Raw genomic sequence first — 57,671 nt, forward strand, 5'->3', positions numbered from 1 at the left:
CAGAGCAACAGAATTATATTATTGCTGTATCGTATTTCTTTTGGATATCAAAAAATGGCTACAGTCTGGATGATAAGTTTATTTCCTGTCTTGTTAATTATTCAATTCATTTTAATACTGTTTGGCCAAAAACCAGATAGTTTTATAAGAGTGTTTATGGAAACAAGTAGTTTTAATTATTCTAAGATTCCTGCCCCAAGTCCTCAAATTGTCTCCGGGGATGGGCATTATTTATGTACAGTTTCTGTGAAAGGCCATAAAAACATCGTTAAGCCATTACGAGCAGGAATTAGGCATGGGGAAAGAATTACAGTTAATCGACAGTTATTAATTGCGAACGCTTTTGAAAATGTAATTGAGGAGCGGGTACCAAAATGTCATAAAGTTATTCGTAATTTTTATGATAAATACGGTTATCCGATTAGTAAACATATTAATACGAAATGGTCGGCTGATTTTGTTTATATTTTAATGAAGCCACTAGAATGGTTCTTCTTATTTGTACTTTACACAGTAGATAAAAACCCTGAGAATAGAATTCATATTCAATATAGTGAACTACGAAAATAAAAGTAAGAGCCCGCATTCAAAAAAATGGGGGCTCTTACTTTTATTTTGCTTGAATAGTAGATTTACTAGAAGCCACACTTTCATTATGCAATCGATCAACTGCAGTTACGACATAGGTATACGTTTCTCCGGAAATAGCGGTTTTATCTACATAAATTTCTCCAAGTTTTGTTTTTCTTACAGTAGTAAGTAAATTTTTGGGATTTTGTATATCCACTTCATTTTTCCCATTCACGCGGTAAATAGCGTAATAAGCAGAATCATTATCTCTATTGTCAATGATACCGATTGCAATACCTTCATCTCTTGGAATGGCGCCTTTTAAAGTCGGTTGTTTTGGTGGATCATGATCAAGCCAAGGCATAGGCGGGATTAATGCAGGATGTTTATATATGTTTTCTGAAAGTCTATCTTTAACTCCGAGTGGATTGTTATTAATATCTTTTAAGCTAAAATGCATACTACCTTTTATATCAGGATATAGCCGGTTTAATGCAATTTGTTTTGGATATTCTTCTGGATCAGACCAAGCAGGGACGGAGTTATTATTAATTTTATAGGCCGCTTGACCGATGTATAGGTGAAGCGGTTTGTTATTTGTTTCTTTAACCCACCAATCTACTAATATGTCATATGCAGCTGGGGTGAAACCTATATTCCAATATATTTGCGGTGTAATGTAGTCAATATATCCTTTTTGTATCCACTCACGTGTGTCAGCATAAAGGTCATCATAGTTTCTTTGGCCTGCGGTTGTGTTAGAGCCAGTGGGATCGTCAGCTATATTTCGCCATACGCCGAACGGACTAATGCCAAACTTTACATATGATTTTTCTTGTTTTATAGCAGTATTTAAATCTTTTACAAGTTCATTTACATTGTTACGTCGCCAATCTTCTATATTTGTAAATCTACCATTATTATATGTTTCGTACGTTTTCTGATCTGGAAATTCTTCACCGGCTACTTTATATGGGTAAAAATAATCATCCATATGCAGCGCATCAATATCGTAATTTTCTACGATTTCTAAAGCGCCTTCTGTTATAAATTTTTTCACTTCCGGAATACCGGGATTGTAATATAACTTTCCGCCATAAGTGACAACCCAATCGGGATGTTGCCTTGCAGGGTGATTATTTGATAATCGATTTATATCGGTGTGATTCATCGTTATTCGGTATGGGTTAATCCAAGCGTGGAATTCTATATTTCTTTTATGAGTTTCTTCAATCATAAATGCGAGCGGGTCATAACCAGGATCTTTTCCTTGTGTTCCTGTAATGTATTCAGACCAAGGACCGTAATTTGAAGGATAGAAAGCATCAGCGGTTGGTTTAATTTGTACAACAACTGCATTCATACCAGTGCTTTTTACATCGTCTAATAATCTTATAAATTCTTGCTTCTGTTTTTCAATAGGTAAGCCAGTTTTTGAGGGCCAATCAATATTCAGAACTGATGCGATCCATACAGCACGTAATTCATGTTTTTTGTACGTAGTATTTACTTCAGCATAAGTAAAGTGAGGGGGAATGAAAGAGAAAGGGATGAACAAGATAACGATACAACATATCATTAATAAACGTTTAACGATCATTTATACGCCTCCCTATCATATGATTATTTAAAATAATATATGAGGCGAGGTTGACTTTGCAATAGAGAAAATTGCATATTGAAACATTAATTTAATAAGAAAAATATTTTTAATGAAATTTACTTTCATTATAACTAAATTCATTTACTACTTCATATGCTTGTTAGTAAAGTGAAACTTCCTTTTATTTGAAGGGTAATAAATTATAAGTATAGGAGGATTAATAAATGAAAGTTTTGTTCGTCTGTTCTGGAGGAATGTCCAGTGCAATTGTTGTAAACGCTTTAAAAAAAGAAGCGGAGAAAAATGGTGTGAACATGGAAGTGCATGCAATTGGAACGAATGAGGTAGAGGAAGAAGTAAAGAATGGCTGGGATGTCGTAATGGTGGCACCTCAAATAAGACACCGATTTGACTCTGTAAAAAAATTTGCAGAGGAGGAATCTATTCCGTGTGGCATCATACCGCCGCAAGCATACACACCGCTTGGCGGCCCGACTTTATTAAAAACTGTAAATGAATTAATCAGTTAGGGGGAAACGTTATGAATAAGTTTGTCACGTTTCTTGATAAAAACTTATCTGGACCGATGGCAAGGCTTTCTGAGCAGAGACATTTACAAGCAATCCGTGATGGAGTTATTTCGGCGTTACCATTTATTATAGTAGGAAGCTTCTTTTTAATAGTAGCATTTCCACCACTGCCGAAAGATAGTTTTATATCAGTTTGGGCATTAAAGAATCAAACAAGTATATTGATACCATATCGTTTAACCATGTTTATTATGTCCTTATATATCGCATTTGGAATAGGATATAATTTAGCGAAAAGTTATAAATTAGATGCTTTATCAGGAGCACAGCTCGCGGTATGTTCACTACTTTTAACATTAACGCCTGAGTTAATTGATAAAAAAGGATTCATGCTTCCGATGACAAATCTCGGAGGTCATGGATTATTTGTGACGATGATTGTTTCTATTTTATCCGTAGAGATTTTAAGGTTTTGTAAGAAGAAAAATGTAATGATTAAAATGCCAGAACAAGTACCGCCATCTGTATCGCGTTCATTTGAAGCACTTATACCTGCAGCATTCGTTATTATTATAATGAGTCTAGTAACTGTCGTTTTTAGCATTGATTTACACCATGTTGTTGATAAATTAGCAGCACCATTAGTAAAAGCTGGGGACAGTTACTTCGGTGTAATGATTCCAGTGTTTTTAATTACGTTTTTTTGGTCATTCGGCATCCATGGTGTGTCGGTTGTTGGAACTGTTGCTAGGCCATTATGGGAAGTATACCTAGGGAAAAATGGTGAAGCAGTTGCTAGTGGAGCAGATCAGTTGCCATTTATTTCACCAGAGCCGTTATATCAATGGTTTATATGGATTGGCGGTTCTGGTGCGACGTTAGGGCTTGTATTAGCTATGATTGTATTTGGTCGATCGAAATATTCGAAAGCATTATCAAGAACTTGTATTGTTCCGGGTATTTTTAATATTAATGAACCAGTCATATTCGGATTACCGATTGTACTAAATCCAATTTTAATTATCCCATTTATCATTACACCACTTGTAACAGCAACTGTTGCATATTCAGCAACTGCGATGGGATTTGTAACACCAACGCATATTATGCCGCCATGGACACTACCTGCTCCAATTGGTGCATATTTAGCAACAGGTGGAGATTGGCGTGCGATTGTATTAGTTTTTATAAATATAGCAATATCGTTCCTTATTTATTTACCATTCTTTAAAATGTACGACAAAAATATGCTTGAAATTGAAAAAAATGGTGATGGGGAATCTGTTAATCCTTAATCTGCACGCTGTTATTTTGAGTGATAGACTTTTTGTCTATCACTTCTTTCACATTAAAACTAGAAAGGGGGAAATAGAATGAATATAAAATTTAGTTATAAAGGCGTATTTTTATTATTATTTGGAGTGATTTGTGCAAATTTACTTTTTGTCCCTTTATTAGGCATGCTAAATCTATCACAAATGCATAGTATCTGGCTTGTTACAAGTATTGCGGCAAGCGTTTTGCTTACGGTAGTTGTTTCTTTCATTGATGGATCGTTTGCATCGAAAGCTCAGTTGTTTTTTAGATTTATATTGTTTTCGATTGGTTGTACGTTCGTTACTTACATGATTGTTTTTTAGTAAATAGGAGGTCATGCACGTTATGTATATTGCAGGGGTAATGTCTGGTACTTCATTAGATGGAATAGATGTAGCGCTCGTTCATATAGAAGGAAGTGGTGTAGATTCTAAAATCGAACTCATTCATTTTACTACTGTTCCATTTTGTAATGATATGAAAAATGAGATCCAACAAGCGTTATCAATTGAAACTTCGAATGTCCAACTTATATGTAGTTTAAATTTTAAACTTGGTTTATGCTTCGCCAATGCTGTAAAGGAAGTTTGTAAAGAAGCCAATTTTCCTTTGAGACAATTAGATTTAATAGGCTCTCACGGACAAACGATTTATCATCAGCCAAAGCAAGAAGGGAATATTATTTCTTCAACATTGCAAATTGGGGAACCAGCAGTAATAGCATATGAAACGAACACGACGGTTATCTCGAATTTCCGAACGATGGACATGGCGGCAGGGGGACAAGGTGCACCACTTGTACCATATTCAGAGATTATTTTATATCGGCATCAAACTAAAAATAGACTACTACAAAATATTGGTGGAATTGGTAATGTTACAGTGGTTCCAAGTAAACGAAGTAAAGAGAGTGTTATTGCTTTCGATACTGGACCAGGCAACATGGTAATCGATGAAGTATGTCAAAGATTATTTCATGTACCATATGATCAAAATGGTTGGATTGCAAAGCAGGGGGTAGTTGTAGATGAAATTTTAACATACTGTATGAACCATCCATTTTTGAACATGAAACCACCAAAATCAACAGGTAGAGAACAGTTTGGAGAAGCGTTTGTGACTGAATTATTGAATCGATTTAAAAAGCATAGTAAAGAAAATATATTGGCAACTGTCACGATGTTTACAGCATGTTCAATTGTTCATCATTATAAGGCGTTTATTTTGCCGTATTATGAAATTGATGAGGTGATTTTAGGTGGTGGTGGAAGTTATAATAATACACTTGTTGAAATGTTACGGAATGGATTAAGAGAAGAGAAATGTAGCATATGTATACAAGAAGATATTGGTCATTCTTCAGCAGCGAAAGAAGCAATTGCATTTGCTATTTTAGCAAACGAAACGTATCATCGTAATCCGAGTAATGTGCTGAGCGCAACAGGTGCTAAGAATTCCGTAATTTTAGGGAATATAACATTCCCTCCATACGCAGATGAAAATGAGGCGAATATATGAAGTATATGATTGGAGTAGATGGCGGGGGAACGAAGACCGAGGCAATTGCATTTGATAAAGACGGAAATGAACTTGTAAGAGCTACCAGTGGTTTTGGAAACATATTAATAGATTTTGAAGAAGCTCTTGTGCATATTATGGAAGCAATTAATCAATGCCAGAAGAGTTTAATAAATGGGCATTGCGTTTGTGTTTGTTTAGGATTAGCTGGTATAAGCGGAGCGAATACAAATGAATTAACATTACGTTTAAAAAAGAAATACGGAACAAAAATTGAAATTTTTAATGATGCAATGATCGCACATGCAGCGGCTTTAAAAGGTAAGGATGGAATATTAACTATAGGTGGTACAGGTGCAATTTGTATAGGAAAGAAAGGAGAAGTATATCAGTATAGCGGTGGATGGGGACATATTTTAGGAGATGAGGGGAGCGGATATTGGATTGCATTACAAGCTTTAAAGAAAATGGCAATTCAGTTCGATCAAGGAATCAGTCTTTGTCCATTGAGTTTGAATATTCAAAGGCAGTTTCAACTTTTGACACCGTCTCATATAAAAAGCTTAGTATATACTTCTTCTAAAGATAAAATTGCAGCAATCGCCCCATTAGTTATTCAGGAAGCGAGAGATGGCAATGATGATGCGCATGAAATTATGATGCAAGCTGGAAAGGAATTAGCAAGGATTACAGTAAATGTTTATAACAAGTTGAACTTTAAGCACTCAACGCCAATTGCAGCAAGTGGCAGTATATTGCGTTTAGTTCCTGAAATATTTGCTGTATTTAAGAAATGCTGTGAAGAAAGTATGAAAGAAATTACATTCGTATCACAAGCAGAAATGGCAGTGAAAGGAACATATTATTTAATGAGGGATATATATTTTTAAAAATAGGTATGAGAATTTTTGTATGATTTGTAAAAATATGATGTTAAAATGTATAAAGGGATGTATGTTAAAAACGTACAATATACGTAGTAATTGAATATTGTATATGTATTCCCATGTAGAAAGTGAATGATTACATGATTAATAGTATGCAGTTTTTATATTTGGTGGCTTCTTATTTAATTGGAAACATATTGACCGCTTATATAGTAACAAAATTGAGACATAACGTTGATATTAGGGATGAAGGAAGCGGAAATCCTGGCGCAAGAAATATGGGGCGCGTATATGGAAAAGGGTATTTCATCGCTACATTTTTAGGTGATGCAATTAAAGGGGCAATCGTTGTTGCTGTAGCAAAATATCTTTTTGAAGATCCTACATTCGTAATGTTAACATTATTGGCCGTTATTATTGGACATATTTATCCAGTTTTATTTAAAGGCAAGGGCGGTAAAGGTATTTCAACATTTATAGGAGGACTAATCGCATTTGATTATTTGATAGCGCTTACCCTCTTAGGCATTTTTATTGTATTTTATTTAATATTTAAAGGGTTTACGAAGCCAGGACTAATTACGATTGCTTGTTTACCAATTTGTATGATTCTTTATTCTTATTCTATTGTTACCACTATATTAAGTGGAATAATTATTGTACTTATTCTATATGTAAATCGAGAATAAAATGAGTGTTTAATAAGTGGGGATAATCTCCACTTATCATTTTTTATTAAATAGATAAAGGAGATAAGGCATGGGGTTAATTTATAAAGTTGCTGATCAAGATTGGGAATTTGAAAGTATACATAAATTGAATTATAAAACTTTTGTAGAAGAGATACCACAACATGAAGAAACGAAAGAACGGTTTCGTATAGATCGGTTTCATAAAGAAAATACATATTTAATTTGTTTAGATGAGGATAGATTAGTAGGTATGGTCGCAGTGCGGGGAAAACGACCATTCTCGTTAGATTATAAAATTTCAAATTTAGATATTTATTTGCAAGAGCATGGAGAAAAAGTGTATGAAATTCGTTTACTTTCAGTAGAACGTGAATATAGAAATGGAAGAGCGTTGTTAGGATTAATTCGTTTTCTACATCGTTATTTGCTTCTAAATGGATATGAATTAGCACTCATTTCTGCAACAACACGTGAACTAGCTTTATATGAGCAAATGGGATTCAAATCTTTCCATACGTTAGTTGGTACAGAAGACGCAGCCTTCCAGCCAATGTATGTTACCCCTGCTATGTTTGAAGAGTCGAGTGTTGGGGGGATTATGACGAAAGAATATACGTTTTTACCTGGTCCAGTAGATATTGAAGAGAACGTTCGAAAGGCATTTTCTACGCGACCTATTTCCCATCGCTCTAAGTCATTTCAAGTGATGATGGACAATGTGAAAAAACGGTTACTTCACATGACAAAAGCAAAACATGTACAGCTTATGTTAGGAACAGGGACGTTAGCAAATGATGCGATTGCTTTACAGTTACGTTCTTTAAAAGGGAAAGGACTAGTATTAACAAATGGGGAATTTGGTAATAGATTAGTTGGACATGCAAAACGAGCACGGTTACATTTTGATACGTATAAAAAGGAAATGGGAGATCCATTTATTTATACCGAATTAGAAGAAATTATGACAACTGGAAATTATGAATGGATTTGGTTTGTTCATCATGAAACATCTACTGGAATGTTAAACGATTTAAACGAGCTAAATACTCTTTGTAACGAGAATCAAATGAAACTGTGTGTAGATTGCATAAGCTCAATTGGAGCAATACCATTAGACTTGAAGGATGTGTATTTTGCAAGTGGTGTTAGCGGTAAAGCGATTAAATCATATACAGGAATTTCTTTCGTTTTTCATAACCACATTGTAAAAATAAACGAGGCTGTGCCGGCCTATATGGACATTGGCATGTATGAAGAAAATGAAAGTATTCCATACTCACAATCATGGAATTTAATTTATGCATTGCAAGAAGCGTTGAAGAGATTTGAAGATGAAAAGGCATTTGTAAAAATTAAAGAGACATATGATTATGTTGAAGAAGTTATTACTGATATGGGTTTAAAGCTTGTTTCACCTAAAGAACATGCCGCGCCAATTATACTTACTATTGTATTGAGCGAAGATTATTCTTCTAAAGTAGTAGGCGATACATTAGCATTACAAGGATACATCGTTCATTATGAGTCATCTTATTTACAAAAGAATAATTGGATCCAAATTGCATGTTTAAATCATTATAAAGAACGCGATATGAAGAGGATGTTAAATTGTTTGCAAATGTGTTTATTTCAGAGTGGGGTACATATATAAAGACTTTTTCTTTTCGTATAAAGGAGCTACGACTTACGAAAACTTAGGAATAGAACATTGGAAGAGGTGTCGGTATGATAACTAGAAAACTACCATTACATATAGACGATATTAAAAAAGCTCACAAAATTCTAGATAGAAATGCTCGTAAAACGCCATTAGTAAAATCTTTTTACTTGACTAGTAAAACGGGTGGAGAAATTCATTTGAAATTAGAAAATATGCAATTAACGGGTTCTTTTAAATTTCGTGGCGCATTTAATAAAATGTCGCGGCTCACGGATCAAGAAAAAGAAAGAGGTGTAATTGCATGTTCAGCAGGTAATCATGCACAAGGAGTTGCATTATCTGCTCATTTACTCGGTATTAAGAGTAAAATTGTTATGCCAATTTCTGCACCTCAGGCAAAAGTTGAAGCAACAAAAGGATATGGATCTGAAGTGATTTTACATGGTGAAACCTTTGATGATGCAAAGGTAAAATGTGAAGAAATTATAAGGGAAACAGGTGAAACATACTTACATCCATATGATGATGTAGAGGTAATGGCTGGTCAAGGTACAATTGGATTAGACATTCTTGATGATATGTGGGATGTAGATACTGTCATTGTACCAATAGGTGGAGGCGGAATTATTTCTGGTATTTCTGTAGCATTGAAATCTTTTAATCCATCCATTAATATAATTGGTGTCCAAGCAGATAATGTTCATGGAATGAAGGCATCTTACGATAAAGGAGCAATCGTAGAACACTATGAGGCGCCTACTATTGCAGATGGTTGCGCAGTTAAAATACCAGGTGAATTAACATTTGAAATTGTAAAAGAATTAGTAGATGATATTGTAACTGTATCAGAAAAAGAGCTGGAAGTAGCGATGAAAGATTTATTACAACGTGGGAAAGCTGTTGTAGAAGGTGCAGGTGCATTAGCAACTGCTGCACTTCTTGCAGGAAAAGTTGATAGTTATATAAAAGGGAAAAAAGTAGTGGCTGTTATATCTGGTGGGAACGTGGACTTACAGCGCATATCAAGTGTATGTGAGCACTTTTTTGTCGCTAATGAAGTGAAATAGTTTTATGAAAGAAGAGCTAAGAGAAATGATCTTAGCTCTTACTTTTTGTCTACCGTTTACTGTAAGTAGAAATAAACTTGCAAAATTTGCTGTTTAAAAATTATTTTATTTAAGCGCCTATTTTTACACATATCTTTAATGTTATAATAATTATTTCAATATTGTCGAAACGTAAGCAGAAATTTAATATAATAGTTTTAATGTGCTAATGAGCGGTGAGGAGGGCAGGGCATGAATAAAGAAGAACAGGTCATGAACGGTTTCAGGGAATTATATAATAAGCTGGTTTGGCTTAATAAAGATAAGATGGAAGAGGGTCTTAAAGGTTTTAAGTCTTCTGAAGTCCACTGCATTGAATATATTGAAAACAATGCAGATTCTAACGTGACACAACTCGCAGAGGCTTTTTATGTGACTCGCGGTGCTATAAGTAGAATGACTAAGAAGCTCATACAAAAAGGCCTTGTTGAAAGCTACCAAAAGTCAGAAAATAAGAAAGAAATTTATTTTAGGCTTACCGAACAAGGGAAAGAAATTTATAAAATCCATGAAAATCTACACAAAGAGTTTCAAGAGCGAGATAAAGCTGTATTTGAACAAGTAACTGAAGAAGAATTCAACAGTATAATTAGCTTTGTGGAAAAGTATAGTAGACATTTGGATGCAGAAATAAAGAAACAAGGTATACATATTAAATCGTAACATATTTTAATAATAAAGTGAAACTTTAATCAGTGGGGGGTCTTCATCTCCACTGATTATCAGCCCTCACCAATCGGGCTTTTACGGGCAGCCTTACTCTAATGAGAATAGGCTGCTTTTTTATTATTTTGTTTTTGTTGACTAATCAACAAAATAGAGTTATTATTTTGTTGACAAAGCAACATTTTTTTTAGGAGAGAAGTTAAATGTCTATATTTAGATTGAAAAATGAAAGGGGAACTGAAAAAAGCATAGATAAACATGCTTTACTATTCGGACTTATTTCTGTATTTCTTTGTGGTATAGGTTTCAGTATCATCATGCCTGTAGTCCCATTCTTAGTACAGCCATATACAAGTAATCCGGAAGAACAAGCATTGGTTGTTACACTACTAACTTCCGTATATGCGGCCTGCGTGTTTTTAACTGCACCAGTACTCGGAGCTTTAAGCGATAAGTATGGCCGTCGTCCATTACTTTTAATATGCTTATTTGGTTCTGCAATTGGGTACTTAGTTTTGGGAATAGGAGGAGCTTTATGGGTACTATTTGCTGGACGCATAATAGAAGGTATAACAGGTGGGAGCATAAGTACTATCTTCGCATATTTTGCAGACATCATTCCAAAAGAACAGAGAACGAAATATTTTGGATGGGTGAGTGCAGTTGTAGGTGCGGGAACTATCATTGGCCCAACCATTGGGGGAATACTTGCCAAGTTTGGTGATACTGTACCTATATATTTTGGTGCAATCATAACGTTAATAAATGTTGTATATGGGATCAAATATATGCCTGAGAGCCTTGAAAAAAATAATAGGTTGAAAGAGATTACTTTTGTAAGGTTAAATCCTTTTGTACAGCTAGCAAACATACTTTCCATGAAAAATTTAAAGTGGTTACTTGTCTCAGCGTTTTTACTTTGGATACCTAACGGATCTTTACAAGCAATTTTCACGCAATTTACAATGGATACTTTCAGTTGGAAACCTGCATTAATCGGACTTATGTTTTCAATTTTGGGCTTTCAAGACATTGTTTCACAAAGTTTTATCATGCCAAAGCTTTTGATCAAGCTTAGTGATAAACAAATAGCAATTCTTGGGATGGTTTCGGAGATTATAGGATACAGTTTTATTGCGGCATCAGCTTTGTTTTCACTCTATCCACTACTTATCGCTGGGATGCTGATGTATGGTTTTGGGGATTCAATTTTCGGACCTTCATTCAACGGGATGCTTTCAAAGTCTGTCAGTTCTAGTGAACAAGGAAGGATTCAAGGTGGAAGCCAATCTATTCAAGCTTTAGCAAGAATGATTGGTCCTATTCTTGGAGGACAAATCTATGTATCACTTGGTCATGCCGCACCTGCTTTTATGGGTATGATTCTTATAGTAGCGGCAATAGCAGTTTTATATAAGGGAACGCATGAAACTGTATAACAGATAGATATAAGAATAAATAAAAGGGAGTCAGAACTTAGGAACAAGTGCTGATTCCCTATTTGTTTACGGTTTGAGAGCTAAGAGAAAAGCTTTTGTTTAGGAATTTATTCTGCTATGCTCTCATGGTGAAGGGTAATATTCAGTGAGGTGGAACTATCATTAATTACAGTTAGCTTTATTTGAAAGTAAAAAGGTAGGTAAAAAATGACTAGATAGTTTCATTATGCTTGTGCTGAAGTAAATAATGACTCCATCTTTATTTTGCTCTTTTCTCGAATTTCAGCATCTGCGTGTCTCATCACGTATTTATGCGCTACAGCGATTGCTAAAACATCATCTAATAAGCCGATCCCAATAATAGCAGCTATATCTGGAATGAAATCGATTGCTAATACGTAATAAGATAAAGCGGCTAATATTATGAATTTCGCTTTAGTAGGTAATTCTTTCTTTTTCATTGTGTAGAATAAAATAATACTTTCATATACGCTGGATTTACCGAGGTTTACAGAGCTTTTTTTGAACTTTTTCCAAAGGGTCTGTTTCTCCATATAAACACTCCTTTTACAAAAACATAGATTTTTTAAAAGGATGGACAAAGAAGAGAGAGATTAATCAATTTTATTGTTTTTCTTAATTATATATTTCCATAAAAATAGGGGAATACCTGTTCAAAATATTATAATGTGGATTATTTTGAACAGTGTTCCGTTACATAGTATGTGTTCGTTCCAAGTAAAGGTACTACGCAGGTAACGTTTGGTGGTAATACGTATTAAAGTTCATTTTCTACATTAATCTCTGCATTCGTACAATATTGAATTACTTCTAAATAATCTAAGGGTGCATTTATTGATGAGAACTTTTGTAATTCTTAAATAGCCTCTTTACTCGCTGGTGATTCATAGGCTTCTAATGTAATTCTGGTATTAATTGCAAGATTAGCCACTTCATCTAGCATTTCAGGTGTTACTTTGGTTCGAACCATTTTTCCTCTCTTTTCTCCCATTTTCTTAAAAGTTGTCGCTTCGGTGATGGCTTTTTTATTTTCTCAAATGAAGCCGATGAGTTTGAGTTTTAGAATTTTATCGTGGTATTATTTATGTAACAAGGGGATGTTGTAAGAAAAAATACAATTTGAGGGGAAAATGAGAATGGGAATTTATAACTATGAAGCGAAAGAGGATTTGCAAGTAGGAGAAGTTTGTTTAGAACGAGATATTTATGAAATTATAAATTTTTATAAGAAAGGGTCAATAGTTTTATGTGATTCAGTATCTCGTTTCAGTGCGAATTCAGACAGAATGTTTAAAGTGATAAATAGGATAGAAACATATATGCATAAAAATGAAGACTATACATATCAGGTTTCGGATAGACCCAATTTGATTTATGTAGTTGAGCAGGTAAGATAAGGAAGTATCCATAACGGGTGCTTTTTTCTTTGTTATATAGAAATTACACATTAAACGTGAATTCTAACAAAATGGATATTTGGATTCAAATTATTTGTGATATGTACAGTAAAATGTATGTGTATGATTTAGTTATTATTATGCATTTTATAAGCGGTATGGGGGAAGAAAAATGAAAATAATAGAACTACCAATTGAATTCGAATTTAACGGGCAAAAACAATGTATTTATCCAAGTTTAATTATATTACATAATGAATTAACGTTAGTTGATACAGGATATCCAAGTTTTTTACCTTTAATTGAAAATGCAATATTAAAACATGGATATGAGATGAAAAACTTAAAGAATATAATTATTACCCATTATGATGACGATCATATAGGGGCTGTATATGATTTTAAAGTGAAATATCCAAATATTAATGTTATTGCTAGTGAAATTGAATCTAACTATATTAATGGTGATATAAAATCAGAGAGGTTAGTTCAAGCTGAAGAAATGTTAGAACGTATGCCCAATGAAGAAAAAGAATTTGGCAAATGGTTTATACAACAGTTAAAAAATATAAAACATATTTCCGTCGATGAAAAAGTACATGATGGTCAAATGATTTTGAATAATGAATGTCAAGTAGTGGCAACGCCAGGACATACTTCGGGGCATATTTCATTATATTTTCCGAATTTAGACTGTGTAATTACGGGAGATGCGGCTGTTCAAGAGAATCGTGAGTTAGTAATAGCTAATCCGAATTTTTGTTTGGATATAGAAAAAGCGAAACAGTCTTTAAATAGGATTAAAAGTTTTAAAGCAGCACAGTATTATTGCTATCATGGAGGAAAGCTTACTGTATAAATTAATGAAAACCGGTCTTTCCTAAATCGAAAAGATCGGTTTTTTAGTTCATATATTTTGCGATTTCAACCAAATCAGTAACATTATATTTCGGTAAAATTGAAATATATATGTAAAGAAGAATATATATAATTTGAGCAAGGGTATAGGGGGGGAGAAAATGGGTTCGTTATTTGATGTAATAGCAGATATCATTTTATTTTATCCTCGAAATGACATGAAATTGAAACACCATATCGCAAAATTAAGTGAATTAGAGTGGTTTCGAAATCTACATGAAGATCCGAAGTATACAAGTTTAATTTGGAGTAATAGAAAATTTAAGAAGTTCATTTTGTCTTCTACTAACATGGAAACATTAATAAAATCTGAGAAAAAGCAAAAAGAATTTGTTCATCTAGTACAGGATGAATATAAAAAAAGAAGATAAGAATTTTTTTATTTTTCATATTTGGCGAAACAAATGGTACAATGAAAGCTAATGTGAAAAATAAGGAAAAGAAGTGGTCTATTTGAAAAACTTTTTAGAATTAGGAATTAGTGAAACTTTTAATCATACATTACGTGAAAATGGAATTACAGAAGCAACACCAATTCAAGAGAAGGCAATTCCAGTTATTCTGTCAGGTAAAGATATTATTGGGCAGGCGAAAACAGGAACGGGTAAAACGTTAGCATTCGTGTTACCGATTTTAGAAAAAATTGATCCAGAGTGTAGTGATGTCCAGGCTTTAATCGTTGCGCCAACAAGGGAATTAGCCCTGCAAATTACAACTGAAATTAAAAAAATGCTTGTTCAAAGAGAAGATATTAATGTACTAGCGATTTATGGTGGGCAAGATGTAGCACAACAATTGAGAAAATTAAAAGGTAATACACATATTGTTGTTGCAACACCAGGACGATTATTAGATCATATACGACGTGAAACAATTGATTTAAGTAATCTTTCAACGATTGTACTAGATGAAGCGGATCAAATGCTTTATTTTGGTTTCTTATATGATATTGAAGACATTTTAGATGAGACACCAGGTAGTAAACAAACGATGTTATTCTCAGCAACGATGCCAAAAGATATTAAAAAATTGGCGAAGCGTTATATGGATGAACCGCAAATGATTCAAGTACAAAGTGAAGAAGTAACGGTTGATACAATTGAGCAGCGTGTCATTGAGACGACAGACCGTGCAAAGCCAGATGCACTTCGTTTTGTTATGGATCGTGATCAGCCATTTTTAGCTGTTATTTTCTGTCGTACAAAGGTTAGAGCAAGTAAGCTTTATGATAATTTAAAAGGACTAGGTTATAATTGTGCTGAACTTCATGGTGATATACCTCAAGCGAAACGTGAAAGAGTTATGAAGAGTTTCCGCGAAGCTAAAATTCAGTACTTAATCGCAACGGATGTAGCAGCTCGTGGACTTGATGTAGATGGTGTAACGCACGTATTTAACTATGATATCCCTGAAGATGTAGAAAGTTACATTCATCGCATTGGCCGAACAGGACGTGCAGGTGGATCAGGTCTTGCAATTACGTTCGTTGCAGCGAAAGATGAAAAACATTTAGAAGAAATTGAAAAAACGCTTGGTGCACCAATACAAAGAGAAATAATCGAACAACCGAAGATAAAACGTGTAGATGAAAATGGAAAACCGGTACCAAAGCCGGCTCCGAAGAAATCAGGTCAAAATCGTCAAAGAGATAGCCGCGAAGGTTCAAGAAGTGATTCAAGACGTGATTCGAGAAATAGCTCAAGAAGTGATTCAAGAAATAGTTCGAGAAATAGTTCTAGAAATGAAAATAACCGATCATTTAATAAGCCAAGTAATAAAAAAGGTAGTACAAAGCAAGGTCAGCAAAGACGTGGTCGTTAAATGGTTATAATTGTAAAAGAGTCGCAAAATATTGTGGCTCTTTTTTTGTTTGAATACAACAAGGATGATGGCAAGAAAAAATTTCATTCACCGTATTTGAAATTTATAAAGGGAATTTTATAGTTCAAAACCAGTAGAGCAAGGGTATTACTGTCATTCAGCAGAACACTTTGGTTAAAAGAAAAGGTATTGAAGCGAGCGAGTATTTTCATTATACATTCCGCAATTATCGAAATAGAACAAGAGAAGTTTATGAAGGATTAAACTCGTATTGGTGTACGATCGTTGGAAACTGGAAAACTAATTTGTTAGTTTTTATCGATGAGGAACTCGAGAAGCACCACTGCCATCCTTATGGGGAAATTGCTTACGACGACGATGAAGGTAATGTAGTGATAATATGCGAAATAAGAAAAAAGGACTAGCAGTCGTACCTGCCGTCCTTTAATAGGAGAAAAAGTAATCTTGTTTAGAACTACGCATAAACAGAAAATCTGCTTGTAATTAGTTTTACCCTAAATATACGTGTCTATACAAAAAAGGGATAAGTAAAAAATACTTATCCCCGGAAGGGAAATCCCAAGTACCAAAATGGCTCGTATTGGTCTGCAGGTTCAAAAGTAGTATATGTAAAACGAAAAATCTCATACAAAAAGCAGACAACGATTTTGGTTGTCTGCCAGTGAGTTCAATGAGTTAGCTAATTGTGATAATTTGCATCCCCATTGCGAGAAGAGTGAAGCTGCTAGTTCAAACAGCTTGTTGGTATTATTTTCGATTTCTTAAAAAATATACATCAAAAGAAAGAGGTATTAGCCATGGACACGGCAGCTTGAAAGTAGTATGTATTTTTATTTGAAAAATATTCAAGGGGTGAAGAAACATGGAATGTTTAATAAAGGTGTTTGTTTTATTAATCAGTTAATTAATAAAACAAAATAGTTATTTGGGAGAAAGGGAAAATGAATATGAGATGAATTGAAGCTGTTGAAAAATTACTTGAAGTGATGAAAGAATGCTTTTGGAACGGAACATCTTTAAAGGGTGAAGCTAATGATTTTAATATTGTATCTTGGCTGATTGAAGAAGCGACGCGTAAAACAAAATAAAAATTTCATTTTGTAGCAAAGGGGAATAGATATGTGTACTTATTGGGGAAAAGTAGATAAAGAGTTCTTTAAGAGGCAAGAACCGGAACAAAATAAAAGAGCAGCTAGCAAAAGCTAACTGCTCAATACAAGGAGATACAGAGAAGACTACTTTAAATGAATGTTGGCATACAGCCTACATACAGTATTGACCGAATATTTATTTTAAATTCAATTTATTTAAAGTAAATATTCCAACAGATAAAATGGTTGCGCCTGCTACAGAACCTAGCCAGTCTCTCCAGCCTAATGTATTTAAAGATGCATCTGTTAAATCCGTAATTAAGAAGATAGCAAACATTAATACACCAAATGCTAAGCATCCCCAAAATGTTTGCAAATATTTAATCATTTTCTTTCGGAACTTGCTCATATAAATCACCCTTATTAATAATTATGATTTTTATAAATAAATTATCGCATGTGCAAAAATTAAAAGTACAAAATATGCAATATTACATATTGGAACTCAACAAAATACTCCATTGATAAGTACATAGATCGAACGAAGGCATCGTTCTTTTCCTAAAATGAAAGGTGACAATAAGAAACATGAGATACGTTTTAAACAAATTGAGCGGACGTTAAAAAATAAAAATTTATAAAGGAAATAGAAAGTATGGTGTTGTATATGTACGATAATAGGAAACTTTTTGCAAACTAAACATATAATTTTAATAGACCGACAGTCGGTCTGGTGGGAAGGAGAACTTGAATGCGAATTGTAAAGGAGTATGAGGAGCGTAGAAAGGAAATTTTAGAAACAGCTGAGCGTTTGTTTCTTACGAAAGGTTATACGAAAACAACCGTGAATGATATTTTAAAAGAAATTGGTATAGCAAAGGGGACGTTTTATCATTATTTTAAGTCGAAGGAGGAAGTAATGGATGAAATCATTATGAGGATTATTAAAGAGGATGTCACTAAGGCGAAAAGGATTGTCTCCAATCCCGATATCCACGTTTTAGATAAGTTATTTAAAATTTTAATGGAACAATCACCAAAATCAGGAGATGTCAAAGAAAAAATGATTGAACAATTCCATCAACCAAATAATGCAGAAATGCATCAGAAAAGTTTAGTGCAATCCATTATACATTTATCTCCTGTATTAACGGAAGTTTTAGAGCAAGGAATAGAAGAAGGCATATTTTATACTCCATACCCACAAGAAACAATTGAATTATTACTCTCTTCAGCACAAGTCATATTTGATGATGGTTTATTTCAGTGGAAACCGGAAGAAATGATGAGAAGAGCTAAGGCTTATATTAAAATGATGGAAGTATCTGTTGGAGCAAAAGAAGGGTCCTTTGATTATATGATCGAGGTTTTAATGAAACAGAAATAGCTTTTTTCTGTTTGGGTGTTATAGACCGGCAGTCGGTCTAGACTAAATGAAGGATGTGATGAGGATGCCAGCAAGTATTCAATCTTCCTTGAAAGATTTTCACTTAATGGTAAGTGGTCAAATTATTACTATTTTAGGTTCAACACTATTACGTTTTGCTCTCTCACTATATGTGCTAGATATAACAGGGCGTGCAGATATATTCGCAGGGTTATATGCGGTAACGAGTATTCCGTTTCTGCTAGCACCTCTTGGCGGAGCAATAGCAGATCGTTTCAACCGCCGTAATGTAATGGTCATTTTTGATTTTATAAACGCTGCTATTGTATTAAGTTTTATAGTTTTGTTATTAACTGAATCGGTATCTATTTTATTGATTGGAACAATTATGTTTTTACTAGCAGTCATTAGTGCAATGTACGCACCAGTTGTAATGGCGAGTATTCCGCAATTAGTTCCAGAGAAAAAGTTAGAACAAGCAAACGGTATCGTAAATGGTGTGCAAGCATTATCTAATATAGTTGCACCTGTACTAGGAGGAATATTATACGGCATAATTGGTTTGAAAATGCTCGTAATAACAAGTTGTCTTGCTTTCTTTTTATCTGCGATTTTAGAAATGTTTATTACAATACCATTTATAAAAAGAATACAGGAAGGCCATATCGTACCGACAATTGTAAAAGATATGAAAGAAGGTTTTCTTTATGTTTTAAAGCAACCTTTTATTTTGAAAGCTATGTTACTTGCAGCTTTACTAAACTTAATTTTGACACCGTTATTTGTTGTTGGAGGACCTATTATGTTACGAGTAACTATGCAGAGTAGCGATACGATGTATGGAATTGGAATGGGATTAATTGATTTTGCAACCATATTATGGGCATTGTCAATCGGTTTCTTTGCTAAAAAGTTACAGATGAGAACATTATATAATTGGATGCTTATCATAGCTTTATTAGTAATGCCAGTGGCACTATCAGTTACACCGTTTATTCTTAATTTAGGACCCTATCCACCATTTATCCTCTTTATACTTTCTTCTCTTCTAATCGCAATGATTATGACAATTGTATCCATCTATGTGATTACTGTAGTCCAAAAGAAAACACCAAATGAAAATCTAGGAAAAGTGATGGCAATTATAACAGCGGTATCTCAATGTATGGCACCAATTGGGCAAGTCGTATATGGTTTTATGTTTGAAGGATTCAGTACGAAAATTTATTTACCTATATTTGCTATTAGTTTCATAATGATATTAATAGCTATAGTGACGAAGAAAATATTAAGAAATGAAGGGAACTAGCTTCATATGATTAGGAGAATGTTAAAAAGAGATTTCTCTAAAAATAAAATGATAATTATCATTTTATTTATGTTTATCAAGTTATCAAGTTTTTAATGGCTAGTGCTTCAAGTAACGTTATAAATCTATGATCGATTGTTTAAAGTATCAAGCGCACCGCACGTCGTACAGATTCATACCGGAGAAATAAATCAAAAGTCAATGGATTCATTTGTAGAAAAAACTCCTTTTGTAAAAAAGTAGCAAACGGCAGAGATGATCCAAGTACAAGTAAACGGGTATAACATTTTTATACAAAATAAAAATAAGGCGAACATAATAGCGTAATAGATATTAGTTCCGTGAAACAAAACGCTAATTTTAATTTTTTATTAGATTTAAATAATAAAGTGATACAGATTAGTAAAGGGGAAATAGGTGTACCGATTTATTTTATGCAAAAATACAATCTGCATATTGGAGATGAAATATGGATTATAAAAAATAATATAGAACAAGAATTTACGATATCAGCATGTGTTCGTGATGTTCAAATGAATCCATCAATCGTTAGTTCAAAGCGATTTGTAATAAGCAATGAAGACTTAGAAAGATTAAAACGAAATTTGGGAGAACGAGAATATCTTATTGAATTTCAGTTAACAGATGTAAATTAGATAAATGAATTTGAAGATTTATACCAGTCATCGAACTTACCTCAAAAAGGATTAGGAATTTGCTAAATAGGAAGGGGAAAATAAAATGAACGCTATGGAAAACGGTGTATATGAAACAACCAGATTAGTTAGTGAATCAATGGAATGACAAGCTGTAATGAATATCAATCAAATTTGTGAATTAGATCAATATCAAGAAGCGACATTATGTACATGGAATACAAATAACGATTTTGGTAGAGTTGTTTTAAATGCAGCATTAGGGCTTACGGGAGAAGTTGGTGAGGTTGCTGATGTTGTAAAAAAGCAATTTTTCATGGTCATGGATTTGATCCAGCTTATTGTCCAGGAGAAGAAGAAGGAAATACACATAAAATCGCTTTAGAGATAGGGGACATCTTGTACTACAGTTCAATCATGTCTCACGAAAGGGAATATACCCTAGGAGATATTGCTCAAATGAATATATCTAAATTAGCAACAAGATATCCAGACGGATTTAGTCGAGAAGCTAGTCAAAATCGTGTAGATGTGAAATGAAAATCGTAATAAAAAAGAGCCATGAGTGGAAAGGCTCATGGCTCCTTATATAAGGGTAATGATTTTATAGGTAAATATTATTATGAAATCCCAAAAAATTAAATATAAGTCAATTAATTGGTATAGAATTTGGATTTTATTTAAAAGAAGGAACGGAGGAATATGTAAAAGACTTTGAAAGGTCCATAAAAAAAGAATTCAGTAAAACTCTGAATTCTTCTACACGTGATTTTATTTGTTAATCCATTTAGAAATAATAGGATAATGAAACTCTTTTTCTTGTAGCGCATATAAAATCCCTTTTATAGACCCGAAAATTAACAAAAGGAACAGTATTAGATATAAAGGAGCTATGCCGAAAATAATCAAAGTATTATTTGAAGTCAAGTCTAAATTAGACAAGGATAGCATTAAGATTCTTATTGCGAAGAGATTCCAAATTACTGTAATTATCCAAATGAATAGTTGATAAAACACAGCTTCAAGGATATTTTTTTTGAATGTTTTGTGATTTGTATACAAAATAAAAAATCAACGGTATATAAAAAATTGTGATGCTAAAGAAAATAAGAATAAAAAAAGATAATAAGGTAAGAAAATGCATAATTAATTTTATGTTCTTTTCTTGAGCTAGAATCATTAAGGTCCTCCTATATGTATGAGATTTGTTGTAGCTATTATATTTTAAGATTTTCATTATGGTAATAATGCGCTACTAAAAAAAATTACTACTGCCTACAGTTAAAGTTCCGCTTTCTGCTGCAGAAAATTGTATATCTATTGTTTGGCTAGCAACGGATACTAAATTTTTTCTTATAGTTATTCTTAGAGTAGAAGTCGTACCTAAAGTTGGATTAAATCCTATATTGGCACTGAATAAATAGATACCATTTATAGGGGCTGTAAATGTATTCGTTACTGAAGAATACCCTCCACCATTATTAAATATTATATTACCATACGATACTTGAATATCTGCAGGAGGAGTAAAAGACTGTGCACCATTTTTTTCTGCACGAAAATTAATGTTAAATGTGGGTCCGGTAGGTCCAGTGTCGCCGGTAGCCCCAGTGTTGCCAGTAGGTCCGGTAATTCCAGTAGGCAGAGTAAATGATGGGATTGGTGGGAAAGTAGGCCCGACTAGGTCGGGAGAAATTGAAATTTCAGATTTTATTTTAGGTGAATTGAATCTGTCTTTTCTAGACATATGTATATCATCCTCTCTAAGAATAGCAGATTATATCCAGTAGATGCATGATATGAATTGGGTGTGATTGTATTTTGAGATAATAAGAAATAAATTTATCTAATCTAACTATAAAAATTAGAACTAAACAAAAGCGTTAATTTATTATAAAAAATGGGTGACTCAGCAATTGTGTCAGCCGAGTCACCCAATACTATTGATTTTAGATAATAATCTTTTTCTATATGTAGTTATAGTGAGTTCTAAGAGGTTAACTCCAAACCGCAGTTAAAGGACAAAGAAATTTATTTTAGAAAGTATTAGATTTAACTATGTTAATGCTACAACAGCAAGAGTCAAGCCCAATGTATTTAATGTATTAGAATATGGTCCTACATTAATAGTAAGAGTACTTGTTATACCTGAAGGTGTAGTGAAAATTGCGGGTGCTGATACAGAAGTGAATCCTGCAGTATATCCCAGAGAAGTACCAGATCCAATGATTGGATTATTATTAAGATACATAGTGATACCTGCCAAATTACCTCCTGGTTGAATGATAACTTGTACTTCATAGATTGCCAAATAGGTTCTTCCACCTTCAAGTAAAACAGTTGTTGGTGGTGTGAACGAGATTGCTGTACCATTAGAATTTGCCACGGTATCTAGTGGAATCGCGGAATTTACAGAAACTATTGATGGGGTAGTTTGAACAACATTTAAGCTATTAGCCGTGGGGGATGGACAAGTGCAAGGTTTGTGAATGTTAGAGTTGTTATCATTTTGGAAATTCACAAATAATCAAGCTCCTTTGCGTAAAAAAATTTTTATCCTATATAAAACGTAGCTTTTTTGTATCTAAGTTATTTTTAATAAATTTTTAAAGATAAATCGAATATTGTTGGTCAGTCGACTCATAAAAGTATTCGATACTCTGGGATTTCAAAGTGCATCTGATAAATATATATGAATGTTTTTTTAAGGACATTACTGTAAGTTAGGAAAACATAAATCTGGAAATAAAACTTGATATTCCGGGTTTAACCGAAGATCAGTAGTTGAGGTTGTAAAGTGTATATAATTTTTTTCTAATTTATCTAGTGTTGCCAGATGATGAGTACCTAAGTCACGCTGGATGCTATGTTTAGAAAGAGTAGGCCCAATTTGTAATTTTCGGTTTTTCATAGCAGTATTCCAGGGACTGTAAAAGAATTTTAAAATGAAAGCAGGATACATGTAAACGATAAATGGATGAGGTGACCAATGTCGCCCTGCCCAATAGTTACCATGCGAATAATGGTGGATTAATCTACCACCATAGTATGGAGCAGGTGGATTAGGAGGGATTATTCTCCCATGATAACGCTGTTTGACAAGGGGGATTCCGTATCTGGGATTGGTATAACCGTGAGCAGGGTCATCCACCATCAGAATAGTTCTAATAGCATACATCTTTTGCCCTAAATTGGCAAGAGATGAGAAAAAGGCTTCCTTATCAACACAGCAAAGAAATTCAGTGGTATTTAGTACCATTTTCCATCCCGTAATTTCTTTTTCTATGTTCATTACTTCTTGATCAACTAAAATGGCATCAAACTCTAGTACCTTTGATTCACGGATTTCCCAATGAGGTGCAAATAATTTGCATAATTCAACCGAACGATCAGTAGACCCACGATTAATAAGAATGCCATGATCAAATAATTTTGTGTGGTGCATTAACCACCACGGAAGCAGATACTCTTCGTTATAAAAATGAGAAATTAAAGTAGTGTTAATAAAAAGTCCTCCTTTCAAAATTTTGTGGAATATATCCTTATCTAGTAAGATATGTTACTTGATCTAAAAAGAATGAAGAAAGATTTTTAACAAAATAGTTAGTTTAATAAAAACCGGAAAATGTGGGGGAGTTAAAGGAGAAGAACCCTTTATATAAAGGGTTCTTCTGGTGATTTAATCTATCAATTACATTCGTGGTAATATTTATCACATGAATCGTTATTATCGTTACAGCATATACAGAATGTTTTTTGAACAAATAAACTAACTACACTAGTAGAACCTTCTTGCTTTGTAAGAGTAAGACTTTGAAAATCTTCAACTTGAAATATTTTTGTTTGAACAGGTTGTAATGTAGTAGTAATTGGTACGTTAGATCTTCTTGTTAGAATAGTTACTTGAACGGGTGCACTCATACCGACAACGAATAACTGAATTAATGTTTTATTATGATTGTTTGTAAAATCCTCAAATACAGTTTGTGGAGCGGTGGTTTCAAGGAAAACAGATACAGGTATATTCCCATTTGCATTTTCTGCAGAACCAGCTATCGTATGAGTTTCAATAAAACAGTTGTTTTTTTGATTGTTGGAATGCGATTGATTTTTATAATATTTTTTACCATCTTTATAAAAGTAATCAGCCATATGAATTTAAAGCTCCCTTCTTTTAGATATCTATATAGTCTATTTAATAAAGTGAAGTAGTGCTTGTAAGACATAATAAAATCCGCTCTCGTAATTATCTGAAAATGTTATTTAGAAATTAAAGAGCGCCATTCAAGGCGCTCTCGGATAAAAAATAATATTGAAAAAGAATACCACATTATATTTTATGCATGTTCTTAATAAATGTGTAGTTTTTAACAAAATCCTTATTTGAAAACAAGAAGCCCTAGATTTAGGGCTTCTTGTTTTGGTATTCTCACATGGTTTTTCAAAAAGAATAGAACATATTGAAGATAACATGTGAATGTTTCATAAATGTATCAAAAAAGTGAACAAAATCGTTATTTTAATTAGTTCAGCCCCTTGAAGGGCGCTCCAAGGGGCGAAGATTCGAGAACTTGTAAACTCTTGTTTAATTACATGAAAACTCCCTAAGGAGAATCTATGATATTTTAACACTCAACTAACTATTTTGACAAATATATATTGATAAAAGAAACCCCGATTGTCCGCGGGGCTTCTAAGGGGAAGTGCCAAGTAATGACGTACTCGACTAATTAACCATATCATGAATTTTTTGGTAAAAATACTAGTAAATCCGTCCAATTGTATGATCGTTAATTTGAACAAAAACTCTATTTTGTAGAGCTTTAATTCCATGGGAAAAGAGCACTTTGTAAAAGTGCTCTTCTGACCAAAATCCATTTTGTAAAAGAGAGGAATAATATCATATGAATTTATTTTTAAATGTGTTTAAAATCGTATAAAAACTTCATTTTGCACAACAAAGCAGCCAGCTTAATTAGCTAACTGCTTGTTGTACAAAAGAAGATTAGGCCCTACAAGTAAATGATATGTAACTTTAAGTTACAACTATATTATAAGCAGAATTAAACATGTTATGCGGTAGTAAAAATAAGCTTAATCAAACTTTCATTTTGTATTAAGTTGGAATATAAAAAGAGCACTTAGTAAAGTGCTCTCGTGACGAGTCTCATTTTATAACGACTATTTTATAAAGAAAGGAACTCAGGATATTATATGTGCGCCAGTCAATTGAGTACCTTGTACAAATAAAGAGCAGCTAGCAAAAGCTAACTGCTTATATAAGGAAATCGGAGAAAGATAACCATGTGTCTACAGTATTGACGGAATATTGGTTTTTATTCGTGAAGAACTACGATTAACTTAATGCATAGCCCACAATCAAAGTTAGTGTTAAAAACACTGATAATAACATTGTTAGTAGAACTGTTACTATGCTTCTAAGCATTGATATCCAATTATCTACTTTAGAGAATCCTTTAATACCAGCAAAAAAAGTTCCTATTGAAAAAATGAGTACGAAAAATAAAGGGTGAAAATAAACGGCGTTTATAAAAGATGCATTTATTTCAGGTGTACATACTTCAAGATATAAAAGAAAACAAGCAATACAAACGAATGAAAAAATAAAGGACCATAGATTTATATTATGTTTCATAGGTTGCTCCTTTGTTATCGGAATATTTCTATTAAATTTTAATGGGAAATATAAGAAAAAGATAGTGTTTATAAGTTAGAATGAATTTTTTAACAAAATAATCCTTTTAAAGTAAAACAAACAGAATATAGTCCGGCTAGAAAACTAGAGGGCACCAATTCATTAAAGCAGCAATTAAAGCTGTTTTAGGAATAGGTGTTCTTTTTATTTTGAAAAGAGGGATGGGGAAATATGAGGGCACTAAAAGAACAATTACGCGAGTGGAAAAAGCAATCCAAGCAAGGAAAGAAGAAAAATAAGAAAAAACAAAAAGAGAAATTAAGTACTCGTGAAATTGGTGATTTAATGGGAATACATAGACCTTGTTATGAACGAAGACACGGAGCATTAAGACAAAAATAATTTAAAAATAAACAGGAGTGGTCTTACATGACTAAACAATTATTTTTCTTACCAAAAATCGATAGAGTAGCAACGCAGAAAAAATTAGAAGGTGCTCTCGAAAATGTACATTTATATAGACAGTTTGGAATGATGCGTGAAGAAATGAAAGTTACTCCTTCTTATGAAATTAGATATCACGGATCTACAAATGATGTAGGAAAGCCATTAGAAGATGTAGCGATGGCTAATATTCAACAAAGTAAAAGAGAAGAATGGATTAAGCAAACATCATTTCGTATTGACCAGTTTCTTAGTCGTTTGGGTAATGGGCGTGCAGGAAGGGAGCAAAGAGACATCATCATTAAGCGTTATCTAGAAGATGAAGATGTATGTGATTATATGGTATATAACGAAATCGGCATGAGTGAGCGTACTTATCGACGTGTTAAGGCTAGAGTATTTTATAAACTTGCTTTTGCTCTTAGATTAGAAGTTTATGAGACTGAAGAAACTAGAGGTAATGAATAATGAATTTTGTTCAGCTAATACGTGATCCAGAACAAATACAGCAGCTTAAAGAGTATTTTAAGGAAAAGAGCTTACGCAATTACATCCTCTTTATTATGAAAATCAATACAGGCCTGAGAATCTCGGACATTTTGAAATTGAAGGTAGGAGATGTTAAAAGTAGTCATATATCTATGAGAGAAATGAAAACTGGGAAACAGAAACGAATACAAATTACTGCAGCAATGAAAAGAGAGCTTAAATGGTTTATCGAAGAAAGGGAAGATAATGAGTATTTATTGCAAAGTAGACAAGGTAGGAATCGTCCAATTGGTCGTAGTATGGCATATAAGATATTAAGCGGAGCAGTGGCAGAGTTTGGATTAGATGAAATAGGAACACATACATTGAGAAAAACATACGGGTCTCACATGTACATGCAAACGAAAAACATAGCATTGCTCATGGAGATATTTAATCACTCGTCAGAGAAGGTCACGTTACGTTATATAGGTGTAAATCAAGATGCAATGGATAAGGCAATGACTAGGTTTAAAATTTAATCATTGCTTTTTCTTTTGGGATAGTTTAAAACCTTAGCCTGATTGCGATGGGATCGCCACATCAAAAAAATTCGCATGTTACGTTAAGACACATTTTAGGCAGAAAATCAGTAGTTCTCTGAAGAACTACCATTATCAATCCTGTTTTATTGGATAATCTTGAGAAAATATTTATCTGGATAAAAAATTAACATTTTTTCAATTTCCTGTAATTATAATTAAAGGTATTCTGTTAGTGTTATACAAATGTATCTTTCAATCTATTCCATGTATGAATCTAGTCTGGCTATCAACAGAATATTTCACACACAATTGAAAAAGGGGGAATGTTTATGCAAAGAATTTTAAAGTTCCTGTTCATGTTCGTTTTTTCTTTGATTTGTGTTTTGTATGTTCAAACGAACGCTTTTGCCGCACCAGCATACGAGGGAGTTGTCAAAATGAAGCAGCCGTCAGGCGAAACTTTTGAAGGCACGTTACATGGAGATGAATGGTTCCACTGGGTAAGTACAAAGGATGGCGACATACTTTTACAAGATCAGAAGGGATATTGGAATTACGCTGAGCTTACATCAGATGAACTGATATCAACGGGTACAAAATATAAAATCGATAAGAAGCCTTCAATGGCGTTAAATGAGGACAATTTGAATAAGTGGATAAAAAAATACAACCCTCAAGCAAAGAAAAAACAGGTGCACATGAATAAATTACAAAAAGAATCACCAAAAAATATTGATGGAACTGTCACTCCAGTTGTAGGAACCAAAAAATTACTTGTTTTGTTAATTGGGTTTACAGATGTTGATATTGCATATAACGATAACGACTGGAGTAACAAATTCTTTTCTACAAATCAAAAGTCAGTTAAGAATTACTATAATGAAGTAAGTAACGGAAAAGTACAGATAACTCCAGCTCCTGAAACATATGGTACTCAAAATGATGGAGTGGTTAAAGTGAAATTAGATTACGCTCATCCGAGTACATCGGGAAAAAGTATGGGTACGGTTATAACAGATGCACTGGCTAAAGCTGATTCTCAAGTGGATTTTGCTAGTCTTGATACTAATAATGATCAAGTCATTGACTCTAAAGATGGCTTCTACATTGTAAGTTTTCTTGCTGGTAATGAACAGGCTGCTCCTGGTGCTCCACTTCCTTATATTTGGGCACATCAGTCGTATGCTCCAAATACAAATCACGATGGTGTTACGGTATCAGGCATGTATACGGCGCAGGGTGAAAAACAATATGGTCATATGGCAACAATTGGTATCCCTGCTCATGAGTTAGGTCATTCCTTTGGCCTGCCAGATCTATATGGTGATAATAATCGTGTGGGTAGCCTAAGTATAATGGGTAATGGATCTTGGAATAGTCTACAAGGAGAAGATTATGGAGCTACACCGGGTCATATGGATGCTTGGTCAAAAGTAAAATTAGGATTTGTAACACCAAATGTAGTAAATACCACTAATAACTTTACTCTAAATGCTATCCCAAATAATTATAATGTGTTAAAGATTCCTTTAAAGGATAATACGTATTTTTTAGTTGAGAATCGCGCAAAGGTTGGGTATGATGCGAGCTTACCAACAAATTCTGGTGGTATTGCAGTTTGGCATATTGATGAATCCATGAATAATAATTCCAGTGATCCGCATCCTTTCATTGATATAGAACAATCAGTCAGTGAATACCAAGACCCGTTCTATTACACGAATCAAAATCATGCTGCTACCTTTGGTCCAGACACTAATCCGAATAGTAATACCTACACGGGAGAAAAATCAGGAGTAACGATTACAACGACAAGTACAAGTAATTCTGCTATGAATGTAGCAGTCACAACAAAAGAAGCTAGTTTAATTCCGCAAACAAACTGGACACTAAAATATATAGATAGTTATAATTGGTACAATTTAGGTACGTATGCCTTTGATGGAAACAAAGACACATTTTGGCATACAAACTGGAGCCCCGTAGCTCCAATGCCGCACGAGATTCGAATTGATTTAGGTGCAACTTATAACCTCTCCAAATTCAGCTACTTGCCAAGGCAAGACGGCCAAATAAATGGAACGATTAAGGACTATGAGTTTTACGTCAGTAGTGATGGAGTAAACTGGGGAACAGCGGTATCCATAGGTGCTTTTGCAAACAATATTAACTTGAAAGAGGTCAGCTTTGTAAACAAGACAGGTCGTTATATTAAACTACGTGCATTAAGCGAGGTAAACAACAATCCATGGACAAGTGCCGCTGAAATTAATGTATTTGGGGTGGTTCAATAATATATTTGTGAGGTTATCTAATTAAATTATTGATACGCTAGTTCAAAGGGTTATCATCTGCTGAGAGTTCCCTCGGCATTTGATAACCTTTTGTTCTATACTAGCCAATATGCAAACGAAAAACATGGATTGATAAAATTCATATTCTTAGCTTGGTAGCAATGTGGTGGTATTCCTTACAGTTACTCATAAATTTTGTACTATGTAACTCAAAAAAGAAAGTGTTATAAATTCAATGATACCAAGGGATTCAGCAAAGGGTTCAGTTACACACAATATAAGATATGGGTAAGTCATAGAGAACTTGAAATAATATATTAATTACTTAGTGAAAATAGTATGGATTAAGAAGATAATGATTTCAAATCGTCAAAGTAGAGAAAAAGATACGAATGATTAAATTTAAATGTGGGTTATAAAATTATTAATATAAATATAACGATTTTAAAAATGGTCAATGACATTTTCCTCAAAAATGGAAAAGTTGATATAAAAGCACATAACCGTTTACAGCCCAATACATATAGTGTCAGTGTAGTGATAAGCAAGTACAACATGACTGCAATGAAAAATTATTTTTCTGTTAGCTTGTTTTCATTACGAGTTAAATTAATAGAACTTCTGTTAGTTATTATGAAACGCATCTTTGTTATAGGATCGGGGGGGAATATCTTGGCTGCAGAAAAAGGATATAGAAGTGGTTGTGGTTATGGCGGAGGATTTGCATTACTAGTCGTATTGTTTATCTTGCTTATTATCGTTGGCGCTGCTTGTTTTTGCTAGTTTATGAACTTCATTTTTTTCTAGAGAGGAGGAGTGTATCTTGGCTGCAGAAAAAGGATATGGAAGTGGTTGTGGTAGTTATGGCGGAGGATTTGCATTACTAATCGTATTGTTTATCTTGCTTATTATCGTTGGTGCAAGCTGGTGCGGATATGGTGGTTTTTAAGTAACAACCTTCTTATATCACCAAGAATAAATAAAGGGTTGCTTCACGTAGTGTGAAGTAATCCTTCATTAATATAGTTTAATATATGTTTAGAATATATAATGTGTTCGTTATGAAAGGAGAAAAAAATGGGATCTAGCCCATATTTTAATAAAAATGTTTCGTATCAAACTTCATCTATTCCAATAACCGAAGTAACTCAGAAGAAAAGTCGAATAATAGCGGCCGAAGCTGTTACACTTTCCAAAACGAATAATGAAACAACCAATGAAGCAATCAATGGAACGACTGATGAAACATTAAAAAAACAGAAAAATAATTCATCTGATTATTCGCCATTCCAAATTAATATTCCATATTTTAATATAAAAATAACTTCGACAGAGATATTAGGTGTTGCTAAATCCGTATTTATGCAAGCTCTTATTCAAAAGGTTCAAGATCCGGTATTTTTAATGAATCTTTTGAATAGTGAAGGTGGAAAGAAACTACTTAATTTAGCAGGTGATTTTTTTAAAGATACTGCTACGAAATCAGAAAATGATAAAGATGAAAACTAACATCAGCCTTTATTGATATACATCTCTTTGATAGCTCTAATTTCATAAATACTACAATCACAAAAGATAGGGATTAAAAATAATCCCTTCTTTTGTGAGCATAATTGCATTTTTCATTGTAATTATATGTAAATCAGATAATAAAAAGTGAAAGGGTTATGGCCGTTTTTTGGCAGGAAATGTGCCGGTCGTTTTGGAGTTAACGTGATATATTTGTATTGTGAGAAGTGGCGGAAAACACAACTCATAATATACCTTTATAATCTATAAAATCAATTAATGGATAATATAAGCCGTATGATGGCTACTTCCGCAAGCCAATTAGGAGGATTAAAGACCGTCATGAGTGGTGTATATGGAAGTATGTCAAACAGTAGATAAGCCATGACAAATAGTGTATCAAATCAAGTCATTAATAATTCTTTCGGATCATCTGGCGGTGGAGTTATTCCAATGCTTGGTGGAGATTTATTGAAGTACCCGTAAATTTAGAAGGAAGAGACGTGGCACGCGGTACTTATCGGCTATACAACCGAGTATCAAGAAAGAGAAGAAAAGAGAAACTCAGCCTTTTAGGTTTGGGTTTCTTTTATTTTATAAAAAAACGGAGTGTCAAAATGAGCTCTTTTACATTCAACAATCAACGAAAAGAATATATCCAACTAGAAAGAGGATGGAGCCCGCCAACATGGGAACCTCTAAAACGTAAATTCTTAAACACGCCTGGATATCCAGGCGCAAGATTATTAGGAATGGAAACAGATCCTCGTCGACTTTCTGTCTCTGTGGGAATTATCGTTCCAGATGGAACAGATTTAGAAACGTTAAAAGAAGAAATAGCGACATGGTTAATTACTGAACAAGCAACCGAGCTAACTTTTGATACAAAACTAGATAGAACATATATAGCTGTTATTGATGAAGATTTTAATGTTGATAATTTTATGAGTTTAAGAAAAGGCACCTTAAAATTCATTTGTCCAATGCCTTATAAACTAGGCCCAAGGAGAAAAATAGATTTCAAATTACAAGGAAGTAGATTAATTACAAATATATCGAATAATGAGAGTAAATATTCTGATCCTACGTTCATAGTTAAGGTAGAAACTCCCTCTACTTTTATTGATATTTCACGAAAAAAGGAAGAAGAAATTCAACATTTTCGTATGGGATACCCTGTTTCTGTGGAAGAACGAACAGTCGAGAAAGAACAGCTTGTTATGCACGATGAAATGAAAACAATGGTTGGTTGGAATCAAAATGGTCCAAACACTAACGAAGGTGAAAACACAGGAACTCTAAAGTCAGATAGTGAGCGCTTTGTTATAGATAACTTTGGTGCAGGTAGTACATGGCATGGCGGAGTGGCTAGGAAAAGTTTAAAAGAACCGCTACAGGATTTTACTGTTGAAGTAAACGAAGAAACAGGTGAGTATCTAACTTTTGAAAAGATTAACGGTGGGAAGTTATACGTCGCTGATGCAGATGCCTTACAACGTTGGACAGAAGATGGTTCACACAAATATGACATCTATAGTCCACAAACAGAAGATCAAAATATGTCAGCCGAAAGATTAAAACAACTAACGGAAGCGGAACTAAAGAAACGTATTAATAGCACTGTACAGTATGAAGTAACTCCAATTGCATTAGAAAAGATATTTGGTTTATCTCATGAAAAAGTAAATAAGGGCGATATTGTCCATTTCAAAGATACAAAATTTACGCCACCTTTGTTTTTAGAAGCACGTCTTATCGCAGCGGATGAATGTGATACAAATGCGGCAAATGATAAATATTATTTTGTTGATTTTAAAGAAGTAGAAGATACGAGAAGTCTGTTAGATCACATGTATGCCCAAGTTATGGGCAGTCTAGCTGGAAAAGCAAATAAAGGCTTGTTAGATAAGTTGGAAGAACTTGTGAAAGAGACAAATGAACAAGTTGATGTTGTGAAAAAGGAATCAGAAGCAGCAAAAAAGTTAGCAGAAAAAGTACAAGAAAACCTTAAAAATTATCAAACAAAAATTATTGAAAGCGCAAAACCACCGACAATCGGTTTAGAAAATGGAAAAACCTTATGGTTAGATATTTCAAACGGCAAGCCTGGCATCCTCAAATTATGGAAGAATGGCAATTGGGAGTCGGTTGTTCCTGATATGGACAAAGTAAAGGAAGATACCTTAGAGCAAGTCAACAAAGATATTGAAACCACAAAAACAGAGTTGAATAAAAAAGTTCAAGAAGCACAAAATCAAGCAACAGGACAATTTAATGAAGTGAATGAAAGATGTTGAAGATTACGTTGGTGGAATTGGTAACCAAACGGTTTTACGCAATGTCTTGTAGAAGAACGACACGAAATATTGGCAATTAACTTCAAACGCAGTAAGAGATACACAAGTCACTTATAAGAGGTGCAATTCACTTAGTGTTATTACTACAGGTAATATGACTTATTCTTTATCCTGTTTCTTTCTTAGTTGTACCTAGCGCGTTTTTATAATTCTTTATTTAATTCCTAATTTAAAGAACAAACTATCCAAAATAACATGATTTATATGACTATGTATACTCTTTTTGAAAAATATTGTAATTAATTAACATTTGAAACTATAACACAAATTATTTAAATAATATATCTAAATTTATCGTCATCACAATGGTGCTTGTCTTTAAATTTTCAGCAATCATTATTCCAGGAAATCTTTTATACCTCCCTTCAATTAGGGTCAGTATTATTCTATGTTTTAGTAAAAAAACTGCTTGTTTATTAACCTATTATTATACTTTTATATGATAGAGAGCTTTCTACTAGATATAGAATTCATAAAAACTATGCTAATTTTTAAGGGAGAGTGGATAGAACTACTGATTATGAAATTAATCAACACACATTTATCAAAGAAAATATTCTAATTTAAAATAATTTCTTATTTTGGAGTATACTGTCTTGAATGTATATTTCAAAATTGAATAGGTAAAAGATTTTATGTAACAACAAATAAAACTTCAGTATATGTAAAGCGATTTTTTACGAATATATAGCTTGATAAAAATAAAAATCATCATTTGGTAACCATGTTCATATCGTGATATCCAAAATTAAATTCAAGATAACTCATGTAATAAAGACTTCATAATTTTACCGAATCTGCGAGATACGTTGAAAACAGAATTTGTATTCCTCTAAAAATATTAATTTTCAGAATTTTCAATAAAAATGATTAGATTATACTAACTTAATGATAATGATTAAAAAGGCTACTATAGAACCCAAACATTAGTAGAAGAAAGACATATACAAGTATTATGAGTTTGAAAATTTCATAAACTCTAAAATCTTATAAAAAGAGGAGCATAAAACATGAGCGAACAATGTCCAATTAATGTACCATGTCAGGTAGCGGGACAAACCCAAACACCATTAAGTGATGAGACTGCAACACCAATTGTTACTCCAGGAGCACCTATTGTAAAGATTCCAGTTGTATTAGCTGAAAGAACGCTTCAAATTGTTGTAGAGTCTGATATTTCATTAGAGCCTCCAGCAGTCGAAATTAAACGCATCTTAAAAAACGTATTTTTAACACAATGTAAGTTAGTGCCTGTAGCATTTGTACCAGTACCAGGTACACCTTACCGACGAGTTACAAGAGCGAAATTATTTGTACAAGGCTATATTCGTAAAAATATTGAATATGCAAATGACGAGTGTAATGGAGTTCTATATGATCGTATTGCAAATGTTCCATTTTCTGGTTTTGCAGATCTGACAGAAGGTGATTTTCTATCATTAGCTTTAGTAGCTTCTTCTTCGGACACTACTTCTCATTTTATAAATCCTAAAAACGGTGATTTACCACGTCTAGACAAATATTTCTTTGAAAATGCAGTTTTTTATAACGAACAACCATATTGTGAATTAGTAAGCGCTCAATTTTTTGAATTAGACTTTTCACCTTGTCCTACAAACCTAAACGAACCATTTGATACGCTTCGTGAAAAAATTGTACTAGATCTTACTTTAAAAGTTTTACAAGTACAACAAGTACAAGTAGCACTATAAAAATAAAAAGAAATTGTCTTTGTTAAAAAGACAATTTCTTTTTTATTTTTATACAACATATATAATGATGAAATGGTCACATACAAAAAACAAATTTTTTGAATTTCATCAGACGGGGGGATGGTGATGAAAAATCCATGGATTGGTAAGGGGATATGGGATGAAATTTACAAGTATAAAAAACTGAATATACAAGATAATTTACACGAAAAAAGAGGGGGAAAAGAAGAAATACCACCTGAATTAAAGGGAGAATATGTAGCATCAAAATTAGAGAAAGAAGGTAAAGCGTCTGGATCACAAATAGGGCCTTTAATACGCTCACTGGTGGTCAAAACTCCATTTTCTATTTTTTCAGAAGTAACTAGTTTTAAAATATTTCCAAAAATAAATATTAAAAATCAAGAAGCATTTGTATTTAGGAATGAAAAAGGTGTAGAAGGGCGTGAATTAGATTGTAAGTTATTAACTACAGTGCAACAATATTATTCGGATAGTTATTGTAAATTAGTTTCTTTAAATCTTCATGAGAAGAGAATTCATTTTGAATTATATAACCAAAAAAATAAAGGGAATAAAGAAGAGAATAAGGTAGAGGCATCTTCATGGATTCCTATTCACAGTATAATATTAGAGAGTGAAAATGGGGAAGACGTAAATAATTTTATTACAGCGAAACTACCAATAGAAATAGGAAGATATAAAGGTGAAATTAGTTTGCGAGAAAAGGTTGTATTTAAAGAAAAAGTGATTGGAATAAAAGAGGTTGAACAGGAGATTATTTTGACAAAAACCGAATTTTTAATACCAAAGGTAAAAAAGAATGAGCAAAATACACTTACAGTTGAAAAAGGGAGCTTATTGGTAGAAGGGTATATATATCAATGTATTGAATACATATCAGAACAAAGTAAACTTCATGATAATGAGCATCAGTTAATACAAAATATTGTATTGGAGTTAATCATTCAAGTAATACAAGAACAAGAAGTACAAGTGCGAATTAAATAAAAATAATTATATTCCCTCGATTAGCTGATTATTTTTATTCGTAGTGTATTGATGGGTATTCTTTTGTAAATCATTTAGTGCTGCAAACTATTTGTTAAATGGTTTATCCTTGATAAATACAATTTTACATTGTTACTAAATTGTATGAATCTCCTCTGGTTTAAGTTTTAAAAAAGTGCTAACAAGTTTGCAAACGATCTTGCTAACACTTATACAGAATAGACATAAATTATCGCTGATATGTCGTTTTTAAAAATAGTCTTAATCAGTTAAATCACACTTATACGAAATGCTCATAAAAACCGTCTTAGTATCAAGAATATAACATGTTAGGTCAAACAAACCTTGATATAACAATGTTTGTTTAACTTGAATTTGTAAAACATTTACATTTTATAAATGCAAGTTATCCAAATCAACGTAATTATAAACATAAACATGATTAACACCAATCGGTTTACGTGACATTCGTATATTTTAAGTCTTTGATAAATAATACAATTTAAATTTTGCAGATTAGTAGAATGAGGAAATATGCTTAGAGTATTAGCGAAACCCAATCCTAATCAATTCTTTATCATTTATTTCAATTACGAATCTATATTCTTTGTCTAATATCCAGTAATAAAAACTGACTGCATCAACGTCAACTAGTGATTGGAATACTTTATCAAGATTTGTACTTACTACAGGGATTTCATAGTTATCCCATATTATAAAAATCTGTTCGTCAAAATCTAGTTGGTTTGCTCTAATAAGGGAAAGTAGTTGTTCTTTGTTCGAAGCTATGAATTGGTTATCTATCTGTTCCCAATCTATTCTTCCCGAGACAGTTATAGGAAATGAATTCATTAAAATAATAGCAATCTGCTGGCTTTTTTCTTGGGAGAAAATGAGAGTTTCGTTTCCTAGGGATTCAAGGCATTCACTAAACAAAGGGTTTGTGTCATTGTTGTTTTTGGTTTTCAGTGCTCTTAACTTTTGTCGCAATTTCCATTGTCTTGACGATCTATCATCCATTTTTAACATTCCTTATACAATTATTTAAGAATGAGTATAGCATATAAGGGAAGTCTTTATGAAAAGGAACTTTTTAAATATAAATTAAATAAAAGCGTTATTTGAAAAAAAGCCTTTTAAGGAAAGATAAGAGGCCATCAAAAAATATAACAACATGAAAATTTTATATTATGTATATACAATTTAAAGAGTTAGTGGAAATAATAAAATGTATAAAATTCTTATAAAAAAGCCCTAGGATTAGGGGATCTAGGGCTTCCTCTGTTGGTATATCTCACACGACATTATAAAAAGAAAAGAACTTAATGAAGGTAACACATGAATGTTTCGTAAATGTATCAAAAAAGTGAACAAAAGCGTTATTTTATTAGAAAAGTATGATTGTATGAAATAACATGTATGAAAGAAGAGGCGTTAGCAAAAATATCCCTTAACGAAATCGGCTTTATTTTTCAGCAAAGTAACCTTCTTAAGTGACTCATGTTGTATAGGTAGCAGAGAAAACAGAAAGAGTTCTTTTTATGGAGGACGGAGAAGTTGTTAGTGAAATACAACTAGGCAAGTTTAGGAATGATGATTTAAAAGCGCGAGAAGAGAAATTGTTAAAATGGTTAGCTGTACTCGGATTTTAAAGACAAAAACTCCTATTGAATATAGGAGTTTTTTCTTTGTTTGAAAGTTCGAAAAGATATATAATAATTTTCTGACTATTAATTTATGGAGGGGTATTAATGAAAACTGAAATGTTACACACACAAGAAGATATTTTAAAAATGCTTGATTCATTATTAAGACCTGCTGAACCATTTTGGAATGAGTTTTATGAGAATAGAGAAAAGGATGTTCCGTTTTTTGAAAATGTTCCAGATGAGAATCTAGTTTCTTATATACAAAAAGAGAGAGTTTTAAAAGGGAAAGTATTAGAACTTGGATGTGGTCCGGGTAGAAATGCAATTTATCTAGCGAATGAAGGATTTGATGTAACAGCAGTGGATTTATCTGTAGAAGGCATTAACTGGGCAAAAGAAAGGGCATTGGCAAAAGGGGTAGAAATTCATTTTATTTGTGATTCAATTTTTAATTTAGAGGTTCAAAACGAATTTGATTTTGTATATGATTCGGGCTGTTTGCATCACATTCCACCGCATAGAAGAATAAATTATGTGGATTTAATTAAAAACTCATTAAAATCGGGTGGTTATTTCGGATTAACATGTTTTGCAGCAGGCGATTTAGATGAGCGAAATGGATCAGAAATAACAGATTGGGACGTATATAGAGAATGGAGTCTACAAGGTGGTCTTGCATACTCGGAAGAAAAGTTAAGAGAGATATTTAAAGAATTAGAGGTAATTGAGATTAGAAGGATGAAACAAATGAAACAACCGAATGAAATGTTTGGAGAATCATTTCTTTGGACAGCATTATTTAAGAAGAAATAATAAAGTAGATAATTGACAAACTCATCGTTTTTATAGACAATATATTCATGGGAATATACGTTCGGTTTTTGAGTGACGTATGTTTTACATAAATACATAACAAGGGGCTGTCTCCATATGAGTAACGCAAATCAAAAAATTACTACGTTTTTAATGTTTGAGGGCAAAGCTGAGGAAGCAATGAATTTTTATACGTCGCTATTTGATCAATCAGAAATTGTAAGTATTTCTCGCTATGATGAAAATGGACCTGGTAAAGAGGGAACTGTAATTCATGCAACTTTTACGCTAAATGGCCAAGAGTTTATGTGTATTGATAGTTATGTAAATCATAATTTTACATTCACTCCAGCTATGTCTCTTTATGTAACTTGTGAGACAGAAGAAGAAATTGATACGGTCTTTCATAAACTAGCGCAGGATGGAGCAATTCTTATGCCTTTAGGTTCTTATCCGTTTAGTAAAAAGTTTGGCTGGTTAAATGATAAGTATGGTGTATCTTGGCAGTTAACTCTTGCTGAATAAAAAAGAAAAAGCGTAGCTTATTTTTGTTTGTAAAAGATGTTCATCTTGTATGGAATGAAGTTTCTAGGGTTTTAAAGAATAAAGGTATTCTTATTGCTGGATTTACAAATCCGTTACTATGGATTTTTGATGATAACCAAGAGCAAAAAGGTATTCTTGATGTTAAACATTCAATTCCTTCATCAACATTGGATTATTTACCAGAGGATGAAGTTCAAGATTACATCGATTCAAATCAAACAATAGAATATGCGCATACTTTAGAAGACCAAATCCAAGGCCAAATTGAAGCTGGTTTTGCTATAACAGGTTTTTATGAGGATGATTTTGGTGGAACAAGGATATTAGATAAGCATATTAAAACATTTATTGCGACAAAAGCTATAAAGTTAAAGATGGATTAAGAATTTTTGCTTGTCGCACGGGGCGTTAGTCGAAGAACGCTCTTAAAATAGAAAAGGATGGTGCTTTCCATCCTTTTCCTTATGTATTTTGAGTGTCGAAACTATTCTCAAAACAAGTTTTACACTACCAATTGTATAATTAGGTTATGCTTTTATATTAAGAATTTTGCTGACCAGATCTTTTTCCAAGTTTAGCTAACAATTCAGGTTGATCGCTTTGGCTCATTATAACTTCAATAAAGATAAGTTGATTCTTATTAAAAGTTATATTTGTTAAGACTGCTGCTAATTCTGCTTCATTTTCTACTTTAAATGTTAGACTTTTTTCTTCTGCCCCAAATACCATTGATAGTTTATTATAATCCCACATTTGTATATCATTATAAAGTTGGTTTTGGCCGTGAATGGCACGTTCAACAGTGTATCCGTTGTTATTGATTAAAAATATAATTGGTTTTAAATTTTGACGTAATATAGTTGATAACTCTTGGGCAGTTACTTGGAAAGAACCATCACCAATAATTAAAATGTTGCGCCGTGATAAATTGGCGAGCTGTGTACCAAGTAGAGCGGGCAGTGTATATCCGATAGATCCCCATAACGGTTGTCCTACATATGCAGTGTTATTAGGTAGAGGGATAGCAGAACTACCAAAGAAAGGTGTTCCTTGCTCTACAATTAAGACGTCGTTTTCTTGTAAGAAATGGTACATTTGCTGCCAAAAACGTTTTTGTGTGACCATTTGTGCTTTTGGAATGAACTCTTCAGTAAAAGGTGAGGATTCTAAAATAAATGGCTTAACGTCAAGGGTATCTTTATTACGATGCTCAATTGAATCACTTAAATGTTGTAAAACATCCTGCATTACAACTGGACCGTATTTTTTATCTATAATTTTCACAGTGTAGGGATGGATTTCTATAACTTGTTCTTTTGTAAAACCTTGTGTGAAGCCGCCTGTAATAGTATCAGTTAACTTCACACCAATACTAATAATACAATCAGATTCATCAATTCTTTTTCGCAAGTACGGAGAACTTACATCACCAGTATAAATCCCTATAAATTGAGGGTGTTTTTCTGGGAATATTCCTTTTCCCATACTTAACGTCGCGATGGGAAACCCAGTTTTTTCTACGAATTGATGTAAATTTTCTTTAGCGTGAAATCGATCTACTTCAAAATCAGCTAAAATAACAGGTTTTTTGGCACTATTTATTTTTGAAATGGCATGTAGAAGCATTTTATTTAATGCTTCTTTATTACTTAAAATAGGTTTATTTATAATAGGTTCTGTCGGTTTATTAATTGGTTTATTATACACATCAATTGGCAAATTAATATGAACAGGGCGTTTTTCATTCCAACATGCACGTAATACACGGTCAATTTCCTCAGCTGCATGCTCAGGTGTTACATTTGTTTGTGCCACAGTGATTTCTCGATACATATTGGAAAAGTGATCGAACTTTCCATCGCCTAACGTATGATGGACGATTGCTCCATTTTCCATTACTTTTGTTGGTGGCGTACCCGTGATTTTTATAACTGGCACGTTTTCTGCATATGAGCCAGCAATACCGTTAATGGCGCTTAATTCTCCGACACCGAAAGTAGTAATAAGAGCAGCGATTCCTTTTATGCGAGCGTACCCATCTGCTGCATATGCAGCATTTAATTCGTTACAATTGCCAATCCACTTTAAATTTTCATGTGCTACCACATCATCTAAAAAGGCAAGATTATAATCACCAGGAACCCCAAATATATGTTCAATTCCTAATTCATGTAGTCTATCCAATAAATATGTACTTACAGTATATTGTTTTTTCAAATGAATCATCTCCTAATTGTGCAATGAATGTTTCAATAGACTAAATAAGTTCTAATGCGTTGATTAAAATATTCATTACTAGATTGTGGTATAATTTACATACAGGGGGAAAGTAGATGACACAACATAAAGAAGAACAGATGAATGAGGCATTAGCATTATTTTATTTTGCATATAAAACATTTACTGAAAAGCCAGATGAAATTATAAAAGAATATGGCATTCAACGAGTACATCATCGAATTTTATTTTTTATCGCACGTTTTCCAGGGATAAGTGTAAATGAGTTATTATCACTATTAGAAATAAGTAAACAAGCTCTCCACGGACCGCTACGTCAACTTGTGGAAAAGGGCTTAATTGAGAGTAATGAAGCTATGCATGATCGACGTGTGAAACAGTTGTCTTTAACAGAAAAAGGTACAGATTTAGAGAAAAAACTGAGTGATGTACAAAGACAACAAATGGGTGCTATTTTTTCAAAATTTGGTGAATCATGTGAGGACAATTGGCACCAAGTTATGAATGAAATGGCAAATAGCCGATCAGGTTTTGATGCTTGGATATCCAAACGTGAAATACCAGTCGATCAAAAATAATGAAAAAACTTCTGTTTTTATCGTTTGAAAAAGAACAAATTTTATCCATACATTTGGCAACTATGATTTGGTCATAGAGTGAATGGATAAAAAGATACATTACTAGATACTTTATACGTGTACGCAATGGAACAATAAAATTCACATTTCCGAAAGGGGAATTATAATGATAAAACTTGTACTTATTCGTCACGGACAAAGCTTATGGAATCTTGAAAATCGCTTTACGGGATGGACAGATGTTGATCTATCAGAGAATGGATTAAGTGAAGCGAGAGAAGCAGGAGCAATATTAAAGAAAAACGGATATACTTTTGATGTGGCTTATACATCAGTATTAAAACGCGCAATTCGGACGTTATGGATTGTACTTCATGAGATGGATCTTACTTGGGTTCCAATACATAAATCTTGGAAGCTAAATGAAAGACATTATGGTGCATTGCAAGGGCTGAATAAAGATGAAACTGCACAAAAATATGGTGAGGAGCAAGTTCATATTTGGAGAAGAAGTGTTGATGTAAGACCACCGGCTCTTACTGAAGACGATCCTCGATATGAAGCGACCGATCCAAGATATAAAACACTCAAAAAAGGTGAATTTCCATTAACTGAATGTTTAGAGGATACGGAGAAGAGAGTACTTGCTTATTGGCATTCAGAAATTGCGCCGACATTAAAAAGTGGTAATAAAGTAATTATTTCATCACACGGTAACACAATTCGCTCGCTAGTAAAATATTTAGACAACCTTTCAAGTGATGGTGTAGTTTCATTAAATATTCCCACTAGCATTCCGCTTGTTTATGAATTAGACGAAAACTTACGTCCGATTCGTCATTATTATTTAAGTATGGATGGAGAAGTACCTGAAGGGGAAATTCCGAAACATATTTCTTTTTAATACGAAAATTTGAAATGAATGCTTGTCTACATATACAATATAGACTCATGGTAAAGTGAAATTTTAATCAGTAGGGGTCTTATTTCCCACAAATAACAGGATAAAAGACGTGGTACTTTCTAATATATATGCGATGTAGCTAATTTTAGAAGCTTGTCCACGTCTTTTGTCATAAAGAGAGCAGCTTGCGCATGTAATGATATCGTGAGTAGTTTTTGAATGGAGGGTGATGTGATTAATGATCTCTAACATTCGAATTGGCTTATTTGTTTTAGCGATTGTTTTTGTAGTCCTTGTTTTCTTTTATTGGAAAAATGAGGAGTTGTACGAGGAGAAAAAGCAACGTATTAGAAAGACTTGGTATGGTTTGTTTATCATATCTGTCACCGTGTATTTCATGATAAAAGGAATTGATTTAACCCTCTGGAAAAATCTTTTAATGTTTACTGCAATGGTTATTTTTGTTGATATTGCGTTCATTTTAACGCCTAATATTTCAGAAATATGGGGTGCGAAATTTAGCGATATTGGCAAGACAGTTCAATCAATAAAACGATCATTAATTGCATCTAAAGCGAGAGGGGAAATATACACGACAATTATTCAAAATGTTAATCCAGCAGTATTCGGTACGATGGAATGGCATACGGAAGAGGAATATACAAAGAGCTTAAATGCATTTTTAGATTCATATGGGGAAAAGATTGGCGCGAAAATTGTTGTTTTTGAAGCCGCGAAAGAGTTAAATACAAACTTTCGTGGTATTCGCTCGCAATTTAGTATTATCGTTCCGTTAGAACATATCGAGCAATTGAATGAGCAGAAAGCGGTGCAAGTAGAAAATGTCGGGATTATACCAGCAAAAATCGTAAGTGACGTTTTCATTGTTATTGATGGAAAGAAAAATAACCTGCAAGATCGGGATTTTGAAAATGTATATAATTTAACAATACATCATAGTTATTTTAGTAAATAAGGACAGAATCTTTTTCTGTCCTTTTCTTCTATACATAAATTAAAAACAAAATCCGACAAAGTTGAATAAAATTGGACAATCATTCCTACACTAGCATGTAGAGGTGATTGTAGTGGTAAAAGATTATGACAATGATTTTTTTAAAGAAGGTAACGAAGATACAACAGATTTCTCTTTAATAAAAGGGGATACGTTGCAGCAAGTAGAAGAATTAGAAGAAGAATTAAAAAGAAAATCATAAGTGTACACTCTTTCTACATTTGCTATATAATATAAATAAAAGGTTGTATCTTTTTGAAAAGGGGGAGAAGAGATGGCTGAAGTCAATGTGCAAAAGTCTTCGTTTTTTAAAGAAAAAAAAGAAGAATCCAATACAGATTTCTCTCTTGTGAAAGGTGCATTAACGGAGAATATAAATCGGTTAGAGAAACTAATGAATAATAGTAGTTCAAAATATATACAGGTGAAAAGAACAAAAGAAAATGCATAGAGCATTTTCTTTTGTTTTTTTATTTAATAGTAAACTTATCTTTTACTTTTTCAGGTAAATCTGCTTTCTGAATCTCTTCATAGGACTTTACTTCAATTGATGATATTTCATTTTTGCTATTATCATCTTGATCTACATAAAGGCGTAAAAACGCGTATTTATTTAATTTATGGTCGTTTTCTTTTTTTGTACTTCTAAATGTAATTTGTTTTTTGACACCATCTTCATCATATGCGGGCAGCGTATAGTTTCGTAAGTTTCTACCATCTACTTTTTCGATAGTTCCTTCGCCTTTTATCTGCATGTAATATACATCTTTACCAATTCTATTTAGTGACGCTCTCTCACAGCCAATAGTAAAACTAAAAAATAATAAACATAGTGTAATAATTGCTAAAAACTTTTTCATTTTCTTTATCTCCTTTAATGTGTTTCTTTAAAAAGTATACGATTATTATTAAATGAGAAAAATCGATATAGATTACAACGCCCTTACAATATTGTAAGATTGTTGTACATAAAATGAACAATAAAAGTTAAAACAAAGGTAAAATAATGAATCATGGTATAATGATATGAGACTTACATATTATTTTGTCATTTGGAGAGGAGCTTGAAAAATGTATTCTACCTTAGAACAATTAACAAAGCACCCTGTATTTTATCATTTTGCAGAAATTTCAAAGATTCCTAGAGGATCAGGTAATGAAAAGGAAATTAGTGATTATTTAGTGGGCTTTGCAAAAGAGCGTAACTTAGAAGTCATTCAAGATGAAGCATTAAATGTCATTATTAAAAAAGAAGCAACAACTGGTTATGAAAATGTACCAGCTATTATTATTCAAGGTCATATGGATATGGTTTGCGAAAAAAATCAAGCAACAGTACATGATTTTGAAAAAGATCCAATTGAATTACGAATCATTGGGGACATGTTATATGCAAATCAAACAACTTTAGGTGCTGATAATGGTATTGCAGTTGCGTATGCATTAGCTTTATTAGATTCGAAAGAAATTCCGCATCCAGCACTTGAAGTCGTTATCACTACTGAAGAAGAAACGACAATGGGCGGGGCTTTTGCTATTGATCCAAATCATTTTGAAGGAAAGATATTTATAAATATTGATTCTGAAGAAGATCATAAATTACTTGTAAGTAGTGCAGGTGGTGCGAAAGCTGTTGAAACAATTCCCGTAATTTGGGATGAAACGCCAGCGAATATGGATGCATACCGTCTATATGTTGGTGGCCTAAAAGGCGGACATTCTGGTATGGAAATTGATAAACAACGCGGTAATGCGAACAAAGTATTAGGACGAGTATTACGTGATTTATCGGCACATACGGAGTTTAACATAAGTGAAGTTCACGGCGGATTAAAAACGAATGCAATTCCGCGTGAAAGTGTAGCTACACTTTTAATTCGTACAGAAGATGTAGGACAAGTAGAAGAAAAACTAGAATCATGGACACGTGTATTACAAGAAGAAATGCGTGCTGTTGATCCAGATGTTCATGTTACACTGACAAAATTGGATGAAACAGTTGAAAAAGTATTTGCTCAAGAGACACAAAAGCAGCTTATTTCATCATTATTCTTAATTCCAAATGGCATTCAAAGTATGAGCATGGATATTAAAGGTCTTGTAGAAAGCTCAACAAATTTAGGCGTTATTGAAACGTTGCAAGATGAAATTAAATTACGTAACGAAGTGCGAAGTTCTGTAAGTAGTTTAAAACAACATGTTGCAGAAGAAATCAAATATATTGCTGAATTAGTTGGTGCTACATTTGAAATAGAGTCAGAGTATCCAGAATGGCCATACAATCCAAACTCACAAATTCGTAATTTATTTGAAAAAGTGCATCAAGAAAAATACAATAAAGAAATTGAAATCTTCGCTGTGCATGCGGGGATTGAGTGTAGCGCATTCGTTCAAAAAATGCCTGAATTAGATGCAATTTCATTCGGACCAGACATTTTTAACGTCCACACTCCAGATGAACATATCAGTATCTCTTCTGTAGTGAATAACTGGGGATTCTTCATTGATGTAATGAAGGGTACAAAAGAATTAGCTAAGTAATAACGACGAAATAAAAAGGAGCCTATAAAAATTTATAGGCTCCTTTTTTGTATTGGAATTTATCCCGCTATTTGCCGAGCAGCCCGATTGGTTTAACTAACAATCAGTGGGGGATGAATAAAACCACTACTGATCAAAGTTTCACTTTATGAGAAGTCATTTTTCGTTAGTATGTAATATTAAGCTTGAACAATTAATAAGGATGAATTGTTGATGTTTTTTAGTACTGATGAAGGGGTGGAGAAATGAAGGAAAGAAAGCATTTTATTGTTTGTATGTTTTTATTGTTCTTCACATTTAGTTTTATTGGTGTTCAGAAAATAATAGCAGAAGAAGTTGAATTTTCAGGAACAACAGCTCCATTGAATGTAAATGTTAGAGAGGCAAAAAGTTTGAATGCAAATATTGTAGATGTGATTCCCGGAAATACAACAGTATCTTTTAAAGGATGGGAGTATGGTGAAGCGGTTAAAGATTACTGGACAGGAAATTTAGATAATCGTTGGTTTTATTATTTTAAAGATGGAAAAAAAGTATATGTAACGTCAGCGTATATTAATGGAAATCCTCCAAATACATCAATAGATCGTAAATTATCTGTACCTAACATATTACAAGAAAGGTCAAATTGGTGTTGGGCAGGCACTTCGGTTTCAGTTTTAAATTATTTTGGAAAAACTCCTTCACAAGATCAGTACGTTAGGTATGTTAAGGGTGGATCATATAATAATCCTGCAACTTCACGTGAAATACAATATGGATTATCCGGATATGGGGTTAGCTCAGCTATAAGTTCTGGAGCAAAATCGTATGATTGGTTCAAAAGTCAAATTAATAGTAATCAGCCGATGATTGCACTCATTATGTGGCAAAATGGCGCTAACATCGGACACTTTTTAGTACTTGATGGGTTTTATAAAGGGACAAATGGAACAGATTATATAACATACATGGACCCTTGGTATGGTGATCATTATAATCATAATTTCAGTACGTTCCATAACAATAGTAATTTTTGGTGGAGTGAAACTGTTTATAATATCCATGCAAACTAATAATATTAAAAGCGGAGGTTCATAAATGGGAAAACTACTTAAGCTTGTGATACCGTGCATGTGCTTAATGACCGTTATTATTTTTGCTAGTAAAATTAGTTATGCATCAAAAAATAAAAGTGAATCAGTACAATCGATCGCATTAAAAGATTATCAATATAGTAAGGGAGGTTCTTCTGAAAATTTAAGTTTTGAAAAAATAACAACATCTCCATTTTCATTACCAATCTATGCAACTATTCCAGCACAGCAAATTTTAAATAGCTCTGAATTTAAGCATTTACTATTACCAACAAATGAAAAGCTGTGGTTTATTATAAAGGGTGAGCAGCCAGAAGGACTGATTGTTGCGAATGATACTGAACCGATTCGAACGGGCGGAGAAAATAGAAGTAAAGATTTATATGGATTATATAAAGCAATAAAAAATAATACAAATGAAACAAAAGATATTAGTTATTTCGAATTTGAAGGGCAAGGAATATTGGTAGTAAATCAAAATAATGATCAAGAAATATACCTTAGTAAAGGTGCCGCTGCCATATTAAAACTTCCTACTGGTCAAAAAGTATTGAGCAGTGAAGTATTACAGAAAATGAAAGAGAGAATTGTAACTGGTTTTGAATAGTGGTAATGTCTGATTCTTTTTTGTGTTTATACAGGGTTGAATAGGGAACAGGATCAATGGTAGCATTAGGGCATCTTTACTGTTTGAAACCTAATAGTGTATATAAAAAGGTTAGAGAAGTTAATTCTCTAACCTTTTTATATTAATGTATGAAATTTAAAAAGTGATGGAGTAAACCAAATAATAAAAATTTGTCTGCTCTTCTATTTTTATTTGCAATTTAAACTCGTTATATTCCGCTATCTATTGTACAACCTTTTTACATAGCTGAATTTTTTTATTTGAAAATAAGGGTGCATCTATAAAACCATAATGATAAACTAAAATACCTAATTCCACTCTAGAATTAATATGCCATTTTTCTTTAATATGATTAATTATCGTTGAAATTCTTCGAGGGGTAACATATATTTTTTTGGAAATTTCTGCATCTGTATATCCTTTTGCTACATAAATAGCTACTTCTAACTCTCTTTCGGTCAACATTCTTTTCATAAAATACGCTCCTTCGAAATTATTTATATAAAAATCAAAAGAAACTATTAAAAGAAATAAAGGTGAAAAATCATATTTATTTTAATCAGGCTATTTGCGGATAGTAAGATTCCCACCTCAAAATTTAGATGTGGCAAAGAAGTCGAACTCCCTGTAAAAGCCTGCCTGGAGTGGACTAATAATCAGTGGGGGGATAAAACTCCCATTAATTATTAGTGAACCATATTTTAATAATTTCTCGTATTGTAATACAAGTTTGTAAAAGAAACTATAAATCCATATAATTAGTAATTGTAACTATATTAATTTTACATTACATTAAAAGTTGGGAAATATTCTTATACTCATAAAGTGTTACATTTGAGGGAGGAAAGATGGAATTCTACAATCTTGGTATTATTATTAAAGAACTTAGAAAGAAAAAAAACATGTCACAATCTGAATTATGTCATGGAATATGTTCACAAAGTCAAATTAGTAAGATAGAAAAAGGTATTATTTATCCATCTAGCATATTGTTGTATCAATTATCTGAAAGACTTGGTATTGATCCAAATTATATATTCGCACTAACCAAAAATAAAAAAATAAAATATATTGAAAATGTAAAATGTGTAATGAGAGATTGTGTGAAACAAAAACAATATAATGAGCTTTACGAAATAGTAAAAAAAGAGAAAGATGAGAATAATTTTCAATCAAAAGAAGATAAACAATTTCTATTATGGCATGAAGCGATTGCTATATATTATGTAAATGGAGCAACAAGTAATGCCTTTGACATTTTAAATAGAGCACTAAAACAAACCTTAAGTAGTAGTAACTTTTTATCAGAAAAAGAAATAAGCATAATGAATTCAATTGCTATAATACATGCAGAAAATGAAGAGTATGAGAAAAGTATAAATATATTAAAACAAAGTTTAATTAATTTTAATAAGATAGAATTTCCTAGAGAAAAAGAAATCAAATTAAGACTCATTCATACGTTAACAAAATGTTTACACCTTGCAAATCAATATGAAGAAGCAATAAAGTATAGTGAAATAGGTATAAAATTAGCGATAAATATGAATACTTTATACTTATTAGGTGAATTATTTTTTGAAAAAGGTGCAATTTTATTGAAAGTTCAGCACTCTAATGAAGTTGGTTTAACAGACATAAAAAAAGCATTATTTATATTTGAACTAACTGAAAGAAAACAATATATAAAAATGATCAAGGAAAAATATATTAAAAATCAAGAATAAACAAGAAAGAATTCTAACATAAACTATTCCTAATTGTTATTTATTTCTAAAAAAAGTACTGTAATACGAACTATTCCTAATTGTTGTTTATTGCTAAAATAAATACCGTAATATTAGATAAATATAAAGGGTGGCATTTTATGAAATCAAGAGGAATTACTCGTAAAGCAGATAGCATGGGGCGTATTGTTATTCCAATGGAAATAAGACGGAGTTTAGGAATTGTAGAAAAAGATTCTCTTGAAATGTTTATAGAAGAGGACCAGATTATTTTACGAAAATATCAATCTCCAAGAGCTTGTGCACTTACAGGGGATATTTCAGACAGCAATATTTCGTTAGCGAATGGGAAGATTATTGTAAGTCCAAACGGGATGGAACTGTTAATAAAGAAGTTACAGCAATATCTTTTAAAATAAAGTGAAACTTTAATCAGGGGGAGTTTTGTTCATCCCCACTGATTATCAGCCCTCACCAATCTTGCTTTTATGGGCAGCCCGACCCCCACCTAACTTCTTTGCTTCCGCTGTATTTCGAAGTAGGGGTCTTACTGCCCGGCAAATAGCGGGGTAAAAGGTAAGTAAGAACTTTAAAATAGAATATACTTGAAAAAAATCCCTCTATCAATTTAGGGTTTTTTTTATTGTTATCAATAAAATTGAGGGGCCGTAGTTCGTTCAATGGAGTACGAATTACTTCATAAATAGTCTGACTACTTTTTATAAAAAAACTATTCATTTACATTTTTTGGTTTCGTGTTATATTTTTAATGTTAACATATTTGTATTAAAAATTCTGATTTTAAAATTAGGAAAACTTTAGAAAATGAAAGGAATTTTTAAATTAAATTTACCCATTCAATAGAGGTTCGTCGGGGAAATGTACCTAAGAAGAAATCTCTTATAATCCACGTTTTTTATTTGTAAATCGGTAGTTCTAATAGCTCTGACGAAAAGCGAAGGAGCAAAAAAGAAATGGATAGTTTGTTTGATAGAAGATAGGGTATAAAAAATAAAACAACGGAGGTTTTATAATGAATAAAGGAATACTGCAGATTACAGAAATTGAAGAAATTAGCATTCCTAATGTATTGAAGGATAAAATGAAGAATCTGATAGAAAATGAATTGAAAACTCATAATCCTTATACTTGTGATCAAGAAATAGCAGCATATTTTTCAAAAGAGTGGCTTAATTGTTTGATTGACTATTCAAAGAAAAATCCGAATTCAGATATGAAAAACCTACTACATATAATAAAAATAGCGAATTGTGGTGGAAACGTACCACCTACTCTTATTAAAAATACTCCATGTGATCCTATGGAAACATTATTACCTGGGGAAAATCGCAGAGGTTTTAATTATGGCGAAGACGAACACGATAGAATGAAAAAATATTTTTATGCAGAATGGGTCACATGGCTTTTTGCTACACTTTTTAATTATGATGCTTTAATTCACCCATCCGAACATGCAGGGAAAAATAGATTTCATCTCATTTCACCTTTAAACAACGATGAAGTTTTGCGAAATGTCGGTGCAAGCACTGGTGGCGGGAACTTTTATCAACATAACGATGCCACAGTGTATACAGATATGAAAGACCAATCAGATATTGAAGCAAGATTGAAAACATTCAATACGAATTTAGAAATTGTATCAAATAGACTTAATAAATCCGTGGAACGAATAGTGTCTGAAATTACTTGTGGCAAATTTACTAGAGTTGATGCTCTTTTATTAAAAGGAGTGTTAAATTTAAAAACTCAAACTCATATTGGAACCCCAAAATTACTTCAAAAGCATCTTGAAGAAAATTTCTTCAGTAAAGATGACATATTGGCGGTAAGTAAAATGCCTATTGCTCATATCGCAGGAATGGCTGATGGTGAAATATCGGGATTTGTAGGGGAAATAAACCAAATTATATTTTTAGATGATAATGGTGATATTATTGCAACTTGTTTGAATGGAGCAGAAAATAGATTGATTTATGTGGGAGAAAGTGAAGAAGAAAAATTGAAATTTGACATGTTTTTAGAACTCTTACGAACAACGCCTACTTATAAGGTTCCACTTACATCTGAAGATTTATTACTTATACCAAATTCATACTATGGTAAACAAACAAATGTAACTCATGGTAGGGAAAGGTTATCTGAGGAAGAATATAAAATCCCGATTGGAAACAATAAATATGGAAGAAGAATTGTTTGCAGACAATACGTTTCCAGTCGATTACGTGATCAAAAAGAAAGTTACTTTACAGATATCATTAACTAGTTTAAAGAGAGGAGGGACGATGGGGAGGTTTGGGTTATAATAGCTCAAGCCTTCCCATATTCTTTGTATGGATTTTACTATTGAATTACTTATACTACTATTTTTAGTAGCTGTATTAGCAGGATGGATAGATACGATTGCTGGGGGCGGTGGTATGATAACTATCCCGATAATGTTATTAGTAGGGATGTCTCCTTCTGTAGCGATAGCGACTAATAAACTACAAGGGAGTAGCGGAACTCTCATGGCAACAGTGTTTTTTATTAAGAAGAAAGAAATTAATCTTAAAGAAATGCGTTTGTCCATCTTAATGACCTTTTTGGGATCAGTTTTGGGTGGATGGCTTGTTTTACAGATACGAGCAGAATATTTAATCATGATATTACCTTTTTTACTTATTATTATTGGTCTTTATTTTCTATTATCTCCAAATATAGCAAACGAAGATCGACCGAGAAAAATAAGTATGTTGTTGTTTGCGTTAACAGTGGCTCCATTCCTTGGATTTTATGATGGTTTCTTCGGCCCAGGAACAGGTAGTTTAATTGCTTTAGCATTCATTCTTTTATGTGGATATAGTGCTACAAGAGCAACTGCAAATGCTAAGATCTTGAATTTTACAAGTAATTTCGCTGCTTTGTTATATTTTATTATTTTTGGCCAAATCGATTGGACAATTGGGTTGATTATGATGCTTGGTCAAATTATAGGATCGTATATTGGAGCGAAGATGGTGCTTACAAAAGGGACGTCATTAATACGACCAATAGTGGTTATTGTTTGCTTTGTCATGGCAATTAAAATTTTTTTACAAAATATAAACTAAATGTAATCAATATATTATTTGGATCAAAGTTAGAGTGTTTTCACGTTCCTATTGCAGTATTACGCTGTTTAAGATGTGTTCAAAATTACACAATTTGACTAGTGTAATATATTGCGTTATGCTTTTTTATAGTATAAAAGAAAGGCTTGAAGATAATGATTCGTCGTTTGAGAAAGCTAAAAAATGTAGCAGTCGTAGTAAGCTTCTAAGTAAATAGCAAAATATATAATACTTAGAAGCGAGGAATAAAGTTATGAAGTATCCATTATTTAATCATTGGTCAGAAACAAAGTATATAAAAGATATAGTAACAAATCCACTCATTGAAGTAGGAGAGTACTCCTATTATTCAGGCTATTATAGCCATCAAAATTTTGAAGATGGCTGTGTAAGGTATTTGTGGGGAGATGCTAAGTCTCAAGCACTTTTCAATCCAATTGAACAGATGGGATGGCATCTTGATAAACTCATTATTGGGAATTATGTTTGCATTGCAAGTGGGGTAGTCATTTTAATGGGTGGTAATCATAATCATCACTCAGAATGGATTACAGTATATCCATTTGCTGAGCAAATCAAACAATCATATGAACCAAAGGGCGATACAGTCATTCAAAGTGATGCTTGGATTGGAATGAATGCTATAATAATGCCTGGCGTTACTATTGGTGAAGGTGCAATTGTTGCTGCAGGATCTGTCGTAAGTAAAGATGTTCCACCGTATACAATAGTTGGTGGAAATCCTGCTAAGGAAATAAAGAAACGATTCACTGATACAGAAATAAACATGTTAATGGAAATGCGTTGGTTTGATTGGGATAGGAAATTGATTGAGAAGGCAATTCCGCTGTTGTCTAGTCCATCCATCGAACCATTATTTGCTTTTTATAAAAATGAAGTGAAAAATAAATAAATCAGTTAGGAAAACTACATCCAGTATAGGGTGTAGTTTTTTCTTTTTTGTAAATGTGGAACAAATGTATTATTTAGATTGTCTATTAACTGTAATCCTAAAAAATATGAAAGTGTGAATCATTTTGAAAAATATAAGGGGATTAAAAATAAGGATATGTGTGGGAATACAAAGTATTAGCGCACCTAAAAGTGTCGGATGAGGTGGTCTATATGAAAGCGATTCTAACGTTTTATATGTATATACAATTTGAGAACACTGTCTATTTTTTGCGGGATTATGTTAGAATAACGCTTTTTTTGAGTACAAAGAAATTGGAGGTAACAGAAGTGAAAGGTATGTTTTGCAAGAGAGTTATTGCAATAGTAACAGTGCTTACAATATTTTGTAGCATGGTCGTTACAATTGGAAAAGCAGCAGCGGAAACAGATCCTGCTATAGACGTTGAAGCAGGATCAGCAATTTTAATAGAAGCAAATTCCGGGAAAATTTTATATGAAAAAAATGCAGATGAATCATTGGCAATTGCTAGTATGACAAAAATGATGAGCGAATACTTAGTTCATGAAGCGGTGGATAAAGGAAAACTTAAATGGGATCAAAAAGTTAAAATCTCTGAATATGCACATAAGATTTCGCAAGATCGTTCACTATCAAATGTTCCATTAGAAAATGGTGGCTCTTATACGGTAAAAGAGTTATATGAGGCAATGGCAATTTACTCTGCAAATGGTGCAACAATTGCTTTAGTTGAACAGATTGCTGGTAAAGAGGTCAATTTTGTAAAAATGATGAACGATAAGTCAAAAGAGTTTGGTATGAAAGATTATAAGTTTGTAAACTCTACTGGCTTAACAAATCAAGATTTAAAAGGATATCATCTAGAAGGGACAACTCTAGAAGAGAAAAATAAAATGTCTGCAAGGGATTGTGCAATTTTAGCACAACGTCTTATTCAAGATTTCCCCCAAATATTAAATACAGCAAAAATTCCTAAAAAAACATTCCAAGAGGGTGGTAAATATCCAATTGATATGGCGAACTTTAACTGGATGTTAAAAGGCTTAATTAAGCAATATGAAGGTGTAGATGGTTTGAAAACAGGAACTACTCCAGAAGCGGGAGATTGTTTCACTGGTACAGTAGAAAGAAATGGTATGCGACTAATTTCTGTAGTGATAAAAGCAAAATCTCATACGGCACGTTTTGATGAAACAAAGAAATTATACGATTATGGATTTGCGAATTTTGAAGTGAAGAATGTCTACGGAAAAGATTCAGTAATAAAAGGACATGAAACAGTTCGAGTGGCAAATGCAAAAGAAAAAGATGTAGTAGTTCAAACGAAGCAAGCTGTTTCACTTCCAATGCCGAAGGGCAATAAAGACATTTATAAAAAAGAATTTAAAGTATCCAATATGGAACAAGGAGCGCCTATTAAAGAGGGGGGAACTATTAGTAAAATGATTATCTCTCCTAAAGATAATACAGATTCTGGTTTCTTATCAGGTAAATCATTACAAATAGACCTTGTAACAAAATCTGATGTCGAACAAGCAAATTGGCTTACACGTTTTATACGTAAAACAGGATCTTTTTTTAGTGGTATGTGGGATCGTTCGATTGATATAGTAAAAAGCTAATTTTATAGGATACAACTAAATATTAGTTTGAAACAAAAGATTTCAAAGTACTATAGATTCTTATGTGGATAGCTTGGAATGTCAGGGTGTAATTTTTTCTTCTTACTTTGTGCATTGTAATGACACTACTTTTTTCTATAGTTTCATATCATTTAATCGAAAAGAAATGTATCAACTGGGCAAAACAAAGAACAATAAATTTTTTGAAAAAAGTATAATTCCTAGATAGATTTTATTTCTTTAGTAAATATATGAATATGACCGATTCCTAAGTATACTTAGGAATCGGTCAATTTTAGATTCTAAATGTAAATATAGTAAAGTGGAATATAATTGAAATCGAAAACCACTTAGAAATAACAATTACGGTGTGAGCTATTGTATAGTATAGATATGGTTAACAATAAAGGGGGAATACATATGTGGAAGCGATTTGTAGCAATTGGCGATAGTTTTACAGAGGGGATAGGGGATGAAGTTGAGGGAATTGCATTAAAAAGCTGGGTAGATCATTTTGTTCAACTGTGTGAAAATGATATAGAATATGCCAATTTTGCAAAGCGTGGGTTAGTAACTAAAGAAATTCAATCGCAGCAATTGGAAAAGGCGCTAACTTTTAATCCAGATTTGGTTAGTCTCATTGCAGGGGCAAACGATGTTTTAAAAGGACGTTGGAATCATGATGCATATAAGAACGATATGGAATTTATGATAGATACATTAAGTAAAGCAGGGGCTGATATTATTATAGCAAACCTTCCAGATTTTACAGTTAGGCTTCCTTTTGCTTCTGAAAAAAAACAAGTAATAAAAGAACAATTATTAGAGGCAAATGAAGTTATACATTCACTGAGCAGAGAGTATAAGCTTCATCATGTTGATTTTTGGAATCATCATTTAGTTAATGACAATACGCTTTGGTCTAAGGATTTAATTCATCCAAACTCAAAAGGATATGTAAAAGTTGCTGAATTAATTTTTAGTAGTTTGCCTGTACAGAAGACAAAATAATAGTTTGCAATGTAACGAATATGATATTAATTGTATGAAGCTATGTTTTTTAGTAAATAGAAAGAACTAAACATTTAGCAAACAAAGCGTTTCTACGATATATTTCTACAGTAGTGCACAAATACAGAATCACAAAGAAAGATCACTTATGGAAATAGGTGGTCTTTAAATGTTTTTATAACTAAATTAGTATATACTGTATTACTAACAGTTTCGTACTACATAAAAATTAAGTTCTCTTATAGAAAAACTGATTTTATATTATCTTAAAATATAATAAAACGTTCAAAACATATTTTGGGTATGTATCCTAATTGTGAATGATGTGTAATTTTTTGAAGTATAAATATCCAATAAATAAAATAGGTAGTAGGTGCAGAAGTATTAATACTATATTATTCAATTCTTGTTATGAGTACATTAGTGATTGGTAATATTATATTTTTATTATCAACTTTAGTTATTGGGATTAATTTGCATAGAAAATATGTAGGATAAGAAAAAAATATACTTTATTGTATATTTTTTTTGTTTAGTAGGATTTACGGTCTCTTTAAACTATTATGTTAATAAAATTAAAAAACTTAATTCTTGATACCCTTATGGTTAAAGCTATCTATAAAATGAAAATATAAATAAATAATAGTTTGTTATGATTTGTGGATTTGGTTTTT

General features: G+C 32.7%; 56 protein-coding genes and 7 pseudogenes (1 of these 63 cut by a window edge). 50 read left to right on the forward strand and 13 right to left on the reverse strand.

From position 1 onward, the window contains the following. Positions 1-570: the 3' portion of a DUF6688 domain-containing protein gene (locus tag BC_RS11965; protein WP_000895914.1), read on the forward strand. Its footprint begins 582 nt before the window's first position; only the last 570 of its 1,152 coding nucleotides appear in the window; its start codon lies off the left edge, out of view; its stop codon occupies positions 568-570. Positions 571-610: 40 nt separating this feature from the next. On the opposite strand, the gene BC_RS11970 is transcribed toward BC_RS11965, so the two are convergent. After that, entirely contained in the window at positions 611-2,170 is a 1,560-nt protein-coding gene (locus BC_RS11970) for a glycoside hydrolase family 10 protein (protein ID WP_000635999.1), read from the reverse strand. A 227-nt stretch (positions 2,171-2,397) separates the two neighbouring features. Between BC_RS11970 and BC_RS11975 the strand changes: the two genes are divergently transcribed. The 10 genes from BC_RS11975 to BC_RS12020 all read left to right on the forward strand — a co-directional run bounded on the left by BC_RS11975 (position 2,398) and on the right by BC_RS12020 (position 11,988). Beyond that, the gene (locus BC_RS11975) at positions 2,398-2,703 is read left to right on the forward strand and encodes a PTS sugar transporter subunit IIB (RefSeq protein ID WP_000865907.1); all 306 of its coding nucleotides are present in this window, start codon (positions 2,398-2,400) and stop codon (positions 2,701-2,703) included. Between the two features lie 11 nt (positions 2,704-2,714). Then, positions 2,715-3,998 carry a PTS sugar transporter subunit IIC gene (locus BC_RS11980; RefSeq protein ID WP_001032280.1) on the forward strand — a complete coding sequence of 428 codons (1,284 nt, stop codon included), beginning with the start codon at positions 2,715-2,717 and terminating at the stop codon, positions 3,996-3,998. 78 nt (positions 3,999-4,076) lie between these two features. Further along, the gene (locus tag BC_RS11985) at positions 4,077-4,343 is read left to right on the forward strand and encodes a hypothetical protein (RefSeq protein WP_001021963.1); all 267 of its coding nucleotides are present in this window, start codon (positions 4,077-4,079) and stop codon (positions 4,341-4,343) included. A 22-nt stretch (positions 4,344-4,365) separates the two neighbouring features. Further along, positions 4,366-5,538: an anhydro-N-acetylmuramic acid kinase AnmK gene (anmK, locus tag BC_RS11990; protein WP_000274964.1), complete on the forward strand. Its 1,173-nt coding sequence runs from the start codon at positions 4,366-4,368 to the stop codon at positions 5,536-5,538. Next, positions 5,535-6,428 carry a BadF/BadG/BcrA/BcrD ATPase family protein gene (locus tag BC_RS11995; protein ID WP_000876587.1) on the forward strand — a complete coding sequence of 298 codons (894 nt, stop codon included), beginning with the start codon at positions 5,535-5,537 and terminating at the stop codon, positions 6,426-6,428. Before anmK ends, BC_RS11995 begins: the two co-directional genes overlap by 4 nt. Positions 6,429-6,565: 137 nt before the next feature. Further along, a complete protein-coding gene (plsY, locus tag BC_RS12000) occupies positions 6,566-7,114 on the forward strand; it encodes a glycerol-3-phosphate 1-O-acyltransferase PlsY (protein WP_000610870.1) in 549 nt (182 codons plus the stop codon). Positions 7,115-7,184: 70 nt separating this feature from the next. Continuing rightward, positions 7,185-8,768, forward strand: coding sequence for an aminotransferase class V-fold PLP-dependent enzyme (locus tag BC_RS12005; protein ID WP_000523060.1), 1,584 nt, complete (start codon positions 7,185-7,187; stop codon positions 8,766-8,768). Positions 8,769-8,842: 74 nt separating this feature from the next. Beyond that, on the forward strand, positions 8,843-9,844 hold the full coding sequence (tdcB, locus tag BC_RS12010) for a bifunctional threonine ammonia-lyase/L-serine ammonia-lyase TdcB (protein WP_000632959.1): 1,002 nt from the start codon (positions 8,843-8,845) through the stop codon (positions 9,842-9,844). Positions 9,845-10,075: 231 nt separating this feature from the next. Then, entirely contained in the window at positions 10,076-10,546 is a 471-nt protein-coding gene (locus BC_RS12015; protein ID WP_001030904.1) for a MarR family transcriptional regulator, read from the forward strand. Between the two features lie 206 nt (positions 10,547-10,752). Further along, positions 10,753-11,988, forward strand: coding sequence for an MFS transporter (locus BC_RS12020; protein WP_000021784.1), 1,236 nt, complete (start codon positions 10,753-10,755; stop codon positions 11,986-11,988). Between the two features lie 224 nt (positions 11,989-12,212). On the opposite strand, the gene BC_RS12025 is transcribed toward BC_RS12020, so the two are convergent. Next, complete coding sequence (locus tag BC_RS12025) at positions 12,213-12,542, reverse strand: YkvA family protein (protein WP_000415082.1); 330 nt, start codon at positions 12,540-12,542, stop codon at positions 12,213-12,215. 603 nt (positions 12,543-13,145) lie between these two features. Between BC_RS12025 and BC_RS12030 the strand changes: the two genes are divergently transcribed. The 4 genes from BC_RS12030 (at position 13,146) to BC_RS12045 (ending at position 16,145) form a co-directional block, all read left to right on the forward strand. After that, a complete protein-coding gene (locus BC_RS12030; protein WP_000513517.1) occupies positions 13,146-13,406 on the forward strand; it encodes a hypothetical protein in 261 nt (86 codons plus the stop codon). A gap of 172 nt (positions 13,407-13,578) precedes the next feature. Then, a complete protein-coding gene (locus tag BC_RS12035) occupies positions 13,579-14,265 on the forward strand; it encodes an MBL fold metallo-hydrolase (protein WP_000691158.1) in 687 nt (228 codons plus the stop codon). 160 nt (positions 14,266-14,425) lie between these two features. Further along, the gene (locus BC_RS12040) at positions 14,426-14,695 is read left to right on the forward strand and encodes a hypothetical protein (RefSeq protein ID WP_000535035.1); all 270 of its coding nucleotides are present in this window, start codon (positions 14,426-14,428) and stop codon (positions 14,693-14,695) included. A gap of 73 nt (positions 14,696-14,768) precedes the next feature. Continuing rightward, entirely contained in the window at positions 14,769-16,145 is a 1,377-nt protein-coding gene (locus tag BC_RS12045; protein WP_002195506.1) for a DEAD/DEAH box helicase, read from the forward strand. A gap of 1,308 nt (positions 16,146-17,453) precedes the next feature. On the opposite strand, the gene BC_RS12050 is transcribed toward BC_RS12045, so the two are convergent. Further along, positions 17,454-17,666 carry a hypothetical protein gene (locus tag BC_RS12050; RefSeq protein ID WP_000033157.1) on the reverse strand — a complete coding sequence of 71 codons (213 nt, stop codon included), beginning with the start codon at positions 17,664-17,666 and terminating at the stop codon, positions 17,454-17,456. Between the two features lie 342 nt (positions 17,667-18,008). Between BC_RS12050 and BC_RS12055 the strand changes: the two genes are divergently transcribed. From BC_RS12055 to BC_RS12070, 4 genes and pseudogenes are all read left to right on the forward strand, one after another. Then, entirely contained in the window at positions 18,009-18,644 is a 636-nt protein-coding gene (locus BC_RS12055; RefSeq protein ID WP_001223578.1) for a TetR/AcrR family transcriptional regulator, read from the forward strand. 64 nt (positions 18,645-18,708) lie between these two features. Then, on the forward strand, positions 18,709-19,953 hold the full coding sequence (locus BC_RS12060; protein WP_001111722.1) for an MFS transporter: 1,245 nt from the start codon (positions 18,709-18,711) through the stop codon (positions 19,951-19,953). Between the two features lie 6 nt (positions 19,954-19,959). After that, positions 19,960-20,669, forward strand: a pseudogene (locus BC_RS28005) (ABC transporter permease); the annotation flags it as partial. A 25-nt stretch (positions 20,670-20,694) separates the two neighbouring features. Beyond that, a pseudogene (locus BC_RS12070) lies at positions 20,695-21,149 on the forward strand (nucleoside triphosphate pyrophosphohydrolase family protein). 231 nt (positions 21,150-21,380) lie between these two features. Here the strand turns inward: BC_RS12070 and BC_RS28010 are convergent. From BC_RS28010 to BC_RS28015, 6 genes and pseudogenes are all read right to left on the reverse strand, one after another. Then, positions 21,381-21,789: pseudogene (locus BC_RS28010) on the reverse strand (DUF4870 domain-containing protein). A 75-nt stretch (positions 21,790-21,864) separates the two neighbouring features. Beyond that, positions 21,865-22,356: an exosporium leader peptide-containing protein gene (locus tag BC_RS12075; protein WP_000087352.1), complete on the reverse strand. Its 492-nt coding sequence runs from the start codon at positions 22,354-22,356 to the stop codon at positions 21,865-21,867. Positions 22,357-22,665: 309 nt separating this feature from the next. Then, entirely contained in the window at positions 22,666-23,130 is a 465-nt protein-coding gene (locus BC_RS12080; protein WP_001010965.1) for a hypothetical protein, read from the reverse strand. A 192-nt stretch (positions 23,131-23,322) separates the two neighbouring features. Beyond that, positions 23,323-24,054 carry a hypothetical protein gene (locus BC_RS12085; RefSeq protein ID WP_000546544.1) on the reverse strand — a complete coding sequence of 244 codons (732 nt, stop codon included), beginning with the start codon at positions 24,052-24,054 and terminating at the stop codon, positions 23,323-23,325. A 242-nt stretch (positions 24,055-24,296) separates the two neighbouring features. Then, entirely contained in the window at positions 24,297-24,761 is a 465-nt protein-coding gene (locus BC_RS12090; protein ID WP_000796389.1) for a hypothetical protein, read from the reverse strand. Positions 24,762-25,965: 1,204 nt separating this feature from the next. Further along, positions 25,966-26,265, reverse strand: coding sequence for a hypothetical protein (locus BC_RS28015; protein ID WP_000682208.1), 300 nt, complete (start codon positions 26,263-26,265; stop codon positions 25,966-25,968). Between the two features lie 231 nt (positions 26,266-26,496). Between BC_RS28015 and BC_RS27665 the strand changes: the two genes are divergently transcribed. From BC_RS27665 to BC_RS12140, 11 genes and pseudogenes are all read left to right on the forward strand, one after another. Next, complete coding sequence (locus tag BC_RS27665; RefSeq protein ID WP_001202055.1) at positions 26,497-26,667, forward strand: hypothetical protein; 171 nt, start codon at positions 26,497-26,499, stop codon at positions 26,665-26,667. A gap of 27 nt (positions 26,668-26,694) precedes the next feature. Continuing rightward, on the forward strand, positions 26,695-27,177 hold the full coding sequence (locus tag BC_RS12095; RefSeq protein WP_000166128.1) for an ArpU family phage packaging/lysis transcriptional regulator: 483 nt from the start codon (positions 26,695-26,697) through the stop codon (positions 27,175-27,177). Continuing rightward, a complete protein-coding gene (locus BC_RS12100; RefSeq protein WP_001012102.1) occupies positions 27,177-27,719 on the forward strand; it encodes a site-specific integrase in 543 nt (180 codons plus the stop codon). The genes BC_RS12095 and BC_RS12100 overlap by 1 nt, the downstream gene beginning before the upstream one ends. Before the next feature lie 332 nt (positions 27,720-28,051). Next, the gene (locus BC_RS12105; protein WP_001188935.1) at positions 28,052-30,016 is read left to right on the forward strand and encodes a M6 family metalloprotease domain-containing protein; all 1,965 of its coding nucleotides are present in this window, start codon (positions 28,052-28,054) and stop codon (positions 30,014-30,016) included. Positions 30,017-30,688: 672 nt separating this feature from the next. After that, positions 30,689-30,799, forward strand: coding sequence for a YjcZ family sporulation protein (locus BC_RS12110; protein ID WP_000718602.1), 111 nt, complete (start codon positions 30,689-30,691; stop codon positions 30,797-30,799). Positions 30,800-30,839: 40 nt separating this feature from the next. Beyond that, entirely contained in the window at positions 30,840-30,965 is a 126-nt protein-coding gene (locus BC_RS12115) for a YjcZ family sporulation protein (RefSeq protein WP_000718601.1), read from the forward strand. A 128-nt stretch (positions 30,966-31,093) separates the two neighbouring features. Beyond that, positions 31,094-31,525 carry a hypothetical protein gene (locus tag BC_RS12120; protein ID WP_000535863.1) on the forward strand — a complete coding sequence of 144 codons (432 nt, stop codon included), beginning with the start codon at positions 31,094-31,096 and terminating at the stop codon, positions 31,523-31,525. 270 nt (positions 31,526-31,795) lie between these two features. Continuing rightward, a pseudogene (locus BC_RS12125) lies at positions 31,796-32,101 on the forward strand (phage tail tape measure protein); the annotation flags it as partial. A 41-nt stretch (positions 32,102-32,142) separates the two neighbouring features. Continuing rightward, a complete protein-coding gene (locus tag BC_RS12130) occupies positions 32,143-33,822 on the forward strand; it encodes a distal tail protein Dit (RefSeq protein ID WP_011110097.1) in 1,680 nt (559 codons plus the stop codon). A 1,070-nt stretch (positions 33,823-34,892) separates the two neighbouring features. Next, positions 34,893-35,594, forward strand: coding sequence for a CsxC family protein (locus tag BC_RS12135; RefSeq protein WP_001294982.1), 702 nt, complete (start codon positions 34,893-34,895; stop codon positions 35,592-35,594). A 126-nt stretch (positions 35,595-35,720) separates the two neighbouring features. Continuing rightward, on the forward strand, positions 35,721-36,605 hold the full coding sequence (locus tag BC_RS12140; protein ID WP_000795503.1) for a BC_2427 family protein: 885 nt from the start codon (positions 35,721-35,723) through the stop codon (positions 36,603-36,605). Between the two features lie 546 nt (positions 36,606-37,151). Here the strand turns inward: BC_RS12140 and BC_RS12145 are convergent. Next, complete coding sequence (locus BC_RS12145; RefSeq protein ID WP_000342725.1) at positions 37,152-37,625, reverse strand: hypothetical protein; 474 nt, start codon at positions 37,623-37,625, stop codon at positions 37,152-37,154. A 491-nt stretch (positions 37,626-38,116) separates the two neighbouring features. Here BC_RS12145 and BC_RS28435 point away from each other — a divergent pair. The 4 genes and pseudogenes from BC_RS28435 to BC_RS12165 all read left to right on the forward strand — a co-directional run. Continuing rightward, positions 38,117-38,257 (forward strand): annotated as a pseudogene (locus tag BC_RS28435) (ABC transporter ATP-binding protein); the annotation flags it as partial. A 99-nt stretch (positions 38,258-38,356) separates the two neighbouring features. After that, on the forward strand, positions 38,357-39,067 hold the full coding sequence (locus tag BC_RS12155) for a class I SAM-dependent methyltransferase (protein ID WP_000846112.1): 711 nt from the start codon (positions 38,357-38,359) through the stop codon (positions 39,065-39,067). A 117-nt stretch (positions 39,068-39,184) separates the two neighbouring features. Then, on the forward strand, positions 39,185-39,592 hold the full coding sequence (locus BC_RS12160) for a VOC family protein (protein WP_000063587.1): 408 nt from the start codon (positions 39,185-39,187) through the stop codon (positions 39,590-39,592). A 23-nt stretch (positions 39,593-39,615) separates the two neighbouring features. Continuing rightward, positions 39,616-39,996 (forward strand): annotated as a pseudogene (locus tag BC_RS12165) (SAM-dependent methyltransferase); the annotation flags it as partial. 157 nt (positions 39,997-40,153) lie between these two features. Here the strand turns inward: BC_RS12165 and BC_RS12170 are convergent. Beyond that, positions 40,154-41,839, reverse strand: a complete 1,686-nt coding sequence (locus BC_RS12170; protein WP_002195513.1) for an alpha-keto acid decarboxylase family protein — start codon at positions 41,837-41,839, stop codon at positions 40,154-40,156. A 107-nt stretch (positions 41,840-41,946) separates the two neighbouring features. On the opposite strand from BC_RS12170, the gene BC_RS12175 reads away from it, so the two are divergent. The 5 genes from BC_RS12175 (at position 41,947) to spoIISB (ending at position 44,799) form a co-directional block, all read left to right on the forward strand. Beyond that, on the forward strand, positions 41,947-42,429 hold the full coding sequence (locus tag BC_RS12175) for a MarR family winged helix-turn-helix transcriptional regulator (RefSeq protein WP_000191888.1): 483 nt from the start codon (positions 41,947-41,949) through the stop codon (positions 42,427-42,429). A gap of 166 nt (positions 42,430-42,595) precedes the next feature. Then, positions 42,596-43,333, forward strand: a complete 738-nt coding sequence (gene gpmA, locus BC_RS12180) for a 2,3-diphosphoglycerate-dependent phosphoglycerate mutase (protein WP_000594152.1) — start codon at positions 42,596-42,598, stop codon at positions 43,331-43,333. A gap of 238 nt (positions 43,334-43,571) precedes the next feature. Beyond that, entirely contained in the window at positions 43,572-44,309 is a 738-nt protein-coding gene (locus tag BC_RS12185; RefSeq protein WP_000624977.1) for a type II toxin-antitoxin system SpoIISA family toxin, read from the forward strand. Between the two features lie 112 nt (positions 44,310-44,421). Then, positions 44,422-44,550, forward strand: a complete 129-nt coding sequence (locus tag BC_RS12190; protein ID WP_000237819.1) for a hypothetical protein — start codon at positions 44,422-44,424, stop codon at positions 44,548-44,550. A gap of 72 nt (positions 44,551-44,622) precedes the next feature. Continuing rightward, entirely contained in the window at positions 44,623-44,799 is a 177-nt protein-coding gene (gene spoIISB / locus BC_RS12195) for a stage II sporulation protein SB (RefSeq protein WP_000852629.1), read from the forward strand. 19 nt (positions 44,800-44,818) lie between these two features. Here spoIISB and BC_RS12200 read toward each other — a convergent pair whose 3' ends face one another. After that, complete coding sequence (locus BC_RS12200; RefSeq protein ID WP_000713863.1) at positions 44,819-45,208, reverse strand: YxeA family protein; 390 nt, start codon at positions 45,206-45,208, stop codon at positions 44,819-44,821. Positions 45,209-45,419: 211 nt separating this feature from the next. On the opposite strand from BC_RS12200, the gene pepD reads away from it, so the two are divergent. From pepD to BC_RS12215, 3 genes are all read left to right on the forward strand, one after another. Then, a complete protein-coding gene (gene pepD, locus BC_RS12205) occupies positions 45,420-46,889 on the forward strand; it encodes a beta-Ala-His dipeptidase (RefSeq protein ID WP_000287556.1) in 1,470 nt (489 codons plus the stop codon). Positions 46,890-47,134: 245 nt separating this feature from the next. Continuing rightward, the gene (locus tag BC_RS12210; protein WP_000664546.1) at positions 47,135-47,944 is read left to right on the forward strand and encodes a papain-like cysteine protease family protein; all 810 of its coding nucleotides are present in this window, start codon (positions 47,135-47,137) and stop codon (positions 47,942-47,944) included. A gap of 25 nt (positions 47,945-47,969) precedes the next feature. Continuing rightward, positions 47,970-48,572 (forward strand): hypothetical protein, encoded by a 603-nt coding sequence (locus tag BC_RS12215; RefSeq protein ID WP_000517266.1) that lies wholly within the window; start codon positions 47,970-47,972, stop codon positions 48,570-48,572. A 243-nt stretch (positions 48,573-48,815) separates the two neighbouring features. On the opposite strand, the gene BC_RS12220 is transcribed toward BC_RS12215, so the two are convergent. Further along, on the reverse strand, positions 48,816-49,067 hold the full coding sequence (locus BC_RS12220; RefSeq protein WP_000827560.1) for a response regulator transcription factor: 252 nt from the start codon (positions 49,065-49,067) through the stop codon (positions 48,816-48,818). Positions 49,068-49,441: 374 nt separating this feature from the next. On the opposite strand from BC_RS12220, the gene BC_RS12225 reads away from it, so the two are divergent. The 8 genes and pseudogenes from BC_RS12225 to BC_RS12260 all read left to right on the forward strand — a co-directional run bounded on the left by BC_RS12225 (position 49,442) and on the right by BC_RS12260 (position 56,997). Further along, a complete protein-coding gene (locus BC_RS12225) occupies positions 49,442-50,320 on the forward strand; it encodes a helix-turn-helix domain-containing protein (protein WP_000397979.1) in 879 nt (292 codons plus the stop codon). Between the two features lie 140 nt (positions 50,321-50,460). Continuing rightward, a complete protein-coding gene (locus BC_RS12230) occupies positions 50,461-50,739 on the forward strand; it encodes an AbrB/MazE/SpoVT family DNA-binding domain-containing protein (protein WP_000842216.1) in 279 nt (92 codons plus the stop codon). A gap of 614 nt (positions 50,740-51,353) precedes the next feature. Further along, positions 51,354-52,604 carry a hypothetical protein gene (locus BC_RS12235; RefSeq protein WP_001032357.1) on the forward strand — a complete coding sequence of 417 codons (1,251 nt, stop codon included), beginning with the start codon at positions 51,354-51,356 and terminating at the stop codon, positions 52,602-52,604. A gap of 67 nt (positions 52,605-52,671) precedes the next feature. Then, a complete protein-coding gene (locus BC_RS12240) occupies positions 52,672-53,430 on the forward strand; it encodes a TSUP family transporter (protein ID WP_000347994.1) in 759 nt (252 codons plus the stop codon). Between the two features lie 253 nt (positions 53,431-53,683). Further along, complete coding sequence (locus BC_RS12245) at positions 53,684-54,343, forward strand: CatB-related O-acetyltransferase (RefSeq protein ID WP_000876938.1); 660 nt, start codon at positions 53,684-53,686, stop codon at positions 54,341-54,343. A gap of 329 nt (positions 54,344-54,672) precedes the next feature. Beyond that, the gene (locus tag BC_RS12250; RefSeq protein ID WP_011110099.1) at positions 54,673-55,986 is read left to right on the forward strand and encodes a D-alanyl-D-alanine carboxypeptidase family protein; all 1,314 of its coding nucleotides are present in this window, start codon (positions 54,673-54,675) and stop codon (positions 55,984-55,986) included. Between the two features lie 92 nt (positions 55,987-56,078). Next, a pseudogene (locus BC_RS12255) lies at positions 56,079-56,204 on the forward strand (acyltransferase family protein); the annotation flags it as partial. Positions 56,205-56,406: 202 nt separating this feature from the next. Then, positions 56,407-56,997 (forward strand): SGNH/GDSL hydrolase family protein, encoded by a 591-nt coding sequence (locus BC_RS12260; RefSeq protein WP_000265880.1) that lies wholly within the window; start codon positions 56,407-56,409, stop codon positions 56,995-56,997. Positions 56,998-57,671 lie beyond the last annotated feature (674 nt).

The sequence above is a fragment of the Bacillus cereus ATCC 14579 genome, assembly GCF_000007825.1.
Lineage (GTDB): Bacteria > Bacillota > Bacilli > Bacillales > Bacillaceae_G > Bacillus_A > Bacillus_A cereus.

Coding starts and splice junctions, on each gene's coding strand:
- BC_RS12185 (WP_000624977.1), top strand. CDS start 43,572: ATGATCTCTAACATTCGAATTGGCTTATTTGTTTTAGCGATTGTTTTT.
- BC_RS12130 (WP_011110097.1), top strand. CDS start 32,143: ATGAGCTCTTTTACATTCAACAATCAACGAAAAGAATATATCCAACTA.
- tdcB (WP_000632959.1), top strand. CDS start 8,843: ATGATAACTAGAAAACTACCATTACATATAGACGATATTAAAAAAGCT.
- BC_RS12235 (WP_001032357.1), top strand. CDS start 51,354: ATGAATAAAGGAATACTGCAGATTACAGAAATTGAAGAAATTAGCATT.
- spoIISB (WP_000852629.1), top strand. CDS start 44,623: ATGGCTGAAGTCAATGTGCAAAAGTCTTCGTTTTTTAAAGAAAAAAAA.
- BC_RS12170 (WP_002195513.1), bottom strand. CDS start 41,839: ATGATTCATTTGAAAAAACAATATACTGTAAGTACATATTTATTGGAT.
- BC_RS27665 (WP_001202055.1), top strand. CDS start 26,497: ATGAGGGCACTAAAAGAACAATTACGCGAGTGGAAAAAGCAATCCAAG.
- BC_RS12005 (WP_000523060.1), top strand. CDS start 7,185: ATGGGGTTAATTTATAAAGTTGCTGATCAAGATTGGGAATTTGAAAGT.
- BC_RS12215 (WP_000517266.1), top strand. CDS start 47,970: ATGGGAAAACTACTTAAGCTTGTGATACCGTGCATGTGCTTAATGACC.
- BC_RS12200 (WP_000713863.1), bottom strand. CDS start 45,208: ATGAAAAAGTTTTTAGCAATTATTACACTATGTTTATTATTTTTTAGT.
- pepD (WP_000287556.1), top strand. CDS start 45,420: ATGTATTCTACCTTAGAACAATTAACAAAGCACCCTGTATTTTATCAT.
- BC_RS12095 (WP_000166128.1), top strand. CDS start 26,695: ATGACTAAACAATTATTTTTCTTACCAAAAATCGATAGAGTAGCAACG.
- BC_RS12155 (WP_000846112.1), top strand. CDS start 38,357: ATGAAAACTGAAATGTTACACACACAAGAAGATATTTTAAAAATGCTT.
- gpmA (WP_000594152.1), top strand. CDS start 42,596: ATGATAAAACTTGTACTTATTCGTCACGGACAAAGCTTATGGAATCTT.
- BC_RS12220 (WP_000827560.1), bottom strand. CDS start 49,067: ATGAAAAGAATGTTGACCGAAAGAGAGTTAGAAGTAGCTATTTATGTA.
- BC_RS12025 (WP_000415082.1), bottom strand. CDS start 12,542: ATGGAGAAACAGACCCTTTGGAAAAAGTTCAAAAAAAGCTCTGTAAAC.
- plsY (WP_000610870.1), top strand. CDS start 6,566: ATGATTAATAGTATGCAGTTTTTATATTTGGTGGCTTCTTATTTAATT.
- BC_RS12240 (WP_000347994.1), top strand. CDS start 52,672: ATGGATTTTACTATTGAATTACTTATACTACTATTTTTAGTAGCTGTA.
- BC_RS12015 (WP_001030904.1), top strand. CDS start 10,076: ATGAATAAAGAAGAACAGGTCATGAACGGTTTCAGGGAATTATATAAT.
- BC_RS12030 (WP_000513517.1), top strand. CDS start 13,146: ATGGGAATTTATAACTATGAAGCGAAAGAGGATTTGCAAGTAGGAGAA.
- BC_RS12020 (WP_000021784.1), top strand. CDS start 10,753: ATGTCTATATTTAGATTGAAAAATGAAAGGGGAACTGAAAAAAGCATA.
- BC_RS12175 (WP_000191888.1), top strand. CDS start 41,947: ATGACACAACATAAAGAAGAACAGATGAATGAGGCATTAGCATTATTT.
- BC_RS12145 (WP_000342725.1), bottom strand. CDS start 37,625: ATGGATGATAGATCGTCAAGACAATGGAAATTGCGACAAAAGTTAAGA.
- BC_RS11985 (WP_001021963.1), top strand. CDS start 4,077: ATGAATATAAAATTTAGTTATAAAGGCGTATTTTTATTATTATTTGGA.
- BC_RS12060 (WP_001111722.1), top strand. CDS start 18,709: ATGCCAGCAAGTATTCAATCTTCCTTGAAAGATTTTCACTTAATGGTA.
- BC_RS12140 (WP_000795503.1), top strand. CDS start 35,721: ATGAAAAATCCATGGATTGGTAAGGGGATATGGGATGAAATTTACAAG.
- BC_RS12085 (WP_000546544.1), bottom strand. CDS start 24,054: ATGCACCACACAAAATTATTTGATCATGGCATTCTTATTAATCGTGGG.
- BC_RS12105 (WP_001188935.1), top strand. CDS start 28,052: ATGCAAAGAATTTTAAAGTTCCTGTTCATGTTCGTTTTTTCTTTGATT.
- BC_RS12050 (WP_000033157.1), bottom strand. CDS start 17,666: ATGAGCAAGTTCCGAAAGAAAATGATTAAATATTTGCAAACATTTTGG.
- BC_RS12160 (WP_000063587.1), top strand. CDS start 39,185: ATGAGTAACGCAAATCAAAAAATTACTACGTTTTTAATGTTTGAGGGC.
- BC_RS11975 (WP_000865907.1), top strand. CDS start 2,398: ATGAAAGTTTTGTTCGTCTGTTCTGGAGGAATGTCCAGTGCAATTGTT.
- BC_RS12210 (WP_000664546.1), top strand. CDS start 47,135: ATGAAGGAAAGAAAGCATTTTATTGTTTGTATGTTTTTATTGTTCTTC.
- BC_RS12055 (WP_001223578.1), top strand. CDS start 18,009: ATGCGAATTGTAAAGGAGTATGAGGAGCGTAGAAAGGAAATTTTAGAA.
- BC_RS11980 (WP_001032280.1), top strand. CDS start 2,715: ATGAATAAGTTTGTCACGTTTCTTGATAAAAACTTATCTGGACCGATG.
- BC_RS11995 (WP_000876587.1), top strand. CDS start 5,535: ATGAAGTATATGATTGGAGTAGATGGCGGGGGAACGAAGACCGAGGCA.
- BC_RS12100 (WP_001012102.1), top strand. CDS start 27,177: ATGAATTTTGTTCAGCTAATACGTGATCCAGAACAAATACAGCAGCTT.
- BC_RS12245 (WP_000876938.1), top strand. CDS start 53,684: ATGAAGTATCCATTATTTAATCATTGGTCAGAAACAAAGTATATAAAA.
- BC_RS12090 (WP_000796389.1), bottom strand. CDS start 24,761: ATGGCTGATTACTTTTATAAAGATGGTAAAAAATATTATAAAAATCAA.
- BC_RS11970 (WP_000635999.1), bottom strand. CDS start 2,170: ATGATCGTTAAACGTTTATTAATGATATGTTGTATCGTTATCTTGTTC.
- BC_RS12040 (WP_000535035.1), top strand. CDS start 14,426: ATGGGTTCGTTATTTGATGTAATAGCAGATATCATTTTATTTTATCCT.
- BC_RS28015 (WP_000682208.1), bottom strand. CDS start 26,265: ATGAAACATAATATAAATCTATGGTCCTTTATTTTTTCATTCGTTTGT.
- BC_RS12135 (WP_001294982.1), top strand. CDS start 34,893: ATGAGCGAACAATGTCCAATTAATGTACCATGTCAGGTAGCGGGACAA.
- BC_RS12225 (WP_000397979.1), top strand. CDS start 49,442: ATGGAATTCTACAATCTTGGTATTATTATTAAAGAACTTAGAAAGAAA.
- BC_RS12260 (WP_000265880.1), top strand. CDS start 56,407: ATGTGGAAGCGATTTGTAGCAATTGGCGATAGTTTTACAGAGGGGATA.
- anmK (WP_000274964.1), top strand. CDS start 4,366: ATGTATATTGCAGGGGTAATGTCTGGTACTTCATTAGATGGAATAGAT.
- BC_RS12120 (WP_000535863.1), top strand. CDS start 31,094: ATGGGATCTAGCCCATATTTTAATAAAAATGTTTCGTATCAAACTTCA.
- BC_RS12230 (WP_000842216.1), top strand. CDS start 50,461: ATGAAATCAAGAGGAATTACTCGTAAAGCAGATAGCATGGGGCGTATT.
- BC_RS12035 (WP_000691158.1), top strand. CDS start 13,579: ATGAAAATAATAGAACTACCAATTGAATTCGAATTTAACGGGCAAAAA.
- BC_RS12075 (WP_000087352.1), bottom strand. CDS start 22,356: ATGTCTAGAAAAGACAGATTCAATTCACCTAAAATAAAATCTGAAATT.